Genomic DNA, 55962 nt, shown 5'->3' with positions numbered 1-55962 from the left:
GGGTGAGTTGAAGTGGTGGAGCCTGCCCGCGACCTGCGCCGGCGGGGACACCGCCGATCTGGAAAGCCTTACGTCGCTGGCCCTGGGCGTGGGCGAGCCGACGCGGATCGCCATGTGCGACGCGGTGACGTGGCAGTTCCTCGGCCTGTCCATGGCAGGATGGAACGCGGTGATGTCCGCCGCATTGGCAGGGTTCAGCCTGCTCGCCGCCAAGAGACCCAAGGATGCCAGAGCCCCGAAACACTAAGCGCGGTATCCCGCTGCCCCGCCCCGGGCAGGGTCAGACGCGCGCGCGTCTGGCTGAGATCCTGCGTGTCGATCACGCCGGCGAGTACGGGGCGGTGAAGATCTATCAGGCCCAGGCGGCAGTGTTCCGCAACGCGCCCGGCAAGGCCGCCCTGACCGCCGACATGGAGGCCATGCAGGCGGGCGAAGCGGTGCACAAGGCGCGCTTCGACGCCCTGCTGAACGAACATCGGGTCGCGCCGACGGCGCTGCTGCCGCTGTGGTCCCTGGCCGCGACGGGCCTGGGCACCGTCACCGCCCTGATGGGCGAGAAGGCGGCCCACGCCTGCACCGAGGCGGTCGAGAGCGTGATCGAGGAACACTACGCCGACCAGATCGCCGAACTGTCAGAACGCGAGCCGGACCTCGCCGCCGAACTGACCCGGTTCCGCGAGGAGGAACTGGACCACCACGACCACGCCGTCGAACACGGCAGCCGCGACGCCCCCGGCTATCGCCTGCTCAGCGCCGTGATCAAGGCCGGCTGTAAGGTGGCGATCAAGGTCAGCGAACGCGTTTAGGTGGCACCTCTCCCTCCCCCTCGGGGGAGGGTGGCTGAGCGCAGCGAAGCCGGGTGGGGGCGGCAAGGAAAGCCAGCACGGGACTGTGTCCGCGTCGCCCGGCCCTTCCCACCCCGTCGCTGCTTCGCATCGACGACCCTCCCCCCAGGGGGAGGGAGAAGGCCTATCGTGCCACATCGAACGCCAGCAGCAGGGTCTTCTGCAGCGGGTTGTTGTTGTCGTCGCTGAGCAGATACAGGCGCGTCCCGGTCGCCGTGGGAACCGCCGCGATGCCCTCGAAATTGTCGGTCGAGGCCGGAGGGCGCAGCTGGATGAGGGGGGCGGACAGGACGCCGTCCGGCGACAGGCGACGCACCCGGCTCCGCATGTCCAGCGGCGGACGATAATAGCGCTCGACCACGAACCAGCCGCCGTCGGGGTCCTGATCGGCCCCGGTGAAGCGATAGCCGTCGGCGGGCAGGACCGGGGCCGACCCCAGCGTCGCGCAGCTGGCTTGGCAGACCCAGGCCCCGCCGCCTTCGCCCAGGACCAGCCAGCCGCCGTCGGGGGCGGTGGCCAGCCCCTCCATCCCCTCGTTGAAGGGGAACGTGGTGCCCGGATGCGCCACGGCCACGGGCGTGCGGCCGGCATCCGCCCCATAGGACCAGATGCGATCGTCCCGCTCGAAAGCGACCAGCACCCGCGCGTCGGACAGGATCGTCAGGCCCTCGGCGTCGGCCCTGGGCTTGGGTGCCAGAGCCTGTCCGTCCGGGCCGCTCAAAGCCCGGCTGACGGCGTCTTGCGCCCCGATCAGGCGACCGTTCGCGTCGCGCCGGAGGGTGAACCGGACCAGATAGCCCAAGTCGCTGACCGCCCAGGCGCGGCCGTCCTGCACCTTTAGGTCCGACAGCCCGTGCAGCGCCGCGCCGCGCAAGATCAGCCCGCCACCGTACCGGACGCCGGGGGCCAGGGTCGCGCCCCCGATGCCCAGGGGCACGGCCCGCGCCTCGATCCGGATCGATCGGTCTTCCGCGGGAGAGGGCGGGGGTGTCGCGGTGGCCACCGCCGCGCAGGCGGCCGCGGCCAGCAGCCCCGTCGCCGCCAGCGACCGACCGAGCGACCGCATCATGCCGCCCGTTTCAGCCGCCGACCGCCACGTTTGCCGGTGTCCTTGGGGGCCGCCTCGAACAGTTCGGCCAGTTTCTCGATCATGACCCCGCCCAGCTGTTCGACGTCGACGATGGTGACCGCGCGGCGGTACCAGCGGGTCACGTCGTGGCCGATGCCGATGGCGATCAGCTCGACCGGGCTCTGGGTCTCGATCCGCTCGATGACCGCGCGTAGATGCTTGTCCAGGTACAGGGCCGCGTTGGCCGACTGGGTGGAATCGTCGACCGGCGAACCGTCTGAAATGACCATCAGGATCTGGCGCGCCTCGGGCCGGGCCTTCAGCCGGTCGTGCGCCCAGGTCAGGGCCTCGCCGTCGATGTTTTCCTTCAGCAGGCCTTCGCGCATCATCAGGCCGAGGTTCTTCTTGGCCCGCCGCCACGGCGCGTCCGCCGACTTGTAGATGATGTGGCGCAGGTCGTTGAGCCGGCCGGGCATGGGCGGCTTGCCGGCGGTGATCCAGGCCTCGCGCGCCTGGCCGCCCTTCCAGGCGCGGGTGGTGAAGCCCAGGATCTCGACCTTGACCCCGCACCGCTCCAGGGTCCGCGCCAGGATGTCGGCGCAGACGGCCGCGACCATGATCGGCCGGCCGCGCATGGAGCCGGAGTTGTCGAGCAGCAGGGTCACCACCGTGTCGCGGAACGGGCTCTCGGATTCGGCCTTGAACGTGAGCGGACTGGTCGGGTCGGTGATGATCCGGGTCAGGCGGGCGGTGTCCAGCACGCCCTCCTCCAGGTCGAAGGACCAGCTGCGGTTCTGCTGCGCCATCAGCCGGCGCTGCAGCTTGTTGGCCAGGCGGGCAACGACAGACGACAGGATGGTCAGCTGCTGGTCCAGCAGGCTGCGCAGCCGGTCCAGCTCCATCGGATCGCACAGGTCGGCGGCGTCGATGATCTCGTCGTGGGCGGTGGTGAAGACGCGGTAGGCGTCGATGACGCGGCCGTCGTCGGCATTGTCCTGGCGGTTCGGCAGAGCCCCCTCGGCCACGTCCGGCCCGTCGTCGGCCGTATCGCCGTCCCGCTCGGCGGGCGAGCCGTCCGGGCGTCCCTCGCGCTCCTGTTCGGCGGTCGGATCCTCCGAGGCCCCGTCCATCGACTGGCCACCCTCGCCGCCGCCCTCGTCCTCCTCGTCCTCCGAGTCCTCGGACTCCTCGGGCTGCTGGGGCGGCGGTTCGTCCTCGCCGGGATCGTCATTGGCCTCGTCGCCGCGCCCGTCGCCGGGATCCAGGTCGAGGTCGCGCAGCACATCCTTCAGCGCCGCCGCGAAGGCCGCCTGGTCGCCCGCGGTCAGGGCCAGCCGGTCCAGGGCGCCGCCCGCCCGGCCCTCGATATCGTCCCGGACCAGGTCCAGCATCGACCTGGCCCCGTCCGGGCTGCGCTGGCCGGTGACCCGCTCGCGCAGCAGCAGGGCGACCGCCTCGGCCACCGGGACCCGGTCGGCCTGGGTCGCCCGCAGCGCGCCGGTCTTCTCCAGCCGGGTCAGCAGGGCGGCGTTCATGTTCGACCGCACCCCGGCCAGGGCGGTCGAGCCGTGCGCCTCGACCCGGGCCTGTTCGACCGCCTCGAACACCTCGGCCGCCTTGCTGTCCAGCGGCCGCAGGACGGCGTGGACCGCCGGGTCGTGGTTGGCCAGGCGCAGCGCCAGCCTGTCGGCCTGGCCCCGGATCGTGGCGCTGTCGCCGTCGGTCGGATTGCGCGGCGGATGGGGCAGGGTCAGGACCCCGTTGGTCAGGCGCGGACCATCTGTGCCGAACACCACCTCCAGCTCGGACTGCTCCGCCAGGGCCCGGGCCGCATGGGCCAGCGCGCGTTTGAAGACCTCGGCGGGGGTGTCGGCGGGGGGCATGGGGCGTAACTAATGCCTGAGCGGCGGAGAGGCCAGTGCGACGTGGTCTCTCCCTCCCCCTGCGGGGGAGGGGGGGGGCGGAGCGCAGCGGAGACCGGGTGGGGGCGGCAGGGCAGGGCCGCACGATGTATCGCCGGCCGTTCCCACCCCGTCGCTTCGCGACGCCCCTCCCCCGAGGGGGGAGGGAGAGGTACCGTGCCGATCTAGATCTCCGCCCCCGTCGTCCGCATGATCTCCGCGCGCAGCTCGGGCAGGCCCGCGCCCTTCTCGGCCGAGGTCACCGCCACCGCCGGGAAGGCGGCCGGGCGTTTGGAGATGGCCTTCAGCGTCGCGGCCTGGACCGTGTCGCGCTCGTGGGCCTTGATCTTGTCGGCCTTGGTCAGGACGATCTGATAGCTGACGGCGGCCAGGTCCAGGGCGTCGAGCGCCTCGGCGTCGACCGACTTCAGCCCGTGGCGCGCGTCGATCAGCAGATAGACACGCTTCAGGGTGACGCGGCCGCGCAGATAGTCCCGGCCCAGGTTCTGGAACTGGCGCACGGTCGATTTCGACGCCTTGGCCCAGCCGTAGCCGGGCAGGTCGACCAGCCGCAGCTTGCCGTCCAGGTCGAAGAAATTGACCTCGCGCGTCCGCCCCGGCTCGTTGGAGGCGCGGGCCAGCTTGTGCATGCCGACCAGGCCGTTGATCAGGCTGGACTTGCCGACGTTGGAGCGGCCGGCGAAGGCGATCTCCGGCAGGTCCGGCTCGGGCAGCTGCTCGATCTTGGCGGCCCCCATGACGAAGGTCGCGGGCCGGGCGAACAGCACCCGCGCGGCCTCGATCTCCTCGTCGGAATAGTCGGAGGCGGAGATCGAGTGGGGTTCGGTCAAGCCGGGCTCTTCTTCATCTTGCCGAAGAAGTCGTCGATCGGGTTCTCGGCGCCCAGGCGGTGCATGATCACATACTGCTGGGCGATCGACAGGACGTTGTTCCACGCCCAGTAGACCAGCAGCCCGGCAGGGAAGACCGCCATGATGAAGGTGAAGATCACGGGCATCAGGGCGAAGATCTTGCGCTGGATCGGATCGGGCACCGGCGGGTTCATCGCCGTCTGCAGCCACATGGTGAAGCCGTAGAAGATGGCCAGCACGCTGAGGCCCAGGGTGAAGCCCCCTGTGGCCCCGGCGCTGTGCGACAGCAGGCCGCCGATCAGGGGCGTGCTGGCGGGATCCCAGGGGATCAGGCCGAACAGGTTCCAGATGTTGGTCGGGTCCGGGGCCGACAGGTCTCGGATCCAGCCGAAGAAGGGCGCGTGCCGCATCTCGATGGTGACGTAGAGCACCTTGTACAGGGCATAGAAGACCGGGATCTGGACCAGGATCGGCAGGCAGCCGGCCAGGGGATTGATCTTCTCCTTCTGGTACAGCTCCATCGTGGCCTTCTGCTGGGCCGGCGGGTCGTCCTTGTGCTGCTCCTTGATCTTCTCCATCAGCGGCTGGAGTTTCCGCATCTTGGACATGCTCTCATAGCTCTTGTTGGCCAGCGGGAACATGATCAGCTTGATGGTCAGGGTCAGCAGCAGGATGGCGACGCCGAAATTGCCGACCAGCCCCTGGAAGAAATGCACCAGCAGAAAGATCGGCCGGGTCAGGAAGAACAGGAAGCCCCAGTCGATCGCATAGATGAAGCGCGGCAGGTCGAGCGCCGCCTCATAGTCGGCCAGGATCTCGTTGCGCTTGGCCCCGGCGAACAGGTGCTGGACCTCGGTGACCTGGCGACCCGGCTGGATGGTCCGCGCGGCCCCCAGCATGCGGGCCTCGTGGATGTCGTAGGTGGCGGCGTCGGTGACGCGGAACTCGGCCTGGATGGCCTCGTCCTGCGGCGGGATCAGCGCCGCCATCCAGTATTTGTCGGTGATGCCCAGCCAGCCGCCGGTGGATTCGAACGCCTGGCGCGGCTCCTTGGCCCAAGCACCGTATTTCAGCTGGGTGGTGGAATAGCCGTCGCCCTTGGAGAAGGTGCCGATGCCGCCTTCGTGCAGGATCTGGGTCTTGCCGAGCGCCGGCGGCACGCCCTGGCGCTCGACCCGGCCATAGGGGGCGATGGTGATGGCGGCCGTCCCCAGGTTGGCGACCGTGTCGGTGACGGTGAACAGATACTGGGCGTCGACCGACAGCACGCGGGTGAAGCGCAGGCCCTGGCCGTTGTCCCAGGTCAGGGTGACCGGGGTGGACGGGGTCAGGGTCGATCCGGCGGTCAGCTGCCAGACGGTGTTGGGGCCGGGAACGCCGCCGGGGACGTTCGGTCCGGTCCAGCCGAACTGGGCGAAATAGGCGTGCTCCATGCCCTGCGGCCGGAACAGTTCCTCATACGGCGAGGTCGGGTCGACCGTCTGGCGATAGGTCTTCAGGAACAGGTCGTCGATGCGTCCGCCCTGCAGCGACAGCGAGCCCTGCAGCGTCGGGGTCGAGACCGGGATCCGCGCGACGTTGCCCAGGGCTTGCGTCCGGTCGGTGACGAAGGTGACCGGGCCTCGAGCGGCCCCGGAGGCCGGGACGCCGTCCACCGTCGCGCCGGCGGCGGCCGGGGTCTGTTCGGCCGCGGCCTGCTGCATGGCCCGCCGCTGCTCGGCCTGGGGCCCCATCACGAAGATCTGGTACAGGATCAGGATGACCGCCGTGCACACGGCGAAGATCACCATGTTGCGCGTATTTTCGTTCTTCATGCGGTCAGGGGTCCTGAGGGGGCGTGTCGGTAGCAGTCGGGTCGGGCGTGTTCGGGCCGTCCGCGGGCTTGCCCGGCTTGCCGGGGCCGGGGGTGGTCGCCAGCCTTGTAAGCGCCGATTTCACATCGTCAAGCAAACGGTCCCACGGGCGGTCCGCCGTGCCCTGCCGGGCGATCAGCACATAGTCGCTGCCCGCCAGCCCATACAGGGGCACCATGGCCCGCGCGGCCTCTCTCAGGCGACGCTTGCAGCGGTTGCGCGCCACCGCTCCGCCGACCTTGCGCGTGGCGGTGAAGCCCACGCCGATGGCCGGATCGTCGTCGTGCCGCTCGAGCCGCTGAACGACCACCGCCCCCCGCGCCAGGGACGCGCCCTTGGCGGCCGCCAGGAACTGGGGCCGCTTGGTCAGGCGCTGGATTTTGGGTAGATTTTCCATCCTGCCACCCTGGACCCTCTCCCAGAGGGAGAGGGCTTGAGCGCACGACGGCGATGCCGTCGTTCTTGCGCGAAAGGGTGAGGGGTTACAGTGCCGGCCGGCGAGGGCAACACCCCTCACCCTTTCGGCTAGCGCATCGCTGCGCTCTGCGAGCCTCAAGCCCTCTCCCGCAGGGAGAGGGCAAGCTGACAACTTAGGCCGTCAGCTTCTTGCGGCCCTTGGCGCGGCGCCGCGCAACGATCTTCTGTCCGTTCTTGGTGGCCATCCGCGAACGGAAGCCGTGACGGCGCTTGCGCACGAGTCGCGACGGCTGATAGGTCCGCTTCACGGTCGGCTCCAGGGGTTATGTGTGATGCGCAAGGACAAAAGCGTCCTTCGCAGGAAGGGCGGGCGTATAAGGGGGTCAGCTGCGGCTGTCAACGCCGGGGGAGCTCTCCGCCGACGGCTGGAGCGTTGAAATGACGATGGATCGCATCAAGAAATTCCTGCCCCTGGTGGTCCTGGCCGGCGTCATCGCCCTGATCTTCGGCATGGGCTGGAACCGCTACCTGTCTCTGGCGACCCTGCGCGACCACGGACTGGAGCTGCGCGTCTTCACGGCGCAGAACTACGCCCTGGCCCTGCTGGCCCTGATGGCGGTGTTCACGGTCCTGACCGCCAGCGTCGTGCCCGGCGTCTTCTTCGTCACGATCACGGCCGGCTATCTGTTCGGTCCCTGGGTCGGGGGCGTGGCCACGTCGATCGCCGCCACCGCCGGGGCCCTGATCGTCTATGCCGTGGCCCGCTCGGCCCTGGGGGCCGATCTGCGGCGCAAGGCCGAGCGCGATCAGGGCATGCTGAAGAGGGTCTGCGCCGCCATCGACCGCGACACCTTCTGGTACGTGCTGGCCTCCCGCCTCGCCGTCGTGGTGCCGTTCCACATGATCAATGTCGCCGCCGGCGTCATGTCGGTGCGCCTGTTGCCCTATACGGCCGCGACCCTGATCGGGCTGCTGCCGGCCCACATCATCTATTGCTGGATCGGAGCCCGGCTCAGCACCCTGCTGGCCACCGACCCGAACCCCGACTTCCAGGCCCTGTTCGGCCAGTTCTGGGCCCCCATGGCCGGTGTCTTCGTCCTGGCCGTGGTGCTGCCGCTGGGGCTGAAGGCGATGCAGCGGCGTCGCCCCGGAGCCTCGCCGCGATGACGGCGCCGACGGACCGGACGCCGCAGGCCCTCGACCGGGTCCGCGCGGGCGTTCGCCTGCCGGAGGACTGGCGCGAGCGTGTCAGGCCCCAGGCCCCGGACGGCCTGTCGTCCCGCCTGTTCCTGCTGACGGTGCTGTTCACCCTGGTGGTGGGGGCCCTGATCCTGGGGCCCAATGCCGCCTCCTTCCACGAGCGCTGGCTGCTGGACCGGCTTCAGGCGGCCGAGCTGGCCTCCGTCGGGGTCGAGGCCCTGCCCTACAATGCGGTCGACGACGCGACGGCCGACCAGCTGTTGCGCATCGGCGGCGTGTCGGCCGTGGCCATCAGTGACCAGGGGGTCATGCGCCAGCTGCTGCGCGCGCCCAACCTGCCGCGCACGCCCGACTTCATCGATCTGCGGCGCAAGAACAGCGGGGCTCGTCTGGTGGACCCGATCCGCACCCTGTTCGCCCCCGAGGACCGCTCGATCCGCGTCCGCGCCGCGCCCCGCTACCGCTCCGGCGACTTCATCGACGTGGTCGCCCCGGCCGAGCCGCTGAAGCAGGAACTCCAGGCCTTCCTGCTGAACAGCCTGCTGGTGTCGCTGCTGATCTCGGCCGTGGCGGGCGGCCTGCTCTATGCGGGTCTGGCCGTCCTGGTGCTGCGGCCGCTGCGCCGGGTGACCCGCTCGATCGAGGGGTTCGCCGCCGACCCCCAGGCCCCGGGGCCCGTCCCCTCCGACCGGCACGACGAGATCGGTCGGGTGGAGCGCGAACTGGCGCGGATGCAGGAGGAGGTCCGGCTGTCGCTGCGGTCCCGCTCGCGCCTGGTGGCCCTGGGCGAGGCGGTGGCGAAGATCAATCACGACCTGCGCAACATGCTGACCTCGGCCCAGATCGCCTCGGACCGTCTGGCCGATTCCGCCGATCCCCAGGTGGCCAAGGCCCTGCCGCGGCTGGAGCGGGCCCTGGGGCGGGCGGCCGCCCTGACCCGCAACGTCCTGGACTATGGCAAGTCCGAGGAGCCGGAGCCGGTGCTCGACCGTATCGCCCTGGCCCCCGCCGTCACGGCCGCCGCCGAGGACGCCGGACTGGAACCGGCCGGGGTCCGACTGGTCAAGGTCATCCCGACCGGCTTCATCGTCCAGGCCGACGGCGACCAGCTGCACCGCATCCTCGTCAATCTGATGCGCAATGCCCGCCAGGCCATCGAAGGCGACACCACCCGCATCGGCCGTCCCGAGGGCGCGGCCCGGGGCTCGGTGCGGGTCGAGGCCGAGGCGGACGGCGCGGGCTGTATCATCCGGGTCGTCGACGACGGCCCCGGCATTCCCCCGCGCCTGTCCGAACGCCTGTTCGAACCCTTCGTCAGCGGGGCGGGTGCCGACGGGACCGGTCTGGGCCTGACCATCTCGCGCGAACTGGCCGCCGCCCACGGTGGCGAGCTCAGGCTCGTCGAAACCGGCCCGACCGGCACGACGTTCGCGCTGCGGCTGCCGGGCTAGCTCTATTCCGTCCGGGCCACGCCCTCGCGCCGGTCATCCGCGCCGCCGTCCCAGTGGTCGCCGCGCCAGATCCCGCCGTGCAGGCCCGAGATCTCCGACGCATTCGGTGCCAGGAGGATGCCGTTGGCCTCCAGGCCCGCCTCCAGGGTCGGCCCGAACCGCGCCGTATCCGCCCCGAACCTCGATCCGCTGGCCACCAGATTGGGCAGGTCGAAGGCGGCCTGGACCGGCAGGTCCCAGACCAGGGTGCCGATCAGCCCCTTGGCCACATAGGCCAGGATCGCCGATCCGCCCGGCGAGCCCAGCGCCCCGACCAGCCGACCCTGCCGGTCCAGCAGGATGACCGGAGCCATGGACGAGCGCGGCCGCTTGCCCGCCGCCACGGCATTGGCCACCGGCCGACCCTCGGCCGTCGTCGGGGCGAAGGAAAAGTCGGTCAGCTGGTTGTTCAGGAAATAGCCGTTGGCCATCCGGCCCGAGCCGAACACGCTCTCCACCGTCGTGGTCATGGAGACGGCGTTGCCGCGGGCGTCGACCACGACGAAGTGCGAGGTGCCCGCCGGCTCCCGCGTCGCATCGGGCGCGCGGAAGACGCCGCCGGGGGGCGTGCCGGCCTCGGCCGCCCCGGTCAGGCCGGGGGCCAGGGCCGCGCGCCCGGCCACATAGTCGGGGTCCAGCAGGCCGGCCACCGGCACCCCGACGAAGGCCGGGTCGCCGACATAGCGGTCCCGGTCGGCGTACATCAGCCGCTGCAGCTGGGCGAACATCGTCCAGGCCTCGGGGCTGGCTGCGCCCCCGGCCAGGGCGGCGGCGGCTCCCGGCGTCTCGGCCATGGCCAGAAGCTGCAGCAGGGCCACGCCGCTGGACGGCGGCGGCGGGATGCAGACGACATACACGCGGAACGGCCGGCACAGGGCCTCGCGCGCGATCGGGCGATAGGCGGCCAGGTCGGCGGTCGTCAGTCCGCCCGGGCGCGGCCCCGCCCCGGTCGTCTCGACGATGGCCTCGGCCAAGGGCCCCGAATACAGCGCCCCGGCCCCCTCGCGCGCCAGGGTCGCCACCGTCTGCGCATAGGCGGGGTTGCGCAGGGTGTCGCCCGCGACATACCGCGTCCCGTCCGGCTTGGTGAAATAGGCCTCGGCCCAGGGCGTCCGGCCCTGGCCGCCGGGCAGGGCGATCATGCCGGCCAGACGCGGGCTGACCACGAACCCGTCCCGGGCCAGCCGTTCGGCTGCGCCGAACAGATCGGACCAGGCCAGGACGCCGTGGTCCTTCTGCGCCAGGCCCAGCATCGCCACCGCCCCGGGCACCCCGGTCGAGCGGCCGCTCAGCACCGCGTCCCGGAAGGGCAGGGGGCGGCCGTTCTCGTAGAACAGCTCGGGCGTCGCGGCGGCCGGGGCCACCTCGCGCCCGTCATAGGCGGTGACCGCGCCGGTGTCGGCGTCGAACACCATCAGGAAGGCCCCGCCGCCCAGCCCCGACGACTGGGGCTCGACCAGGCCCAGCACCGCCTGGATCGCCACCGCCGCATCCACCGCCGACCCGCCGCGCCGCAGGACCTCCAGCCCCGCCTCGACCGCCAGCGGATTGGCGGCGGCCACGAACGGGCCGCGCGCGGGGGCTGAGGGGGCCGCCGTTGCCGCTTGGGCCGGCTGGCCGACGCCCGGGCCGGTCGTCGCCGGCAGGGTCTGGCACCCCGCCAGGGCCGAGGCCATCAGGGCGGCGAACAGGGGGCGGAACGGCGAACGCGGCATGGAAACCCTTGGGCGGACTGACGTGCGGGGAGGCGCACCGTCCGACCTAAGCCCCCCCGCCGCCCCCGCCAAGACCCGGCCCCCGTTCGTGACTTTCACTTTGCTGGAAATCCGGGTTGCGCCGCCCCGATCCACCCGCTAGATACCCGCCCTCGCCGTAAAGGCCTGTGCGCGCCCGTAGCTCAGCTGGATAGAGCATCAGACTACGAATCTGAGGGTCGGACGTTCGAATCGTTCCGGGCGCGCCATTTTCTCCAGTAAAATCAGTAAGGTAGACCGCCCCACTTTGGGGGGGTTTTCTGCTGTTTGGTGGTTGGGGCACATATGGGGCACGCCATGAGCCGCTCATTTCCGCTGCTCAAAAAAGTTGAGAGCGGTCTGCCCACGCCGTCTCACGTGGTTTCACCGCACGCCTGCCGGTTCTGCATCCTCGTGACGGTTGTAGGAGAGCGAACGGGCTGAAACTCTGCCGGTCCGCCGCCGTTGTCCCGAGATACCAGAGTGACGCCCGCATGACCCCGACCCACTCGCCCATCCATCCCCTCGCGGCGGCGCAGTCGGCATGACCGTGGCCTCCGACGCCGGCGCGGACCCTGTTCAGATCATCGCCTGTCCGAACGACGGCGCCCTCAACCGCGTGCCCGCCACGCGGCTCGGCCGGGCCCCCAAATGCGGCAAGTGCGGCCAGAGCCTGTTCCAGGCCAAGGCGGTGGCGCTTACGGCCGAGACCTTCGATCGCCATGCGCTAACAGCGGACATTCCTATCGTCGTCGACTTCTGGGCGGCTTGGTGCGGTCCGTGCCGGACCATGTCGCCGAACTTCGAGGCGGCGGCGGCTGCGCTAGAACCTCGCGTCAGGCTGGCCAAGCTCGACACCGAGGCCCAGCCGCCATCGCTGCCCGCTACGGCATCCGGGGCATCCCGTGCCTGATCCTGATCCACAAGGGACGGGAGATCGCGCGGTCCTCCGGCGTCATGCCCACCGCCCCCATCGTGGCCTGGGTCGAGCAACATCTGACGTCGATATCAACATAGACGCTGCGTCCGATCTCGGCGTCAGCCAACGTGCCCTGCCACGCCGAAGAGATCTCGCATCGACCATCGGGGCTAACCCGGAGGCCAGGGGCCGACGGCGAGGACGAGCGTCACCAGATCAGCCTGCCCCGAGCGGTCTCGTGGTATTCTGACTCGGGATCAACGGGGCGACGAGAACGCCCAGCCCTTCGTCGGTTCGGTCACGGTGGTCGGTTTCCTGGCCGCCTTCCTACTCCTGCAGCTCCACTGAACGTCGGGGCGACGCTGGTTGCGAGCCGCTTCCCTGTTCCGGTCGCCGATCGCTCATACGCCGCCTTGATTGACGGAACACCCAATCCAGAAGACGAACCCGCAAATCGCGACGGCGATGACGACCTCGATCATTCGCAAGGCCGCGGCGGCGTCTACGACGCTGCCCTTCGCCTTCCGCCTCCGTCGGCGACGATGGGAAAGCCGAGCGCCGCCGCCACCGCCTTCTGCCGGACCTGGCTGATCACCCGGGTATGTCGCGGCGAGGGATTGTCTCGGATGTTCAAGGGCAGGACGAGACCGGATTGCAGGAGCCGATGCTCCAGCAGCCAAGGTTCGGCCGCCGTCGTCTAGGCGACGAAGGCGTTGTCCGACATCCAGCGATCGAGCGCCTGTTCGCCGGGGTGGGTGAAGGTCAGGCGACGGCCGGACCCGACACGACGCAAGGGGTAGCCGGTCTCCTCCGCGAGGAGGCAACCGAGGGTCTTGCGCAGGGTCGAGCCCTCCGCGTTGCCGGCATAGTGGGCCTGCAGTCTCTGCCTCAGGGTCGATCTCGAGGGCCCGGGACCATTGGCCGGCGGTTGCTTCGGCGAGATGCCGACATAGAGCAGCGTCAGACCCTCGACACTGTGACAGCCGTCGGCATCGACCCCGGGCGGAACGTCGCGGAAGTACCAGCCGTAAAGCCCCGCGACCGCGGGAACGGGCGACGGCCGCGCAAGCGCGTCGGCGCGCGACAGAAGGTGAGCCGCCCGGATGACATGAGGAAAGGGCGCGTCCGCCCCGGTCATCGGATCGCGATCGCCTTTAGGAAGGCGTCGATCTGGCCGAAAGCGTCGGTCTGCCATTCCTCCTCGTCCCGACCGTCGAGGATGCCCTGTTCGGCAGCGAAACGCCGGACGGAGACGGGCCCCGTGTAGTCGCGGTCCCTGAACTTGCCGGCGATGCCGGCGAAACCCTCCATCGCCGTGTCGATCTTCAGCAGGGGCTGGCAGTCCCGGACCAGGGCCTCCAGCCCGTCCGGGTAGTTCCGGATGCTGTACCAGACATCGTAGGCGTCCTTGTCTTTCAGCCGCCCGACGAGGGCGAACCCCTTCATGACGAGGAAGGCCGGGATGGTGGCCACGGACAGCTCGACTTCGTTGCGTCCGCCTTCAGGCATCTCGGCCTCGACGGCGATCAGGTCGTTGAACCGCAAGGCCATGTCCGCGCCGCTGGCCGGGATGACTGCGAAGTCAGGGATCAGCGGCGGGCGGTTCCTTTTGATCTTCGCGTGCTTGGGCATCAGGAAATCGACGACGATCTTGATCGCCGGCTCGCCGTTTTCACCGGGAACCTCGCGGGTCAGCTGGAAGACTTCGCCGTCTGCGGGCTGGCGATAGTCGGCCGCCATAAGGGTGTCCACGAGACCCTTGTACTGGCCGTCGGCCAGGGCTTCGGCGTCCAGCGCCAGGTCGATGTCGATGGATCCGATATGGACCGTGTCGGCGTTGGGAATCTGCAGCCACGGCACATTGCCGCCTATGATGGCGAACTTGCCCCTGTAGTCGCCCAGCACCTGGCCGAGCTCGACCAGCACCCGTTTGACGGCCTCGGTGGTTCGGGGCCCATAGGGGTGCGGATTGGGCCGGGGACCAGCCGGCTTCACCATGGCAGTCGCTCGGCACGAAGATGGTCCGCCGCCTCCCGGTCCCGTTCGCCGCCCCGGTAGAGGTCGAGGTAGGTCTGAACCAGACTGGTCGCCCTGAGCCCGCTGCCCACATCAACCGCATCCATCAACGGTCCGTCGTCCTCCAGGACCGTGATCCAGACATTGGGGCCCTTGGGCGCCGGTACGAGCGCCAGAGCCGTCGCCAGGGTCTCGGCGCCGCCGCGGTCGGCATAGAGCTCGACCGAACCGGCCACGAGCCACGGCGCATGCCAGTTCGCCGCCGAGCGGCCCGCCAGGGCGGCGTGCGGGCCCGCGGTCCTGACGGCCGCTTCAACCGCCTTCTCGAGCGGGCCGCCGTGGAGCGTCGTGTAGTAGCCTCGCCGGGTTCCCGCCGGGGCATTGTCCGAACGCCAGGCGTCGAGGAGCTGGTCCGGATTGCGGACGACGACGCCGTCCGGAGTCTCCTCAATCCAGTCCCGCTCCAGCAGGGCGGTCTTGAGCTTGTGGACCTGGCCGATGCTGACCTGTGTCGCCTCGGCGATCTCGCTCAGGCGTCGGGGTTCCTGGCCGGGCCTGAGCAGGTAGCGCAGGATCCGGGCGGATTTCGGCTTGAACAGGGATTTGAGATCGCGCTTCTCGGCGGCCGGCGTCTCGGCCACCTCGCGGTTGATGTAGAGGCCGGGCAGCACGAGCCGGGCGTTGCCGAACAGGTCGCAGTAGTTGACCTCGAAGTCCCGACACATCTCCCGCACCTGTGGCGACAGATAGGGGGCGACGAAGACCAGGGCCGGGTTCCAGTTTCCGTGTTTCGCGGCCTGGCGCGACTGATAGCTGATCAGCTGGTCGATGGCGTGACGCGCGGTTCGCGGCGACCCCGAGGTTTTCACCTCGGCGAGAAGAATATGGCTTGAGCCCCCAACGTCGAAGTCGATCCTGAAGTCCACCCCGCGATCGGGCATGTTGGCTTCGCGAACCACGTCGCCCACGGTCAGGGCCGGCACGTCATTCAACAGGCTGACGACCGCTGCAACCGCCTCGACTTCCAGTTCTACCGAATCATACAGTTTCACCATCCGGTGAAAATGCCTATTGCAGTGAACCATGTCAAATGGTTTTCACTGAATTTGACAGTTTCACCGAGCGGTGAAAGTGTTTCGCGCAAGATCACGATTGATCTTACTGACTTGCAGCCCCCTTCAGCAGGCTTGACCGCCAGCCCGGGGTTTCGCGCGAAACCCGCGTGAGCGGAAGGTATCTCAAGTACGGCCAAGGTCCTGCATCGGCTGGCGTCCACCGACGATCTGGGCGAAGCCGCGCGCATCCATAGAGAGCGCAATGTCCTTGCCGAGCTTCGGCGGCGCGGAGCCGAGGCCGAGACGGCCATAGTGCTCGCGACCGTCGACGCCACGCACCACCACGAACGGGGAGCCGCCCAGCTCATCGTGAAACCCGGATGCGACGACACGCCCGCGTATCGGGGCCTTGCCCAACTGGTCGACCGAGTGCGCGCCTTCAAGCCGCCGCTGGTTGAGCGTCCGGATCACGTCCCTGGAGAGCCGAAGACGTCTCAGCTTCGGCTCCATATCCGGGTCGAGCCGGTACCGCCGCCCGACCGGCGTGGCCAGGCCGATGCGTTCGAGATGGCGCAGGCGCCCCCGGGTCAAGGCCATCCACGCGTCGGTACCGCCGACCCCGTCGGCCACGCTCCCATCCGCGTCGACGGCCGCCATCAGCCGACGGTCGAAGGCGGTGAACCTGTCGGCCTCGGTCTCCTTCCAGATCCGACGTTCCGCGTCCTGGCGGCTCAGATCGCCTAGCCGTTCCTGGGCGACCTCCTGGGCCCGGGCCCGGAACCCATAGCCGATATAGTCCCGCGGAATGACCAGGTCCCGGCCGTCCGCGCGCCGTCCGCGGACCAGCACGTGCGCGTGCGGCTGGTCGGTGTCGAAATGACAGACCGCGATCCAGTTCAGGGTGGGTTCGCCCAGGTCCTCTCCGACCCGCCCCATGACCTCACGGGTGTAGCCTTTGAGGTCGGCGATCCGGTCGCCGTGCTCCGGACTGATGATGAAGCGGAAATGGTGCCGGTCCTTGGCCCAGCCGTCGGTGGCCGCAGCACCGTCAACCGTGTCGCGCGCTGCGCCGAAGAACTCCGCCTGGGCGCCGTCCTCCCCCGCGCCGACGCGCCCCAGATAGGATACGTGAGCGGCGAGCGCCGCGCCTCTGGCGAACCCCTTGCCCATGTGGCGGGACACCAGGGCCTTGACCATGACGCGCTGACGAACGTCCAGTCGGAAGGGGCGGCCGGAGCGGTTCTGGGCAGCCCGGAGGCATCCGGAACGGTCTCCGTACGCGAACAGCCGGGACGCCGCGAGACGCTGGAACATAGCCACCCGAACGCTGGTGTTGTCGGACTTCAGACGGGTGGGAAGTCTGATCTTGAGGGTTGATACATCGCCTGACGCGCACTGCATCAGACGGGCCTCGATGGCAGTTCGAACCTGCATGGTCGGTCTCCGACAGAACCTCGAGCCCGGATTGGCGCCGCAACTCGAGCCAAGTCGTCGCCGCGGCCGGGATACCTCGCAACTCTCTGCCGGGGCTGGGAAAAGCAGAAGGCCAAACCCCCTCTTTTATCTTGCCCTAAGCCCCTCTTTTGACGATTCCGCACCACCGCCGACAACAACAACCAATCCCTGTCAACGCGGATCAATACCCTGTCGACGCCGCTGCACGCGTCCCCCTCCGGTCATGGACAGCTCCGGACAACAAACAAAAACCCGCCCGGCCGAAGCCGAGCGGGTCGTTGATCTCAGGTTCAATCTGTCAGGCGGCTCGAGCCTTGATGGAGACGTGCCGCAGCCCGGACTCCATCGCCTTCTGTCCGAGGTTGAGCGCCGGCCCAAACGGCCGTTGGTCCTGCCTCGCCCGATCCACCGAATGGACCAGGGTCAGGCAGACCTCCGGCTCGAGCGCGATGAGTTCGTCGTTCGCCCGGAAGGGGGCGGCCTTGCCGTGGGCGTCGAAGTCCGCGCGGGCGAGGATCAGCTTCACCCCCTTCTGCTGGGCCCATTTGATCGCCAATTTCTCGGATCCCTTCGCCCCGGTCGTCGCCAGTGCCATGTCGGGCCATTCCTGCTTCGCCCAGTTCAGGGCGTCGAAGATCCGGCCCGCATCCTCCGCGCTGTCGGCCGTCGGCGCGCCCCGGAAGGCGATCACCGGACCACCCGGATCCGCGTCCCCCGACTTCCGGCTGCGGATCGCGCGGATGGCTTGTTTGGCTTCCAGCTGCGCCGCCGTCAGATAGGTGCCGCGCCGCGAGCCCCGCCAGGCCGTCCAGACCTCACCGGTCGCGACCGTCCAGGTTTCGGATGCTGCATCCCGGATGAGTTCGCAGGCCTGGGTCGCGGCGTCCCCCGCCCTGGCCTTCGCCGTGGCCTCCTGAAGTTCGACGTCCGCCGCTTCCGATCCATCGAAGTCGCGGTCGAGCGATCGCATGGTATCGCGCGCCCGGTCGGCATCTCGTTCGATCCGTCCGGCCGCCGAGTGGAAGGCGCCGATCAGGGCTTCTCCCAGGATGGTCTGAAAGTCCTCCAGTGCGGTGTCGGCGATGACGTCGATCAGCTCGGTCATGAGCGCGCGCCCGAGCTGGATCAGGGCGTCCTCGGTCGGGAGCGAACCATCGTCTTCCAGAGAGGCGGACAGGTTGGCCAAGGCGGAGGAAGCAGTGTTGAAGCGGGTCATTGGAACATTCCTTGAGAATGTCGGGCGCCCCATGCGCAACGACCCCGGTCTTGGCCATATCGGGGTCCCCGGCAGTCACCGGAGCGGAGGGCCGCTTGCCCTCCGTGGAGGGGAACGGCGCAGCCGTTGACTTCCGGGGTGATATGACAAGATCGGAGGGCGTTGTGTGGGGGCAAGTCCTCGCCCTCTTCCGGGCGAGGACCCCATTCGGCGCCGTTGCGCCGATACGGACGACGAACCGCCGAGCTTCGGTTCAGTCGTCGTCGGCGTGCCGACGGCGCGGACCATCCGCCAACACGCGGTGGCGCCGCAGGCAGCCATCACTCCGGTTCACAGCAGCATGCCGTCCGAGCCGGGTGGATCGCCCGGAGCGCATTTCGTCAGGAAGCGCAGAAGCCCGACGGCGACCATCTGTCCCCATCCGGGATGACGAATGGCGCGCCTGCGGGAGCCAGGATCAGCACCAGATTTCGGCGTCCCTGGGGCGCGGCCTGAAGGTGGGGACCGCCAGAGATGACGTAGGTTCCACCCGCTGCGATGACGGCTTCGTCCGAAGGGGTCTCCATGCACTGCTCGCCTTCGACGACGTAGAACGCTTCCGGACCGGGATGAGAGTGGACGCGCGTTCGCATGCCCGGGGGAAAGATCGCTACCGCGAAATGGGCGGTCACCGGACCCGCCGGCACCGTCAGCGGGCCAATCACGGCGCGCTTCTGCGCGGCTGCGCCCACACGCTCTTGCGGACCGCCCAGGACGTAGAGCCAGGTCCTTGAGTGGGCCTGGGCAACCGCCGCCCACCGGTGGTTCCAAGCCTCGACCTGGGCGTCATCCAGGGTGGCTGTCTCGTAGACGTGCCAGTAGAGCGTCGCCGGTGCGCCGATCAGATCGAACTCACTCGTCTGGTAGCAGCCTGCTGTTTCCCTGTCGGTCGGGACGGGTGCCGAACACAGCCCGGGGACAGGAGGAACATCCGCCTGAAGCAGGATGGTGGCGGCAAACATGGTACCAGAACCATCGATCATCTCCGTCCAATGCAACCGTCATGCGGAGTTTGAGACGGACGGAGCCGAACAACAACCCGGGCCTAAGCCGTCAGCCGGCCTGGCTGGACGCGATCAGGAAGACGGAGGCGGGCTCCAGCCGCTCGGCCTCCAACCGCTGAGGAACGCTTCCACCGCGACCTGGACGGGTCCGCTGACGTCGCGTTTGCCGGCTTCCATAGCGAGAATGCGCGCCTCGAGCTTGTCCGGAGCGCCGGTCAGCCTGAGCGCCCGACCCAGGGTCAGCGGGTCCCATCCCAGCACCTGCCGGGCGACTTTCAATTCGGCGGCGGGAGTCGCCATGAGATCCTCGTGTGGCCAAAGGCCGGAAAGGCGGACGACGCGACGGGCGCCCGGACAAGACAAACGGCGGCCTCACACAGGCCGCCGTTGACGAAAGAGTCGTCGAGAAATGAAGCGTTGGCAAGGCGACTGTCGGTCACCCGAGCTGCGCCAGACGGTCGAGGTCTGCCGGCGTTTCTCGACGGGGTCGATAAGCGATCGCCGCATGGTCCGCGCAATAGGCGCCGCGCGCGACGCGCCGCCCGCACACGGCGAAATCCAGGGCGCGCGGATCCCCCAAAGGCCAGCGGCAGTCGGCGCGGCCCACGGACTGCAGGGTCGCCGGGCCGGGCTCCGGGGAAGACGCCGATGCCGTAACCGGGGCCCCGGACGCTGGCAAGCGCAGGCGCGGCGCCGGCGCAGGTTGGACCTTGGCCAGCGACGCCACGCCGGCCTGACGTCCCGTGGACAGGCCGAGACGACGCACCTTGCCGAGGACGGCGTTTCGAGTGATGCCGTGGGCAAGGTGGCGGGCGATCGCATCGGCGCTCTGGCCCGCGAGCCAGAGAGTCTTCAGGCGACCCACACGATCATCGGTCCAGGCGGAGGCTTTCATGGGAAACTCCCCGTTCAACGAGCCCGATCGGCTCGCCCCGCGTCCGTCCTTCCTTTGCCTCCGGCCATGGAAAAACGGCCCGGCGCTTGCGCGCCAGGCCGCTCGTGGTCGTTCGGTTCGATCAGAACGGAATGTCGTCGTTCAGGTCGTAGCCGCTCGCCGGCTCCTGGACGTGTCGGCTCGCCACAGTCTCCGCGTCCTGGTCCCGGTCGCGCCGGTTCTTCAGCCGAATGTCGCCCACGATCAGACGCAGGTCATAGTGTTCGACCCCGTCCTTGCCGGTCCAGGTGTCGTTCTCGACGTGACCCTGGATGACCACCCGGCTGCCTTTCCTGGCGAACGGCTCAATGTATTTTTCGGCCGTCGCCTCGTTGAAACACAGGCAGTTGAAGCCGGTCGTGCGTTCGCCCGGCGTGCCGTCCGCCTTGCGGAACCGGGTCGTCTCCAGCACCCGGAAACTCGCCCGCTTCCTGCCCGAGCCCTGGGCGGCGAGGATGGACGGGTCGGCGGCCAGATAGCCTTCGATGATGAGGGTTTGCATGTCAGTCTCCTGAAAATAAGTTGAGGGTGGTCGAGATCAGGCGCCGACGCGGGCGTCGGCGTCGGCGTCGGCGTCGGCGCGAGCCGCGCCTCGGTCCTCGGCCCAATCGAGAACGGTCAGCCGGTTGATCACCAGCTCCTTGGCCGTCCGCTCCGCACCGCCCTTGGCCGCATAGGCCGTGTCGATGAAGGCCCCGATGACGACCGCTTCGCAGCCCTGGGCCAGGCCGCGCGCGATGACTTTTTCGTTGAGGCCTTTCGACCAGCTGACGCAGTTGACTCCGACGAGCCGGTCCTTTCCGGCGCTGTCGACGCCGCGCTTTTCGAGAAGCCGGAACACCGCCTTGCCGAAGTCCGGGCTGATCTGGGGGTCGGCCGCCAGCCGGCCGGTGAACATCATGGATTGCATGTCAGGCTCCTGTTGATCCGAAGCCGCCGGGGAGCCGATCTCCCTGATGCGTCTTCGCCCCCAACCTCCCTTCCTCCCGGCTTTGGGACCGGGCGCTTTCGCCCGGTCACCCGTTCTGGAGCCCGATGTCGCCTTTGACCGTCTTTCGCGCGATGGTGGGGCATGTGCGTTCTGACTTTCGCGTGGGCGATCCATCCGGACTGGCTGCTCGTCGCGGCAGGCAATCGGGACGAACTCCACGCTCGACCGTCCGCGCCCCTGGCGCGCTGGACCGACGGCTCCGGGGTCATCGGCGGCCGGGATCTGCAGTCGGGCGGCATGTGGCTGGGGGTCTCCGAGACCCACGCCCGCTTCGCGGTCGTCACGAACATCACCGGACAGGGACCGCCGGACCCCACCCGCCTCAGCCGCGGCGAACTGGTCCACGGAGCCTTGGTGCATCGAACGCCCTTCGCGGCGCACGATGCCGACCGGTACAATCCGTTCAACCTCGTCGTCGTCGCCGGGGACGATGCGCGCGAGCGGACCAATCGACCGGCGCCGCTTGAGCGACGCCTTGCGCCCGGGTGGCACGCGCTTTCCAACGGTCTGCTCGACGCGCCCTGGGACCGGAAGGAGCGGCTGACGACGGCCGCCCAGACCTGGCTGGCACAGGCCCCGACGAATCCGGAGGGTCTGTTCGCGCGGCTGGACGATCGGGAGGACGGGCGCACGCCCGATGCGTCCCCGATCTTTCTTCGCAATGACCTCTACGGCACCCGATGCAGCACGGTGGTCGCCATCGATCGCTCGGGCGCCGGGCGAATCTGGGAACGGCGCTTCGATGCGGCGGGCGCCGTCACCGGAGAGACGGAGATCGCCTTCCCCTGGCGGATCTGACGACGCCCGCGGGCGCCAACTCAGGCCGCGGTGCCGTCGAGGACCGACTGCACCGGGTGGCGCCGCAGAACCGCCTCGACGATGTCCGGTCGATCGACGGGCGCAAAGATCCGGGGCGTATAGGCGATGATCTCGACGAAGCAGCCGAGGGCGATGAGCGCGTCGCGATCGGTGCGACCGCCGACGATCTCCAGCCTCCAGCGGTCCATGACACGGGATCGCTTGAGCCACAGGGCGCCCGACAGCGAAAGCTGAACGTTTCGGTCGAGCACCGCCGCTGCTGTCCTCCCCCCGTCCGCCCAGGTTTCGCCGACCGTGGTCAGACCCAGGGCCGTCTTCAGGGTTCGCACCTGGACATCGTCGAGAACCCGGCCGAGCCAACGCCGACCGTCCGGGGCCCGGACGCGCCGGACGGAGCAACCCTTGGCGGGCAGGCGGCCCCAGATCGGGAGTAGCAGGCCGGTCGCCAGGGTCAGTTCGCGGACGCGCCACGGATCGATCCGGGCGACTTCGGCGTCCCAGACGGATCGCCATTCCGCCTCACCGGCTTCCGACCAGGCGGACTCCTCGAAGGCCTTTTGTGTCATGACCTGATGCTGATCCGGACGCACCATTCGCACGGCAGCCACCAGCCGATCCTCTTCGGTCGTCGTCGTCAGCCCAAGCTCGACGATAGCGGCCCGGCCCGACCGTGCGTTGACCGCCAGACGGAACGCTCCGTTCGCGGTCCGGACCAACGCGTCCTCCGGGCTCAGCACGTCACGCCGAACCCTTAGCGAAAAGGTCACAAGAGCCGTCTCCGCGCCGGTCGAGACGTCGGTCCGGATCGTCTCCGCCTGGAGCACCTCCAGCTCCTCGGCATCGATGTCCTCCAGGCCCCGATCCAGATCGCCCGACGCCGCCGCCCGTTCCAGAAGCCCGCCGAGAATGCGGTCGAAATCCGCGAACAGGGCGTTCTGGTCTGCGATGCGCAAAGCCAGCAGCCGATTGAGGAAGGTGTGGATCGGCGGCAGGTCGTCGGACGGCTTGAGGGCTCCATCGGCGTCGCGCAGCTTGAGACCCGTCCTCGTCTCGAAGACCTCGAGCGTCATGGAGGAGAGTTCGCCGAACCCGAGCGCGCCATAGAAGACCAGGAGCGCCCGCCGCGCCCATGGACTTTCGAGATTGTCCTCGGCCCGGAACAGTCCGGCGCCGGCGGTCCGGCGTTCGCCCCGGGTCAGGGCACCCAGGGAGTCCAGCCGGCGGGCGATGGTCGAGGTGAACCGCTTCTCGCCGTGAATGTCGGTCGTCACCGGCCGGAACAAAGGCGCGCTGGCCTGATGGGTGCGGTGGCTGCGGCCGAGACCCTGGATGGCGGCGTCGGCCCTCCAGCCGGGCTCGACGAGATAGTGGACGCGGCGCTGCTGGTTCTGAACCGAGAGGTCGGCATGGTAGCTGCGTCCGGTGCCGCCCGCGTCCGAAAAGACGAGGACCCGCTTTCGGCCGGACATGAAGGCTTCGGTTTCCGAGCGGGCCGCCGAGGCGCCGCGCCGCTCGACGAGACGCCGCCCGTCGCGCATCACGATCCGTCGTGACCGTCCGGTGATCTCGGCGACAACATCGGTTCCGAAGGCGTCGAGGACTGCGTCGAGCACGCCCGGCACGGCAGGAAGGCAGGCCATGCGCTCGATCAAGGCCTGGCGTCGCCGCAGGGCCTCCTGACTGACCGCCGGACGTCCATCCACCATTACCGGCACGAGGGTAACGCCTCCGTCATCGCTCTCGATCGCATCCATCAGGGTGATCGGAAAAGCTTCGCGCAGATAGTCGAGGACGTATTCGCGCGGGGTCAGGTCGATCGTCAGGTTGTTCCATTCCTCGGGCGGGATCGACGCCAGCCGACGCTCCATCACGGCCTCGTTGGTCGAGACGATCTGGACTACGGCGGAGCGGTTGTGCGCCAGGTCCTCGCGGATCGCGGCGGTCAGGGTCGGCGCCTTCAACCCCGCCAGCAGGTGACCGAAGAACCGTAGCTTGGCACCCTCGAATGCGGAATGAATGGCCGAGGCGGCCTGACCGCTCCGCGCCTTGCCCTCCTCATCGTTGACGCCCGTCGCCTTGAGGGCCTCGGCCAGATTGGCGTGGATCAGCTGGAAGGCGTCCGCCCAGGCGTCCCAGATGGCGATGTCGCCTTCCGTCAGGTCGTGGCGCAGCGGCTCGTATTCGACGCCCTCGAACGACAGGCTGCGCGCCACATAGAGACCGAGAGCCTTGAGCTCGCGCGCGACCAGTTCCATGGCCGCGACCCCGCCCTTGTCCATGGCGTCGAGGAAGTCATCGCGGGAGACGAATGGGGCGTCAGGACCGCCCCAGAGACCGAGCCGCGACGCATAGGCCAGGTTCTCCGCCGTCGTGGCGCCGGTGGCCGAAACATAGAGGACGCGGGCCCTTGGCAGGCGGTTCTGCAGGGCGAGGCCCGCCATGCCTTGCAGGGACGCCTTTCGCGTGCCGCGCGCGCCCTTTCCGCCACCCGCCGCGTTGGCCATGGCGTGGGCCTCGTCGAAGGCGATGACGCCGTCGAAGTCCTCGCCCAGCCAGGCGACGATCTGGTCGAGCCGCGAGACCTTCTCGCCGCGCGCCGGCTGTCTCAGCGTCGCATAGGTGGTGAACATCACGCCGCGGTCCATGCGGACGCCTTGGCCCAGTTTCCAGCTGTTGAGCGGCACGATGTCGTGGGCACCCCCGCCGATGGCGCTCCAGTCCCGCCGCGCATCGTCCAGGAGCGCGTCGTTCCTGGACAGCCAGAGCGCACGGGTTCGACCCTGCGCCATGTTGTCGGCGATCACGGCCGCGATCTGGCGACCCTTGCCGCACCCGGTGCCGTCGCCGAGGAAGAAGCCGCGCCGCAGCTGGAAGCTCCCGTCGCGGTCCTCGGCCGACAGGGCGAGCTGGTGGGGGCCTTCGGTGCGCGCCCACCAGGCGGCCAGGAGTCCCGCGTGCGCTTCTCCGGCGTAGATCACCGTCTCGGCCTGAGCGTCCGAGAGACGGCCCTCGGCGCACACGGCAGGTGGAAGGATGGGACGGTAGGTGGGCGCGGGCGGCGCCACCGAAGCCATGGGGCCGGACTCGACAAGCGGGGAGGGATGCGGCCTCGCGGTCTGCAGGACGATCCGCGCCAGCGCGTGCGCCTGGTAGAGGCCGACGTCGCGGCCCTCGCCGGTCCAGCCGCGGGTCTCATACACGACAGGCGCCGCCCCGGTGAGAAACCCGAGACGGCCGGACGGCAGGGCGATCGATCGATCTCGCGGAGCCACAAGGGTGCCGGCGGTCACCTGAAATCTCTGGCGGGGCCGGCTGCCGCGACGATCGGGCAAGGCGGCGACCATCCCGGCGGCTTGCACCAGATCCTCGGCGCTCAGCTGCGGCGCGACATGCGGGTCCGGTTCGCTTCGGTCGAGGACCAGCAGTCCGGTGTCGACCGTGGTCCCGTGTTTGGCGAAGGCCCGAGCGGGGAAGGCGATGCGGGCGATCATGCAGCCCTTCGCCGCCAGTCGGTTCAGCAGGGGATCGTCGGTCAGGGCGGTCAGCGGCACGATGGCCGCTAGCCGCCCGCCGTCCGCCAAGGCGGCGAACCCGGCGACCAGATGCGCCTCCAGGTCCGAGAACGGAGGATTGCAGACCACCACGTCGAAACCGCCCGAGTCCGGGATGCGGTCGTGGATATGGCGGCCGTCATGGCGAGATCGCGTGGCCGTCGGAAAAAGCCCACCGAGCAGATCCGCTCGGCCCGCCGCGATCTCGTTGAGCGTCAGCGTCCCGCCGCAGGCTTCGGCGATGACGGCGATCAGGCCGGTGCCGGCCGAGGGCTCCAGAACCCGATCCTGCGGCCTTACCCGGGCGGCGAGCACGGCGAGGGCCGCCAGCTCCGGCGGCGTGGAGAACTGGTCGAGCGCGACCTGCGCCTCGCTGCGGCGGCTGTGTGTCAGGCCGAGCGCGCTCAGGGTGCCCAGCAGGCCCACGATCTCTACGGGCGCGTCCTCCAGACGTCCGATCTGGGGCGCGAGCCGACGGATATGAAGGACGCTGGCCGCCTCTATCGCTTCATAGGCGTCCCGCCAGGACCAAAGCCCTTCGGCGTCGGACCCTCCGAAGGTGGTGGTCATCACCGACGAGACCAGTCTGCGATCGAGCGTACGGGACCGGGCAAGCTGGGCGGCGAGCGCGCGGGCGGTCGCGAGGATGTTCGCGGCATGGTCCGGCCGGCCCGGGGCGTTGAACAGGGAAGGGGTCGTGCAAGCGGCGTGGGTCATCGCGGAGGCTCCTGACGCCTGGAGCGGAGGGCTCCTCCCTCTCGATCCTCCAGGCTCGCCGCCGCTCTCCCTCCCTCCCGGCTTTCGGTCGCCGGCGGACCCCGACGAGAAAGCCCGCCCCGACGGGGGTCGGGGCGGGCTCCGGTTCGAGGGCGGCACGATCAGGCGGCGTGATCCAGAGCGGCCTCCCCGGCGGGGGTGACCTCGAAGGTGCCGGTTCCCTCGTCAGCGTCATCCTGGACCGGATCTTCGACATCCTCGTCGGTGATATCGGCCCAGGTCTCGCCTTCGGGTGGCGCGGTCCAGGACAGGCTCGCGGGCGCCCAGACTTTTTCGGCCGCCTTTTCCTCGACCCAGGGGATCAGGTCGCTCTTCTTGAGCGCTCCGGCCCGAGGGTCGTCCGCGCCCATGGCCTCCAGCATGCCCAGCAAAAGCGTCTTGGAATGCGGTTTGAGGAAATCGGCGTCCGGCGTCCAATGCAGGGTGATGTCCGCGCCGCACAGCGCGGCCAGCTCGGCGGCCTCGGCTCGGGCGGCGCGTCGGATCAGGGTGGTCCGCTCTTCGCGAAGGTCGAGCGTCAGCGCCGTCACTTCGGCGAGGAGGGCCATCTTCTCACCGTGCGCGAGGCCGTGGATCCAGGCGATGACGGTCTGGCCTGACGCCTCCCAGGCTTCGCGTCGCCGGTCCAATCGCTGGCGAACATCGCCGTCGAGCGCCTCGATGACCCGTCCTCCGGTCGGATTGAAGGCGGATGCGGTCAGGGACAAGGCGGATCCAGAGCGCAGACCATGGGTCCGGATCGCCACCTGCCCGAACAGACGGGCGATCAGCGCGGTGAAAGCGGCCCCGGGATCGTCGGCGAGCGCGCGGATCAGCCCCCGGGTCGCGACGTCGGTGCGGACGGCATGGAGGCTGTGGTTGACCCCGTCGGTCTCGGGTTCCGGAGCGTCCGCCTCCGGCGCCGCGTAGACGGGCGTGATCTCGTTTCGGGTTTCGACGCGGCCTTCGATAGCGACGGACTCATCCTCGAGTTCGGGCTCGACCGGCGAATAGCATTCGATGTCGAGCCCGGTGCGGGCGGCGGGACTGAGGACGAGCGTGGTCACCCGCCGTCCGCGCAGCGCCGCTTGGTCCATGGCCAGTCTGGCGTGGATCATGGCGGTCAGGGCCCCGTTTACCGGCTGGGCCTCGTCGGTCGCCGAGAGAACCTCGGCGACCTTGTCCGCCGTGCCGTGAAAACGGTCCTTCAGATCGCGATAGGTCGCCATCTCCGCGGCGGGCAGCTGGCCGCCGTAGACATAGCCGGGGGTTTCGAGGTCGTCCGGAAGCTCGGGGCGGTCGCCCGCCGTGACGTGCACGGCGAGCCCCTCCGCTTCGAAGGCCAGGGCGACCTCGCGCACCCGCTCCATCCAGGTCCGGGTCAGGACGGCCGGATCGAGCAGGACCGGCGCCAGCTCGTCGAACAGATCGACCTCCATGCGGCCCCCGGCCTTGGCGTAACGGTCGGGGCCGACCAGCGCCCAGCGGTCGTCGCGCGTCGTGACCCGGCCGTCATCCAGGCGTTCCTTGATCCGCCAGTCCTGGAAGCCGTGGCCCTCGCGCGCCATTCGAGCCATTTCCGCCTGTTCGGCGCGGTCCGGAAGGCGCGCCAGCAGCTTGGCCTGTCGCAGGCTCAGCTGGCCCGATTTCAGCGCGACGAGCGCGTCTTCGGGAAGCGCCGACAGGGCCGCCAGACGCTTCACATCGACCTCGGCGTAACCGAGGGCCCGGGCCATCGCCGGGATGCCAAGCCTGCCCTTCAGCATCCGGCCGATGGCGGCGATGATGTCGGCGATGTGGACGGGGACGGCCGTGTTCGTCAGCAACACTGCCGCAGCCTGGCGGGCCGGGTCGGTCTCGATGAAGACGTCGACGAGAAATCCGTCGTCGATCCGGCCGTCCTCGACCAGATGGTGCAGGGCGAGTAGACGCCGGCGACCGTCGAGGGCCATGTTGGGTCGTTCCTTGCGGTTCCGGGCCGGTCGTACCGTCAACGGTTGCAACTGGCCGGCCGCGAACAGGGTCTCGGCAAGAAGCGGAATGTCGTCGTCGGGCGGCTCGCCGAAGCGGAGGTTCTCCGGCGCGATATCGATCTCGCGCAGCGGCACCAGGCTGCGGATGCGGGCGGCGGTGATCTGGAAGGGCGTCGGCGCGACGGCCAGAGCGGTGGTTTCGATGCGGCTCATGGGGTTTCTCCATGCGGGAGCGGGGCCGATCCCCGCGTCTCCGGCGCCCCGTCCCGCCCTCCCTTTTGCCTCCCTGGACCGAACGGTCCGGCCTCGTTCCAGTCCCCCCACGGCGCGGGCGGAAGGGCGATCGAAGCCTCCAGGCCCGCCGAGCGCAGAGTGTGGTAGAGCCGATGCGCCGCATCCTCACCGGCGGCTCCTCGATCGCCGGCGATCACGACCCGCCGGGCGGCGGGCGGGGCATGCCAGCGCGCCAGATTGCCGGCCGAAAGCAGCGCCCATCCGGGAAGGCCGAATCGGGCCATGGCCGACAGCGTCGTCACGACCCCTTCGGCCACCACCATGGCGGCGGCCGCGCCAGACAGTCTCACGGCCGAACCCGCAGGCACCGTGCCCACGGTCTTGCGTGGAACGCGCAGCCCCGTCGCCGGCCGCGCGCTCGGGTTCAGATAGGTCAGTTCGACGGCGGTGGTGGCGCCGTCGACGGACTGGATGCGGGCCATCATCGCCCGGCTGACACGACCCCCTGCACGGTAGACGGACAGGGGCGCCGCCGGATGTTCGAGCAGGCCGCCGATCCCCGAAGACCAGACGACGCCTCTGCATACGAGATGGCGGGCGACGAGACCGGTCGGCCCGGTGCTCAGCCCGGCCGACCAGAGGTCCCGGGCGACGGCCAGCCTCCGGGACACATCGTTGCGAGCCGGCGCGCCGCCGCTGCCGCCGCCGACGACCCGCGCGTCTCCATCGATCAGTCCGCGCCGCCGAAGATCATCCATGACCTCTCGCCAGTCGGCGGCGCCGAACGAATGGACGACCAGCCGGCCGTCGGTCATCAGCAGGGATACGGACCGATCGTGCGCCCCATGGCCAGGGGCTGGAACGTTGGCGCGAAGGCCGTGCTGATACAGGTCGCCGCCGAGCGTGCGGACGATGCCGGCCAAGGTCATCCGAGCGGTCCCAGGGTGCGCAGGCTCGCCGTCCCGTCGCGTCCGACGATCAGGTGATCGTGCACCTGGATGTCGAAGAGTTTGGCGGCGTCCGCGACCGTTCGGGTCATGGTGATATCGGCCCGCGAGGGTTCGGGATCGCCGGATGGATGGTTGTGCACGAGGATGAGGGCGGAGGCCGAGAGATCGAGCGCCCGGCGAACCACCTCCCGGGGATAGACCGGGGCGTGATCGACGGTCCCGAAGGCGACCATCTCATCGCGGATCAACTGGTTCCGGCGGTCGAGGAACAGGGCGCGAAACTGTTCGCGGGACTCCTCGGCCAGGGCGATGCGGATATAGGACAGAAGCGCCGACCACGAGGAGATGACAGGCCGTCGGGCGGCCTCGCACCTCGCAAGGCGCTCGCACAGGATCCGCATGAGCTTGAGGTCGGTCAGCCCGACCGGTCCGACGCCCACGCGGGCCAGTTCTGGCAGGTCCGCCGAGACGATCGCCGCCAGACTGCCGAAACGCTCGAACAGTACGCGAGCCATCTGGTGTGGATCGTCGCACGAAGAGCCGCGTGTGAGCAGGAGCGCGAGAAGGGTGGGATCGTCCAGCCCCGCAAGGGCTCCGATCTGCTCTGAGGCGTATGGATCCGGAACGTCGGCCGGGGATCGGGGCAGGGGTCTCATGGCGGCGGTCTCCATCGTCCGCTCCCAATCGGAGCGCCCGCCGCCTCCCTTCCTTTCCCCCGCGTCCCAACGGCCCGGAATGGACGTCGCCCCGCGGGCCCGTGTCTCGACAAGCAGGACTTGGCGTCTGCGGGCGAACCGGTCACCCTTTGCCCATGAAATGGATCCTCGCCCTCGCCGTCCTGGTTGTTCCGGCCGTCGCGTGCGCCGACCCTTGCGAGGGACGGCTGCCCACGCAGGCCGGACAGGGGTTCGGCGGGCTTGTGCGCTACGTGGGGGATGGCGACAGCCTGTGCGTCGGTGAGGCCGCGGACCCCCGGACCTGGGTCGAGGTCCGTTTGGCGGACTTCGACGCGCCTGAACTGCACAGCCCGACGGGCCGTGCGGATCGGGACCGGCTCTCGCGCTTGGTCCAGGGTCGGCGTCTGAGTTGCACGGCGGTGCGCGGCCGCAGCGGTCGGATCATCGTCTACGATCGCGTAATCGCCCAATGCAGGCTGGACGGAAGAGGATTGGGCGATCTGCTGCGAGCGGCCGGCGGCCGCGAGGGGGGAAACTGAGCCTCTCCTCGGGCGTGACCGTCCAGCGGTGAGGTCGCGAGAATATATTGGCGACCTGAGGCTGGCCGCGCGGCCCGTTCTGCAACGTCAGGCGAATATATTGATCCAAAGCGACGGACGATCGGCCCCGTCCCGCCAGAAAGCCGCCTGAATCGAGCCTCTCCCTTGGGCGTCTGTCAGCCTGTGGGATCGGCTCCATGTCTCAGATGCGTTTGGTCGTCACCGCCGTTGCGGTCCTCGCTGGCCTTCAGGCCGCGACCCAGTGTTTTGCCTGGCAGTTCGCGTTTCACGCTGCGCTGGGCCCGAACCTTCGGGCGGACGACGTGGGAGTCTATTGGCCGTGGTCGATCATCCTCTGGCGCCAGACGTTCGGGGTCCAGTACCCCGAGGCCTTCTCCCTGCCGGTCTCCGCCTTTCTTCTGGTTACGGCATCCGGGATGGGAGCGACCCTGCTGTTCGACGGCGCGAGCCCACGCCGGACCAGGGGCTGGGGCGGACTCGCAGAAGCATCCCGCGCCGGACTGCGCGACGGGGCGGGGTGCGTTCTGGGACGGCTGGACGGCAGACTTCTGGCGACGATGGATCTCCGTCCGACCTTGGTGACCGGGGGCACCCGCGCGGGCAAGGGACGCGGTCATGTCATTCCAACCCTGTTGAGCTGGACGGACAGCGTCCTGGCGCACGATCCCAAGGGAGAACTCTGGCGGGTCACGGCGGGGTGGCGCTCGATTCACAGCCATGCCCTGTTCTTCAATCCGCGGGACCCCGCTTCGGCGCGGTTCAATCCGCTCGCCGAGATCCGTCCCGGTCCCCAGGAACTGGCGCAGGTCCAGCGGCTGGTCGCCATCCTCAGCGACCCCGGAGGTGCGCGGGACGACGAAGCCATCTGGGACAAGGCCGCGTCCGAGATCATGGAGGCCGTGATTTTGCATGTGCTCTACACGGCGCCCGATGCGGACAAGTCGCTCCTCACGGTCCGCGCCCTGCTGGCGGACCTGGATGCGGCCGCCGACGTGATGGTCAGGACGCTGCACCGGAAGGACCCGGGCGGCGACCCCGAGGTGCATCCCTTCATCTCGACCGCCGTCAAGGGCTATGCGGCGATGCACGACCGGTTCCGCACATCGGTGCAGGGGACGGCGCGCAGCTATCTGAAATGGCTTGCGGGCGAGGATCTGGAGCGATCCCTGTCCGCTTCGGACTTTTCCCTCGGTGACCTGATGTGCGCGGAGGCTCCGATCTCCCTCTATGTCCAGGTCGCGCCCGCCGACGCCGTCGCCCTGAAGCCGGTGGTGCGGCTGCTTTTCTATGCGGCGGCCCAGACGCTCACCACCCACGAGACCAGGGACGACGCAGGCCGTCCGAAAAAGCGACGCCTCCTGATGCTGATGGATGAGTTTCCTCTGCTCGGAAGGCTGGCCTTCTTCGAGAAATCCCTGCGGCTCATGAGCGGCTACGGGATCAAGACCATGTTCGTGGCGCAATCCCTGAATGACATCGTCGAGACCTACGGCGTCAACAACACCATCCTGGACAACTGTCATGTCTACACCGCCTTCAGCGCGCTCGATCCCCTGACGCAGGACAAGGTCTCGAAGCTCACCGGCACGGTGCTGGAGCGCAAGACCAGTCGCAGCGGCCCGGCCGGCCTCGGCGGCGGCCGCAGCTCGGTCAGCCAGTCTCACGTTGAGCGCCCCCTGCTCGAACCCGGCGAGATCCGGGCCTTGCCGGATGACGTCCAGCTGACCTTCGCCGCCGGCCATCGGCCGCTGCGAACCCGCAAGGTCCAGTATGATCGCCAGAAGCCCTTCCGAAGCCGGGCCGACCTCGTTCCGCCGAACCAGCTGCTGCGGATCGACAGCCCGGGCGCGCCGCCTCATCCCTGGGCGGGGCGACGCAGTTTCGGCGAGGACCCCGAGGCGGCGCTGCCGCTGTTCAAGGAGGTCGAGGCCGCCATCCATGACAAGCGTGTCGCGGCCAGGGCGGCCGAGACCTACGAACGGATCTCGACCGCCTACGCCGCCGAACAGGCGATCCTCGACGGCCTTCAGGGAGATTCCGATGGCCGGGCCTGACGCCACGGCGACGCGGGTGCAGGTCTATCTCACCGACCCCCGGGTGATCGCCGCCCTCCAGCGGGAGGCTCGCACCGCCAACATCCCCCTCAGTCAGGCAGCGGGTCGGGTTATCGGCAAGGGCCTCGCTCGAAGCATCCCCGCCGATCCCGAGGATCGGCTTCTCCAGCTGGATCGGGCCCTGCGCGATCATATGCGCTCCACGGCCCGGGACGTGCAGATCATCCAGGAACTCCTCATCGAGGTCGCCCGGGCCTTCTTCCTTCGGCTGCCGGATGCCGTCACCGACCAGGACCCCGTCACCCGCGCGGCCGTAGACCGACGGATCGAGAGGCTTCTCGACGACACGGCGGCGCGTCTCATCGCCGGGTCCCGATCACAGCGCCAGCAGGTTCAGGGCGATGCGCCACGCCCTCCGTCAGGTGCGGAATGATCGCCCATCCAATCGTCGTCGAGCGCAAACTCGAGGCGCTCCGTCATGCCCTCGGACCGACCATTCTCGAGGCCTTGTTGGACCCGTCGGTGGTCGAGATCCTCGTGAACCCCGATGGGAGGCTCGTTCTCGACCGCACGGGGGAGGGGCGGCGCGACACGAGCGTCCGTCTCGACCCGGATGCCCGCGACCGGGTCGTCCGGTTGATCGCGGACTATGTCGGAGAACTGGTGACGCGAGAGACGCCACGGCTGTCCGGCGTACTTCCGGTGACGGGTGAACGCTTTCAGGGGTTCCTACCCCCGGTGACCGCGGGCCCGGCCTTTTCGATCCGCAAACGCCCCTCGGTGATCTGGGGCCTGGACGACTATGTGCGCGACGGTGTCATGACCGGGGCTCAGGCCGCCGCTCTGCGAGACGCGGTCCAGAACCGGCGCAACCTGTTGATCTCGGGCGGAACGGGATCGGGCAAGACGACGCTCGCCAACGCCCTTCTGGCCGAGCCGTCGTTCGCCAACGACAGGGTTTTCCTGATCGAGGACACTCCGGAGCTGCAGTGCTCGGCCTGGGATCTCGTGGCGACCCTCACAAGAAGATACCCTGTGGTGATCGGCGTCGTCGATCTCGTGCGCGACGCCCTGCGCATGCGTCCCGACCGGATCGTCATCGGTGAGATGAGGGATGGGTCAGCCGCGCTGGAGACCTTGAAGGCATGGAACACCGGCCACCCTGGCGGCCTGTCGACGATCCACGCCAACTCCGCGCACGAGGCTCTCATCCGCCTGGAGGATCTGATCGCGGAGGTTCTGCCGGCGGTCTCACGGCGCACCCTCGCACAGGGTGTCGACGTCATCATCCAGATCCGCCGCACGACCGCCGGCCGGGTCGTGGACGCCGTGCTGGAAGTGCAGGGCTTTTCGGATAACGAGTATCGCCTGGTCTGCCTCGGCTAGCCGGACGTCGATCCTTCCAAAAGCGGGCCTCCGACCTAAACCGAGCCCCCGGCAACCGTGCGTCGCAGCCTCGCGAACTCATCGCAGGATTGCTGGTGCAGTTATTTCAGCGGGAGTTCGAGGCCGCTTTTGACTCGTCTCGGTCATTCGGAAGGTCTGCTTTGGGGTGATCGCCATGACGCCACTTACAGCTCGGCCGCCGGACGAAAGGCTCTACGGTCCAAATGGTGAGTAGTGCAGGTTCAGCGCGTCTGAATCGTCGATAGCAATTCCTTACGATGCGCGCCGATATGTCTGCGTGGCACGGAGGGTGAAGGCAGTGGACGAGTTTGCAAGGCTAGGCGTTCTGCACGATCAGGCCGTGCTCGATACTCCGCCTGAAGCAAGGTTTGATCGCATCACCGCGATGGCTGCCGCGCACTTCAAGGTGCCGATCGCGCTGGTGTCGCTCGTCGATACGGACAGGCAGTGGTTCAAGTCCTGCATTGGCCTTGATGTCCGTGAAACCGAACGCGGCTGGGCGTTCTGCGATCATGCCATTCAACTTGGCGCGCATGCGGTCATGGTCGTCGAGGATGCGACACTCGACGCGCGGTTCAAGGACAATCCCCTCGTCACCGGCGCGCCGCACATCCGCTTCTACGCCGGCGCGACCCTGACGACGAGCGAAGGGGTAAACCTCGGCTCGCTCTGCGTGATCGACACCGAGGCGCGTCCGGCTCCGGACGAGGCGGATCTCGCCCATCTGTGCGCTCTGGCTGATCTCGTCGTGGACCAGATCGACCTGTCGCGCGCGAGGAAGGACCTTGAGGACAGGCATCGCATCCTCGATCTCGGCGAACGGCTATCCGCAACGGGCTACTGGACCCTGAATACCCAGACCGGCGCCGTGTTCTGGTCGCCGCAGGTCTATGCGATTCACGGCGAGGACCCCGCGACCTATAATCCCGGCCTTGGCGACGCCCTGGCGTTTTACGTCGAGGAGGATCGAAAACTCATCGCCGACCTGATCAAGACGCGCAGCGAAAACGGCCAGGGCTGGGAGTTTGACGCCATATTGGTCCGCTCGGACGGCTCGCGCCGCAACGTGCGTTCGCTGGCGGAGGTGCAACGGGACACCACGGGTCGTGTCACGGGCTTCTTCGGCGTGTTCAAGGACCTTACAGACGAGCGCAGGGCCATCGAGACGGCGGTCGAGCAGGAACAGCGCTATCGCCTGCTGGCCGACAATGTGAGCGACGTCATCGCCACCTACAGTCCCGAGGGTATTTTCAGCTACCTGTCGCCGTCTATCAAAGAACTGCTCGGATACGCTCCGGAAGAGATGATCGGGCGCACGCCCTATGACTTCATGGTTCCCGAAGATCATGCCCGCATCGCCCGGGAGTTCAGACAGGCTGCCAAGACCCGATTGCCGCTCACCGTCGAATATCGAGCGCTGACCAAGGATGGCTTGGTTCGGTGGCTCGAAGCGCGATCCCGTTTCCAGCGCGATGAGAATGACGTCATCGTCGAGATCAACGATTCCGTTCGCGACGTCACCGACCGTCGCGAACGTGAGATGGCTCTGGCCGAAGCACGAGCGGTCGCCGAAGACGCCGCCCGGACCAAGGCCGACTTCCTGGCCAACATGAGTCACGAAATCCGCACGCCCCTCAACGGCGTGCTGGGATTCGCGGAGGTGCTGTCCAACACATCGCTGGACCACGATCAGCGGCGATACCTCGATCGCATCCGCACCGCCGGAAAGGGGCTGTCCGCTCTGATCGACGACATTCTCGATTTCTCCAAGATCGAGTCCGGCAAGATGACGACGGAGCGAAGGGCCTTCGACTTGAAGGGCCTCGCCGCCGATGTGGTCGACCTGACGCAGGTGAGCGTGGCCGGGCGCCTGGATCTCAGACTCGCCTTCGACGCCGCCGTCAGCCCCTGGATCATTGGTGACGAGCAACGCACCAGGCAGGTGCTGCTGAACCTGCTCGGCAATGCAGCGAAGTTCACGCACGCGGGCTCCGTCACGCTGAGCGTCGGCATGTCGGGCGGTCGACTCGACTTGAGGGTCATCGACACCGGGATCGGTATCGCGCCCGAAGCCCTCGCCCGTCTCTTTCAGGGCTTCACCCAGGCCGACACGGCGGTCGGCCGCAGGTATGGCGGGACCGGTCTGGGGCTCAACATCAGCCGATCCCTCGCCCGCCTGATGCAAGGCGACGTGACCCTGGAGAGCCAGCCCGACGTCGGGACCACGGCGATCTTCAACCTGCCCTATTCGCCTGCCGAGGCTCAATCACCCCCGGCAATCGCGCCGACAAAAGCCTCATCGAGCCGGCCCCTGCGGATTCTCGCCGTGGATGACGTGGCGACCAATCTCGAACTTCTGGAAATCTTGCTTTCGCGCGAGGGGCACGCCGTCGTTTGCGCCACGTCTGGAGACGAGGCGGTCGAAATGCTTGGCCGAAACACCGCGTTCGATCTCGTCCTCATGGATGTGCAGATGCCGGGCATGGACGGTCTGGCCGCGACCCGTTTGATCCGCGCGATGGACAACGGGGCGCAAGACATTCCCGTGGCCGCCCTGACCGCGAACGTACTGGCAGATCAGATAGAGGCCTGTCGCGCTGCCGGAATGGACGACCATCTCGGCAAGCCCATCAAGGTGGAGGACCTCTTGGGCCTGCTTTCCCGCGTGGCCGGGTTGCACGATCGCTCGCCTGCGAAGGCCCCGGAAGACAGCATCACGCAGGACCCTCTTGCAGAGCTGAAAGCGCGGTACAGGGCGCAAATGGATACGTTCGCGGGCGAGTTCGCCCGCCTCCGCGCCTTGCCTTCCGACCGTAGAGCCGACGCCATGGCGGCCTATAGCCACTCCATCGCAGGAACGGCAGGCAGCTTTGGCTTCATGGGGGTTTCCAGCGCCGCTTTCGATCTTGAAGCGGCTGCCAAACGGTGCCGCGATCTGGGCGCAGAAACCGAACTGCTCGATACGTTTATCCGTGAGCTGATAAATCAGATAGCGATCGCGTGAAAGTTGCTATAGTAAACGACGTTCTGTAGCCGGGGGCGTAGTCCGACCATCGCTGTGAGTTCGTCCGTGTCGAAATGCATTGTCGTCGAGGACGACCCCTTCTGGTCCTCCGAAATCAGCGCGGCCCTGGTGTCGGCGGATGTTGAAGTGATCCACGCCGTAGATGGTCGTCAGGCGTTGGCTATGGCTCGCCGGCATCCTGACGCCAGCATGGTGCTGGATATCATCCTGCCTGAAGTCGACGGCGTTGAGGTGCTGCTGCAGTTGGGCGCAATTGCGCCGGACATGGCCGTCCTTGCCGTGACCGGCGGGGGGCGTCTCGGCCCTGCCTTCTACATGAAACTCGCAGAGACATTCGGCGCTAAGGCTCAGCTTGCTAAGCCATTCACTCAAGGCCAACTTGTCGAGAACTGGATGGCTTTGGCCGCCTGATTCTAGTTATGGATTGCGTCCAAGTGAGCACTCGCCATTCGATCTTGGTCATAGATGACGACCCCTTCATGCGAGAATTGACGCGCGTCCATCTGGAGAGCGCGGGGCATGTCGTGACCCTCGCTGACGGGGGCGCCGAGGGTGTCGCTAAGGCGCGGTCCCTTGCACCGGCCGCCATCATCATGGATTTTTCCATGCCGGGCCTGTCAGGCACGGACACGCTCAAGCAAATCCGAGCGGACCCGGACATCGCTGAGACGCCGGTCCTGATGCTGACGGCCTGGTCGTCCGACGCTAGCCGCCGTGAAGCAGAAAATCTCGGCGCGACTTGGCTGGAAAAGCCGCTCTCAGGCGATGCCTTGATCAATGCGGTTGACCGCATGATCGCCGCCTAGGCGCCCAGAGGTGTCTGGTCAGAAGCCGCAGCGATCTCATCAAGTCTTGGTCGTCGATGACGACCCTTTCATCCGACAACTTGCCCAGGCGATTCTCTCGTCGAGGGGGCAAACGATCACAGTCGTGGGCACCGGAGCCGAGGCCTTGGCGCGCATGGCCAAGACGCCGCCGGACCTGGTCCTTCTCGATCTCGGGCTTCCGGACGTTCCGGGGCTGGAGCTTCTGCGTCATCTCCGGGCCGCCCCCTCATGGGATAATGTCCGGATCCTGATGCTCACGGCCTCGCATGATGTGGAGGACATCGTTCGGGCGAAACAGGCCGGGGCGTCGGGATACGTCTGCAAACCCATCCAGCCCGACGCCCTGGCGGACATGGTCTGCGATCTGTTGGAACAGGACACGCTTCTCTGGCTGGACGACTATACGAGAGCCCATAAAGGATCCTGATTCTCGAAACCCGATTTTCACCTGTGCCCGCCAGATTGCTCTGCGAGAGGGGCCGTGTCGGTCCCAGTGAACGGTGACCCCACTTGCCCCAACCCCGAATTCTGGTTGCCGAAGATGACCGGTACCTAGCGGCTCTGGTGCGGCAGACCCTGGAAGGTCACGGCATGACGGTAACGGTAGCCCAGGACGGCGAAGACGCGCTTCATCGTGCATACAGCGACTGTCCAGACCTCGTGATCCTGGACGTATCCATGCCGGTGTTGGATGGCTTTGACGTGTTGCGTACCTTGAAGGCCGATCGCTTTCATCGAGACACGCCGGTCCTGATGTTGACCGCATCACGTTGCGAGCGGGACGTCCGATGTGCGGTATCGAACGGCGCCGCCGACTTCATCACCAAGCCTTTCCGCCCGGATCAGTTGCTCAAACGGGTCAAACGCCTGCTCGCAGGGGCGCCGGCCGCGACCGTAGCTGCCCAACCGAGATCGGTCGGCTACCTCAACTGCTAGGGTGACAACTCAGGTCCGGGTCGTTCATTGCCGCCAACAAAGAAGCCGAAGTTGAAAGATTTCGACCTGGAGCAGAATGTCGTGTTTCGGGCGCGGAGCGAACGTCTGCGTCTGGCGCTAGACCGACATTGGGATGGCTCTTACCGGGCCATGTCCCCAGGGGGCGGAACCCTACCCGCCGCCGCCGGTTGACCCTGAGGCCAAGCCGGGACGACAGGTTTGCTGTGACAAGGAACGGGAGCTGCGAGGATGCGGCGGTCGGGCCTACCAATAGCTCTCTCGCCTCGCTTAACGACGATCCGCTCGCCGTAGGCGAAGGGAGACGATCATGACGGACCCGTGCAGCCACTTATCGACGATACAAGACGTCACGCCGAGCGACCGAGGCTGCGAGGACTGTCTGAAGATCGGCGACGCCTGGTTGCATCTGCGTCTCTGCCGCGAGTGCGGGCATGTCGGTTGCTGCGACCAATCCCCAAACCGGCACGCGACCGCTCATTTCCAACAGACGGGGCATCCAATCATCGAGGGTTACGACCCGCCGGAGGGTTGGGGCTGGTGCTACGTCGACGAGGTGGAAGTCGACCTACCCGGCCAGACGCCGCAGCTCGGCCCGATCCCCCGATACTATTGAGCGACCTGCCCGATTTCTCCAGCGTGCTCGCCGACCGACGAAGTGTCGGGTGCCGAGGTGACGCGGACGCGGCAAGAGCCGCTGGCTGTCACGCTTAAGCCGGGCATATCTTTAGCCGGTGTGATGGACCGCAGCATGCGTGAACATACTGGTGAGAGTCAGCCTCAACTGCGCTAGATCGCTCGCTTCCTTATCGTCTGCGGCCTTGACGGTCCGCATGAGCGGCGTGAACGCCGGACCATCGTGAAGACGGAAGGAATAAAGAGGCATCGCGCTCGTCCGCGATCATCAGCGGATGAGATGCGAAGCTTAACGCAACGGTTCCGACTTAAATCTTCATTGAAGCGCCGCTGTAACGATGGAGATGAGGCCGCCTCGAAGGTGTCTCGTCCGACGCAGATGGGGCGCTGCGCCAGGCGAACGCTCGATCGACGGTCCGAACGAACAATATTCCTTCGACCTGTGCACAACCTGAATGCGCGCGTGGAGCGAGCAGCGACACCGGGCACCAGCACGGAAAAGCCTCGTGCACGATGGCGAGACCTTGGCGTCAATACTGAAAATGCCCGTCCCGGCGGGCGTTCGTGGCCGATCTGGCAAGTCGCAGATGAGTTGCCGGGCCCGCATCTCCCACTTGGGATGCCGACTCTGGCCCCCTTCGTCGTGACGCTATCGAACTGCAAAAAATATATTCCAAGTCATTGTTGACAGTCTGTGGGCAGTTTTGCTTGCCTTGAGTTGCCAGTGCATCCGTTTGCGCACTCAGCAGGATATTCATTATGCGACGTTTACTTCAACGTGGCCTTTTGGCTGCGACGGTGACTTGCGGCCTTCTGTCGGCGGGTCAGGCCTGGGCAGGTGGCTCAGGCATGCCCTGGGAAGGTCCGCTGCAACAGATCGTGGAGTCCGTGACGGGGCCCGTCGTCCAGGCCGCCGCGGTCATCGCCGTGGTGCTGTTCGGCGCCGGCGTCGCCATGAGCGAGAACGGCTCGTCGATGCGGCGCGGGCTCGGCATCCTGTTCGGATTGTCGATCGCCTTCGCGGCCTCGACCTTCTTCCTCGAATTCTTCGGGTTCGCCGGCGGCATGGAGATCGGCTGATGACCGGCGCGCCGCCAGACGCTCGCCCGACGGGCTGGGACCTCCCCGTCGCCGGCGCCCTCACCGAACCGGTGACGATCGCGGGGATGCCGCGGGACTACGCCATCGTGATGGGCACGATCGCCGTAGTGCTCGGCCTCGCCCTGCGGATCTGGTGGCTCGGCCTGCTGTGGTGGGTGGTCGCGCATGCGGTCGGCCTCTACGCCGCCCGGGCCGACAAGCGGTTCTTTGACGTGCTGCGCCGGCACCTGGCCCTACCCGGCCATCTGGACGCCTGAGGCCCGATCATGCGCTTTCTTGACGAACACCGACAGCGTCCGGCTCTGCTGGCCGATCATCTGCCGTGGGCCGCCCTGGTCGCGCCCGGGATCATTCTGAACAAGGACGGGTCCTTCACTTCCGGACTGCGGTTCCGTGGACCGGATCTGGAGTCCGCCTCTGACGCAGAGCTGATGTCTGTGCGGGCCCGGCTGAACAATGCGCTCAAGCGCCTGGGCAGCGGCTGGTGCCTGCACGTGGACGCCCGCCGGCGCGCGGCCGACCCCTATCCGCACAGCGCTTTCGAGGACGGTGCGGCCTGGCTCGTCGACGCGGAGCGACGGGCGCTCTTCGAGACGAGCGAGCCGGCGTACGAGACGGACTATCGCGCCGCCCTGACCTGGTTGCCGCCTGCGGACGATACGCGACGCGTCGAGCGCTGGCTGTTCGACGGCGCGGAGCCGGCCAGCCGCGATTGGCGCACGGCCCTGGACGCCTATCGTCGCGAGATCGCGCAGATCGCCGACCTGATCGCCGACGCCCTGCCCGAGGTCGAGCCGCTGGATGACGGGGCCCTGCTGACCTGGCTTCATGCCTGCGTCTCGCCGCGCCCGGTCAGGCTCGAAGCCCCGGACACCCCGATGTTTCTGGATGCCTGGCTGGCGGACGCGCCGCTTGTCGGCGGCGTCAGCCCGACCCTGGACGGTCACACGCTGAAGGTGGTCTCGGTCCGGGGCCTCCCGGCGAGCACCCGACCGGGCCTGCTCGATGCGCTCGGCGCCCTGCCGTTCGCTTACCGCTGGTCCGCCCGATGGCTCGGCCTGGACAAGGCGGACGCCGAGGTCGAGCTGGTCAAGCTGCGCAAGCGGTGGTTCGCCAAGCGGAAGGGCGTCGGGGCCCTGCTGCGCGAGGCGATCACCAAGGAGGAGGTCCCGCTCCTCGATACCGACGCCGCCGCCAAGGCCGAGGAGTGCGATGGCGCTCTGGAGGCCCTCGGGTCGGACGCCTGCGCCTACGGCTATCTGACCACCACCATCACCCTCCTGGCGCGCGATCCGGACCGGGCCGCCGAGCAGGCCCGCGCGGTCGAGGCGACCCTGAACGCCCAGGGGTTCATCGCCCGCACGGAGGATCTAAACGCGGTCGAGGCCTGGCTCGGCTCTCTCCCCGGCGAACCCTATGCTGATGTCCGGCGTCCTCTGGTCTCGACGCTGAACCTGGCCGATCTTCTGCCGGTCTCGGCCGTGTGGGCCGGACCATCGGGCGACGCTCATCTGGGCGGTCCGCCGCTGGCCGTGGCGCGCACCAGCGGCTCGACCCCCTTCCGGCTCGAGCTCCACGTCGGCGACGTCGGTCACACCATGGTGGTCGGGCCGACCGGGGCCGGCAAGAGCGCTTTGCTGGCCTTCCTGGCGCTCCAGTGGTTCCGGTATCCGCGCGCGCGCGTGGTCGCCTTCGACAAGGGCCGCAGCGCGCGGGCGGCGGCCCTGGCCGTCGGCGGTCGTTGGCATCCCCTGCGGCCCGGCGGCGATTTCACCCTGCAGCCCCTGGCCCGGATCGACGACGAGGGCGAGCGGGCCTGGGCCTCGGAGTGGCTCGCCGACGCCGTTCGGCTCGCGGGTCTGGAGCCGGTCCCGCGGGTCCGCGAGGAGATCTGGGCCGCGCTCGGCGCCCTGGCCCAGGCCCCCGCCGGCCAACGGACGCTGACCGTCTTCTGCGCCCTCGTCCAGGACAAGGCCGTCGCCGCGGCGCTCGAACCCCTGACGCTGAAGGGTCCGCACGGCGCGCTCGTCGACGGCGTGGCGCCGGACGACACGACGCCGGCGGCCTTTGATTGTTTCGAGCTTGAGAGCCTGATGGCGACGCCGTCCGCGGTCGCTCCGGTGCTGGGCGCCCTGTTCCATGAGATCGAGCGTGGTTTCGACGGGCGACCGACCCTGCTGATCCTCGACGAGGCCTGGCTCTTCCTCGGCGAGACTGCCTTCGCCGCCCGCATCCGGGAGTGGCTGAAGACCCTGCGCAAGAAGGGTGTGGCCGTCCTCTTCGCCACCCAGTCCCTGGATGATGTGGTGCGCTCCTCGATTGCCTCGGCCCTGATCGAGAGCTGCCCGACCCAGATCTTCCTGCCCAATCCCCGCGCCCTCGAGCCGGCCTCGGCCGATCTCTACCGGATGTTCGGCCTGAACCGGCGTCAGCTCGAACTGATCGCCTGGGCGACCCCGAAGCGATCCTACTACCTGCGCCAGCCCGCCGGGCGGCGGATGTTCGACCTGAAGCTGACCGGGGCGGGCCTCGCCCTGTGCGGGTCGTCGTCGCCCGAAGATCAGACCCTCATCGAGACCGTGCTGGCCGGACTCGATCCCGACGACACGCGTCCGGACCGCTTCGTCCGCGAATTCCTCAAAGCCAAGGGAGTGCATCATGTCGACAACGTCTTCGACAGCTTCGACCCATCCTTCGCCGATCGGCTCGCGGCCGAGTAGATCCGCCCTCGTCGCTCTGGCCGTCCTGTCGATGGCCGTGACCGCCGGCCCGCCCGCGCGCGGCCAGCAGATCGTGTTCGATCCACGCGCCCATGTGCAGACCAGCCTGCAGGCGGCGCGTCAGCTCGAGAGCCTCGCCAACGAGGCCCGTCAGCTCGCCAACGAGGCCCGCACCCTGGCGGCCTCGCCCTATAGCCATCTCGCGGAAACCTCGGCGACGCTGCGCGACATCGGTGAACTGGCCCGCACCGTGCGCGGCGCCGCTGCAACGCTCGAGGGGGTCCAGCGCCAGTTCGCCGACCTCTATCCGGACGATCTCTCCGGCGCGGACCTTCTGGCGCTCGGCGAGCAGCGCAGCACCACGGCGCGTCGGACCGCGGAGGACGTGGCCCGCTCCGCCGCCGAACTCGAGCGCCTGAGCGCGGGGCGGGACCAGAGGCTCAGAGGTGCCCTGTCGGCCAGCGAGGCGGCTGAAGGCCAGACCGCCGCCATCCAGTCCTCCACCCAGATGCTGGCCGTGCTCGCCGAGGATCTGGCGAGCATGCGAACCACCCTGCTGGCCCAGTCGCGATTGATGGCCGAGGCCACGGCTCGCCAGGCGGCCGAACGCGATGCGGCCGCAGAGGCCCGGCACCGGTTCTGGGGTCGCGCGTCGACGGCCCCGCGCGCGCCGTCCTTCGATCCCTTCAGCCACGCCCGGGACTGAGGCGCGTCCGATGGTCGGCCCCGGCATGGAAACCCCGAACGAGCTGATGGTGGTGTTCTCGAACACCGTCACGGCCGGCTTCGACGCCCTTCAGGGCTCGGTCAACGGCGTGTTCGGGCTCCTCATCGCCCTGGTCGTCGCCCTGACCGGCATCCAGTGGGCCCTGTCCCCGAACCGTGACGTGCTCGCCTCCGGCTTCGGCAAGGTGCTTCTGATCGGGACCTTCGCCTGGCTGATCAACGACTGGCAGGCCCTGTCCGAGACGATCTACGCCGGCTTTCTCGAACTCGGTCTCACCGCGGGCGGCGGCTCGCTGACCCGGGAGGAGTTTCTCAACCCGGGGGCCATCCTCCAGCAGGGTTGGGAGATCGTCAGGGCGCTCGGGGAGACACCCGCGCCGGTCGACAATCCGCTCGATGTCATGGGCAATATGGCCGACGCCCTGATCCTGGGCCTGGCGATGATCGGCATCATGCTGGCCTTCGCCATCCTGGCCCTGCAGATCATCGTCTCCCTGCTGGAGTTCAAGATCGTCACCCTTGGCGGCTTCGTGCTCCTGCCGTTCGGCATCTGGAACAAGACCGCCTTCCTCGCCGAGCGGCCGCTGGGCTATGTCGTCTCTTCGGGGCTGAAGGTGCTCGCCCTGGCGATCGTGGTCTCCGGCGCCCGCACGATCTTCGACCAGCTGCAGCCGTCGGCGAACCCCGATGTCTACGAGGCCCTGACCATCCTGGTGGCGTCCCTGCTGCTGGCGATGCTGGCGATCTTCATCCCGAACCTCGCCTCGGCCTTGGTGACGGGGGGGCCCGCCCTGGCGGCCGGCTCCGCCCTGACCGGCGGCCTGGCCGTCGCCGGGGCCGGCGCGCTCGCCGCCGGCGCCGCGGCCGGGGCGGGCGCCATGGCCGGCCGGGCGGCGGCGGTCAGCGGTTCGGCGCGATCGGCCTCGGGCGCCGCGTCCTCGGCCCGCCCACCGGGCGGCAGCGGTTCGCCGTCTGGCGCAGGCCCCTCAAGCCCCCGTCCGTCTCCCGGGACGCCGCCGTCCTCGCCATCGGGGTCCGCTCGCGCCCAAGGCGGAGTTTCCCAGCGCACGGCGTCCGGCGGGCCCGGCCCGTCCGCCGCGCCCCCGTCGCCGTCATCCCCTACCGGGCCCGTGACACCGTCCGTCTCGGCCGCGACCGGAGACGCGGCGGGCACCGCACCAACGAGCGCCGAGATCGGGTCTTCCTCTCGCCCCCCTGCGCTTGGGCGGGGGGAAGGCGGGTCCTATCCCCCGCTGCCGCAGGATGTCGCTCGTTCCGGGGCCCGCGCCCCGGCGAGTCGATCGGCCGCCCTCCAGGCTTTCTTCGTCGCCAACAGCGGTCGCGGCCTGATGCCGGCCGGCGAGACCAGCGGCTCCCTGTCCCCGTCCATACGCTCCGAGGAGACCTGATCCATGCATCCCTTCTTCAAGCCGAAGCGACGCCTGAGCGCCTCGCCGGACGCCACCCCCTACCAACGCGCCGGCCAGGTCTGGGACGACCGCATGGGGCTCTCCATTGCCCACGCGCGCAACTGGCGCCGCATCGCCCTGGCCAACCTGGGACTGGCGGCCTTCCTGGGAGCCGGCTGGTGGGTCCAGGCGGACCGGGCGCTCGTGCGTCCGTTCGTGGTCGAGGTCTCCGACTGGGGCCAGACCCAGCGGATCACCGCCCTGGACGGCCGCTATGAGCCGACGGAGGCCCAGACCGGCTATGCCCTGGCGCAATGGATCCGCGACGTCCGGTCCAAGTCCATCGATCCGATCGTCATCCGGCAGAATTGGCTCCGGGCCTATGAACTTCTGACCCCCGGGGCCTCCGGCTTCCTGAACGATTGGGCCCAGACCCACGACCCCTTCGCCGAGGCGGGACGCGAGGCGATCACCGTCGAGGTTCTCAACGTCGTGCGACGCAGCGAGAGGACCTTCGACCTGCAGTGGCGCGAGACCCGCTTTCTCAACGGTCAGCAGGCCGGCGCCGAACGCTGGCGCGCCCTGATCACCGTCACCCAGCAACCTCCCAGGACCGAGGCGGAGCTGATGAAAAATCCCCTGGGCCTTAAAATCGAGGACGTATCATGGACCCCCGACGCTTCCTGAGCACGGTCGCCCTCTGTCTGCTGACAGGCGGCTGCGCCCTCCTGCGACCCGACGCCGGCGCCGCCCCGCCGACGGCGCGTGTCGCCCCCTTGGCTGCGGCGGCCGCGACGGCCATGCCCGCCGTTCTCGCGCCTGCGGTCGACACCGACGCCGCCCCGCTGGGTCCGGACCCCGCCGATGCCTCTCGCGCCTCGCCGACGGGCCCGGGTCCGCGCCCCTACCTCGCCGAAATCGAAACCGCCCGCGCGCCCCTCCGCCGCGCGGTCGATCGACCGGCTGCCACCGAGCCGGTGGGTCGCCCGGCGATCGCCGCCGCCAACCGGTCTGCGCGGGCGGCCTCCAGCGAGGATGCCTTCGTCGGCGGCGTGCGCGTCTTCGCCTGGGGCGAGGGTCGGGTCTACGATGTCTGGACCGCGCCGCTCCGCGTCACCGCCCTGACCCTGGCGCCCGGCGAGACGGTCTCGGCCAAGGCGGCCGGGGACACCGTCCGCTGGCAGATCGGCGAGAGCCAGTCGGGCGCCGGGTCGAGCACCCGCACCCATGTCCTGATCAAGCCGCTGCAGACGGGCCTGGAAACCAATCTGGTGATCACCACCAGTCAGCGGGTCTATCTGCTGACGTTGCGCAGTGGGGCTGCGGATGCCTTCAACGCGGCGGTCGCCTGGGACTATGGCGCCGCCGGATCGGCCCCACTGGATCCGATCTCCGACGGCCTGCCGCCGGTCGATGTCTCGGTGGTCAGCCCGCAGGGCATCCCGGACACCCGGTACCGGATCGAGCCCCGGGGGCGCGCGCCCCGCTGGACGCCGACGGCGGTCCTCAATGACGGCGTCCGCACCTTCATCACCCTGTCGTCGGATGCCGAGACCGACGAGGCGCCGGCCCTGTTCGTCCGGTCGGGGGAGGACCTCCAGCTCGTGAACTACCGCCAGGCCGAGGGCGTGCTGATCGTGGACCGTTTGTTCGACGAGGCCGAGCTGCGACTGGGTGACCTGCGCCCGCAAGTCGTGCGTATCCGTCGCCTGGAAGGAGCGGCGCGATGACCGATCGCCCCCCTCCAAACGACAGGGCAACGCCTCCGGACGCACCCGATACGCCTCCCACGCCAAAGGCGCCGCCGCCGCCGCTGATGGGGCGTGCGGCTCGCCCAAGCGCGGTCCGCATCCGCAAGCCCGTCGTTCAGGCCATGGTGTGCGGCGCGGCCCTGCTGCTCTCCGCCTCCCTGACCTGGGCCTTCATCATCCAGCCGGATCTCAAGGCCAAGGCCCGCGACGCGGCCGAGGCGGACCGTCCTGACGAAGCCCGGGGCGGGGTCCGTCCGTCCGACCGCGTCACCGAACAGCCCGCCAGCTACGATCGGCTGCCCACTGGACCCGAGGAACTCCCCGCACCGCGCCGGCCGGGGCAGGGGACCCGGACCGACCCGTCGATCGCCGCCCCGGCGCCGATCCCGGCCGCGCGCTCCGGTCCGACGCGCCCACCGTCCGCCCGAGGACCGGGGCCCGCCCAGCAGGCGGCGGCCTCGGGTCTCTTCTTCGAGGGCGGCGCGCGTCCGTCCGCCTCGCCCGATACGAGCAGCGCGGGGGCGGCGCAGGATGCGACCAGCCGGGACTACGGCGCGATCTACAGCCCCCACGGCCTGGTCGCCCCCGTTTCGCCGTATGAGCTGAAGGCCGGCGCCATCGTGCCCGGCGTCCTCCTCACGGCGGTGGACACCGCGCGGCCCGGACCCGTGGTCGCCACCGTCACCCAGAACGTCTTCGACTCCATCACCGGTCGCCATCTCGTCATCCCCCAGGGCACGCGCCTGATCGGTCGCCACGAGGGCGACAGCGCCCATGGCGACCGCCGGGCCTTTCTCGTGTGGGACCGGTTGATCCTGCCCAACGGCAAGAGCCTGATCCTGACCGAGGAGCCGGGGGTCGATGGCCAGGGCGCCGTGGGCGTCCAGGGGCGGACCCAGCGCCGGCTCTGGTCGCTCGGGGTCGCCAGCCTGTTCGCGGGCGCCATCACGACCCTCGGCGAACTGGCCCGGGGCCAGTCGGATGACCGCTCGGTAATCGCCAGCGCCGGCGACGCCGCCTCGATCGAGGCCTCCCAGGTGGGCGGCCGCCTGATCGACCGCGAACTCGGCGTGCGCCCCTCGATCCAGGTCCGGGCCGGGGCGCCCGTCCGGGTGATGATCACGCGCGACCTGATCCTGGAGCCCTACAGCCGATGACCCGCCGCCACACCCTCTTCGCCCGCCGCATCCTCGCTTTGGCCCTCGGCCCCGCGCTCGCCCTGGTCCTCCTGGGCGGGGCCATGACCGACAGCCCGGCACCCGCGATCGTCAACGAAAGCCCCAGCCTGCCCAAAGGTCTCTATCTCCGGATCTCCGACGCTGCGCCCGTGCGCGGGGCGGTCGTGACGATCGCGCAGCCGCCGGCTATCCGCGCCTACACCGCCCGGCTCGGCATGCCCGCCGACGTCCGGCTGATCAAACGCGTGGCCGCCACCGGCGGGGACGCGGTCTGCGCCGATGGCCGATGGCTCGTGGCGCCCGGACGATTGCTCCCGGTCCATGCGAGGGACCGTGCGGGGACCGTCTTGCCCGTCTGGCGCGGCTGCCGCCGGCTCGAAGCCGACGAACGCTTCCTGCTGGGCGATACGCCCAATAGCCTCGACAGCCGGTATTTCGGGCCGGTCCGCACCGTGCGGATCGAGGGCGTCTATCGGGAGGCCCTGACATGGTGAGGCTCATGGCCCCAGCGCGCGCCAGCGCCGCCCTCGCCCTGGCGTTCGCCGCCGGCCCGGTTGACGCCCAGACTCCCGTCGACTGGCGCCGCGCCGGCGGCGACCTGTTCGCGGACGCCGCGCCCGAAGGCCCGCCCAGCTCATCCCCCGAAACCACAGAGGCGACATCCGCCCGCCTCGCCTCGCCCCTGCAGCCGTACGGCCTTGCGATCGCCGACGCCGCCGAACGGCATGGCCTGGACCCCAAGCTTCTGCACGCTCTCGTCATCGTCGAGAGCGCCTATCGCGCCGAAGCCTGCTCGCCGGTCGGAGCCTGCGGACTGACCCAGCTGATGCCGGGAACGGCCCGGGATCTGGGCGTGAGCGACCGGTTCGATCCGCTCGAGAACCTCAGGGGCGGGGCGGATTACCTGGCCCGGCAGATGTTGCGTTTCGGCGACGTCAGGCTGGCGCTCGCCGCCTATAATTCGGGTCCCGATCGCGTCGCCCGCCTCGGCCGGATCCCGAACATCACCGAGACCCGGAACTATGTCTCGTCTGTCGTGGACTGTTACCTGGCCCTCACGGCGGGGCGCGGCGTCCGCTCCTCGCCCGAATGCGCCCGGCCGGAGGACGGTCGATGACGCCCGAACCGACCCCGCCCACCCCTGCCGCGCCCGGCCCGCTCGCCGATCATCTGACCCGGGCGCAGGCCTCGGCCTTCCTGGAGGGCAGGGGCATCCGCATGAAACCGACGACCCTGGCCCGCGCCTATTCCACGGGGTCGGGTGGTCCGCCCTGCCGTCACATCCGTAACAAGCCCTACTATCCGCTGGACCTTCTGGCCGCCTGGGCCGAGGCGCAGATCTCGGCCCCGGTCGCTTCCTCGAGCGAGCGGCAGCGGCTAAGGCGCGAGGCTCGCCGACAGGAGGCGACCCATGGCCGCTGATCGCCCGACCCTGGAGGACCTGCTGGACGATCCGGCGGTCAGCTATCCGCTCAAGGCCGTGTTGCTGGTCTGGCTCGGCCGCGACCCGGTCGACGCCGCCAACGACGCCGCCGTGCTGTCGGCGGTGATGGAGGATCGTGCGGCCCGCGTCCTGGAGGGGCGTCATGGTCCATGACGGCGGACTCGATCGGTTCCTGCCCTGGCGCAAGGTGCACGACATCACCGGCCTCGGGCGCACGACCGCCTGGCGGCTGCGACGCGCCGGCGATTTCCCCCACCCTGTGCCGATTTCGCCGGGCCGGGTCGCCTGGCGCGAACGCGACATCGCTCTGTGGAACGAGACACGGGGGACGCCTTCGGCGATGGCGCGGGCTCCTGTCGCAGCGGTACCCCCGAGGCCGACCCGGCGCGCGCCCCAGACCCAGGTCATCGACAGCGCGCCGCCACCCCTGCCTCCGCTCGCCGACCCGCCTCGGCCGATGCCTGAGCTCGCAAGACAGAGGCGACCCCGCAGGCCCGATAAGGCGATCGCCGAAGGCCAGCTCGGCTTCGACTTCTGATGCGCGCGGCCACAGCTCTCACGAACCGCTACTGCGCTGACGACATCGGTCTTCGGCATGAGCTGGCGCTGGCACCTGCGCGGGCCATACCCCGCAGTTGATTTTGAAGTCCAGCTGGGCAACTTGGCTGTGATGTCCAAATACGATCCGCTCCTGACCTATCTCAAGCGCCAGAAGACCGACGCGCTCGAGCTGAGTTTCCGCGAGATCGAGAACCTCATCGGCTACCTCCTCCCCAACAAGGCCGGGCAGCCAGGGTGGTGGGCGGAGGCCGACGGGGACGCCCCGGCCCGTGCCGTCCAGCAGAGGGCCTGGCGGGACGCCGGATATAGCGCCCGCCTGCTGCCCTGCCACGACCGGGTCGCCTTCCAGCGCAGGAGCGTGTGACGGCAGGGCCCGCAAGCCGTCGCGGCGATCTCCGGAGTCAGTCGGCGTCGGCTGCCGCCCTCAACGCCGCCAGCCGCTCTTCGCAGACCGAGGCCACAAGGTCAGCCAGGGCCCTCGCCGATGCTGAGAGCGCCTCCAGGTCCTCCAGGCCGATGTCGTACTGATCGCCGTACCGCGCCTCCACATAGGCCCGCTTCAGCATCTCGAACCGTCGCCGCTCAGGCCGCCCCTCGCGAGGCCAGGCCGCCGTCAGCCGATGATCCACGTCCTCCGCCAAAGACCTCAGAAACTTGATGTTATGCGAGCGCGGAAAATAGAAAGTGTGGACGAGGAGAATGCAGACGTAGGCCGTTTCAACGGCCTGATGCAGGTTAAATGCCGCCTTCTTTGGCCAATCGCCGAGGTTACCTTTCGAAATCGCGTAACTGGCAAGGTCCAACCACTCACGCGTGGATGCCGAGTACTTCGTTAGATACCGCGCCGCCATCTTCGCAGCATCTTTGGCCGTCATTGGCTGCGGACGCGCGAATGGAAACCCCGGGAGTTCGTAGAGGACGATCCCGTCCCGGATGATGTCGGTCCAGAAATATTCGCCCCGACTCAGTGCCTGGTTCACCTCTGTCATCGTATGGACGATGAGGTTGGCCGTCCGGCCGACTGCCGGGTCGCGCAGGATCTTGTCCTCGGCGACGAACCAGTAGTCGTGAACGTTGGTCAACTTTTCGTGGTTTACGATCACCAGGAGATCGAAGTCCGAGAGGTAGCCGTTGTCCGGCTCGTCCACCCAGTCGGTCCGCGCATAGGACCCGAACAGGATGATCTTGAGCACCTTGCCGTCACGCCGCCAGGACTGGGTGCCGCCGCCGCCGCTGTGGATGGCAGCATCGAATTCCGTCAGCAGCGTCGTCCGGACGCGCTCCAGCTCGTGCTGCTGGCGATGAGGCAGATGATCCAGATCAGCCCGCACGGCGACCCTGCCTCAAGGTCACGCGGTCTGCTCGATCGCTCACGGTGATTGTCTTTTGGGTTCGCATCTACGCCTCAACTCACGTTCCAGAGTCTAGCACCGCAGACCGGTCAAGCGCCAAGAGGGAAGGGTGTCCGCCGGACCGTTGAGAACACCTGAGATTGGGTGCGCCGGTGCCTTTAGCGCAAGCCTGGACATAGCGCCGGCCAGCCGAGCGGACAGGCTCACTCTCGCTTGCTCATGTTCGCAAAGCAACCAAGGAGCCTCGGCCACCGTCGTCGGCCGCTTATCGCTTTCCTAAGTCACCGTCGTCCTGCCGCGCTGACCCTCGCGCTTGGCGGCCAACTTGACCATGTCAGCTTTGCGCCATGAACGGACCTTCAGTTCAGCACCAAGAGCGGTCATCCACCCGGCTTCCATGGAGCTGTTTGCCGCTGGCGGGTTGATCGCGTGCTAGCCGCAGATCCGATTCTTCGCCGAGCGAACTTTAGCGCGGCAGGGGCGGCACCTGGGCGACGACCACCTCGCGCGTCCCGCGGTCGATGCCATAAAGGACCCTCGGCTCGGTCCGGTCCCATGCCCACCCCTGACCGGCGAAGCCGACGCGGTAGGTCGCGACATGGACCAGTCTGGAGCCGGCGTCCGGCAGGCGCATCACATACAGCTCCGGCGCATCGTGCCCGGTCATGTAGATCAGGCCGTCGTCTCCCCATCCTCCGCCGGAGGTCGAGGTGGGCGCCATCCGCGCCAGGACCTCGGCCGGGAAGGTCCAGCCCTGGGTCCGTCGCCACTGGTCGTCGAATCGCACCAGCTGGCTGTAGCGATGGTCGCGGCCCGGTTCGCCGCCCCGGTCGTCGTAGTTGGCGAAGGCGGCCCACCAGGCGCCGTCGTGCCAGTCGACCCAGGTCAGGGACCCGATCTGTTCGCCCAGGCTGACGGACCGACGATGCTCCAGCGTGACCGGATCGAAGAATTCGACGGAGCTGGCCATCGGCACATGGGGATAGTTGGAATGGGCGCAGACGAGATCCTCGCCGACGATCAGACAGGCGTTCAGATGCACGAACTGTGTGCGATCGCCGGACCACTCCGCCAGCTTGCGCCCATCCGCCTTGGCGTAGCGGCCCAGCCGGGTGTTGACGATGGCGTAGAAGTCGTCGCCGTGGCCCAGCGCCGCCTGGCCGGCCTCGGCCGCCGGATAGCGGCGCAGTTCGACGCTTTCATAGACCGGTGCGGGCGGCGGCGTCGGGATGGGCCGCTCCTCCCGGCGCGGGAAATGCTGGAGGACCGGCGGCTCCAGCGGCGCGCCCGGGTGCGCCGGAGCCAGGGTCTGGGCCAGGCTCGGCGAGGCGCAGGTCAAGGCCGCGCAGGCCCCGATCACGAGGGCGGAGCGGATCATCGGCGGGCTGCCGGCCGGGCGGCGCGGCGGGCCAGATAGGCGATCAGCGCCTCGGGCTCGTCGGTCTGGATCATGCTGGCGCCGAGGTCGATCAGATGGCCCCAGTGCGCTTCGGGATCGGCGGCGGCGTCCGCGTCCACATGCCCGGCGGCGTGGGTCGGGCCGAGAGTGTTGATCCAGGCGCGACGACCGGCGGCCTTCAGGGTGCGCACGCTGGCGCTGAAATAGGCCTCGTCGCGGAACAGCACCTCAGCCGCGACCGGCGACAGGGGGTCGTAGGGGGCAATGGCGGCCGCCATGGGCCCCTGCCGTTCATCCACGATCGGCATGAACAGCGCGCTCCGGAACAAGGCGGGGAAGGGCTGGCCCGCTGCGGGAACCACCGCCGTCTTCATCAGGACGTGGTCGGTCAGATCAAGCCTCTCCAGCAGCGTGCCGACCTGATCGAACACCTCGGCCTTGGCGTCGACATTGATGAGGACCCCGTCCCGAGCCGCTTCCAGCGCCTCCTCCAGGGTGGGGGGCGCCAGATCGGTCAAGGCCGCGCCCGGACCGCCGGCCCCGGTGCGAAGGCGCAGGGCCTGGATCTGCGCGAGAGTCAGATCCACGACCGCGCCGTGGCCATCGGTGGTGCGGTCGACCGTCGCGTCGTGCATCAGCACCAGGTGGCCGTCGCGCGTGCGTCGCACGTCCAGCTCGACCATGGCCACGCCCAGCCTGCGGCAGGCGGCGATGGCGGGCAGGGAGTTCTCCGGAGCGTCCTTCCAGCAGGCGCGGTGGGCGATCACCAGCACCGGCCCCGCGGGGTCAGCGACCAGGGCACGCAACGCGGCGATGCGATCCGCGCCGACGTCAGCGCGCGCCTGCGCCTGAGCCTTCGCCTGGACGCGGCCCGGCCATGCCGGGGCGGCCGCGGCGATGACGATCGCCAGAGCGGCGGTAAGGGAAAAACTTCGCATGACAGCTCCTGGTGTCGAACAGGGTGATGGACGCGACGGCCAAGACCCCGTGGGAGAGGTCCCGGCCGTCGCCGACGGATCAGAAACGCATCGCCACGCCGGCCCAGAACTGGCGGCCGTAGAAGCTGACGTCGGTCGCCAGTTCATAGGTGCGCCCGCCGGATTCGACGTTGCCATAGGTGATCTTCTCGTCGTCGATCAGGTTGCGGACCTCGCCGATCACCTCGAACCGGTCGCTGATGGCGTAGCGGGCCTGCAGGTCGACCTGGTGCGAGGCCTCGAGGATCCGGTCGTTGGCCGGGCTGCTCCCCGCCGACGCATAGGCGTCGCCGACATAGGCGTAGCTGACGCGGCCGCGGAAATCGCCGCGCTCGTAGAAGACGGCCAGATTGCCGAGGAAGTCCGACTGGCCCGGAAGGAAGTCGACGTTCCGGCCGACGCCGTTGGTCCCCAGCAGGCTCGTCTCCGCGTCCAGCCAGGTGGCGTTGGCCGAGACGCCGAAATCGGCGAGGACGCCCGGCAGGAAGTCCAGCCGGTTGCGGATGAAGTTCAGCTCCAGCCCGCTCACCTTGGCATCGGCGGCGTTCTGCGGCTGGGACACGTCCACCGTGACGCCGTCCACGAGTTCGCGCGTCAGCAGGGTGTAGATCTCGTTCTCGATGGATTTGTGGAACACGCCGACCGAGATCAAACCGCCGTCGCCGGGCAGATAGTATTCCAGCGAGGCGTCGTAGGACTGGCCTTCGCGGGCCAGCAGGTCGGGATTGCCGCGCGAGATGCCGCCGTCCGGATTGACGGTCTCCGCCCCGCCGAGCTGGCTCGGGTTGGGGCGGCCGACGCCCTTGGAATAGGCCAGCCGCAGCTTCACGTCGTCGGTCACGTCATAGGACAGGGTCGCCGACGGCAGGAAGTTGTCATAGTCGCCCGACTGAGAGACCGCGGAGAAGTCGCTGAGGTTGGCGCCCGTGCCGGTGCGGCGGATGCGGTCGATGTCGGTCTCGGTCTGTTCCCAGCGGCCGCCGAGGATGAGGCGGTGGCGCTCGCCGCGATGCTCCGCCAGGCCGTAGACGGCCAGGACGTCCTCGGTGACCACCCAGTCCGAGCCGATGGTGTTGATGTTGGTGCTGGCGGTGTTGACGGTGAAGGCGGCGCGGTTGGCCTTGAAGAAGGTGTCGAAGGCCGAGTAGTCGAGGAACAGCTGGTTGAAGCCGCCCGCGATCGGCTGATAGTCGGCGCGGCGCTCGAAATTGTTCAGCGTCAGGGGCGCGGTGCCCGTATAGGCGCTGTAGACCGTCTGGGTCCGGTCGTTGTCCCGCTCGGTCTGGCGCAGCTTCACCCCGGTCTGGAAGCCCCAGCCCCGGCTCTGGGACTCGCGATTGTAGGCGTAGTCGGCCTGGGCCTCCCGCACCGTGTCCTTGGAATCGTCGATGTAGGGGGCGAAGGACGAGAACCGGTACTGGGTCGAGTCGGTGAAGCGCGGATCGATGTTCGTCGCATAGACGATCCGGTCGCGAAGCGCCGTGCTGAACGTCGGGGCAGCCCCCGAGAGGTTGAACTGCAGCTGGCGCGAGTCCTCCAGGAAGGTCGCGTCCGAATGCGACACGCGCGCCGTGATCCGGTGCAGCTCGGCCGGGCTCCACTTCATCTGGGCCTGGATCACCGTCAGCGGCTTCTCGAGGGGGAAGTCGTTGAAGCGCACGAACGTCTGGCCCGCCGTGGTTGCGAGCTGATGCGAGAGGCGCAGCTCGTTGTCGTCCTGCTGGTAATGCGACAGGGTCAGGCCCGCTTGGAATGCGTCGGTCGGCTTGTACTCCAGCTTCAGCGTCGCCCCATAGCGATCGACCGTGTTGGGATAGCCCTGGTAGAGGGCGCTGACGCCGGCGGGGGCCGGGGTCGGCGTGCTGGAGGTGACCGTGCCCGAGGCGCCGAAACGCTCCTGGTCCCGGCGCTT

General features: G+C 68.7%; 54 protein-coding genes, 1 tRNA gene and 1 pseudogene (2 of these 56 running past the window's edge). 31 read left to right on the top strand and 25 right to left on the bottom strand.

Annotation, left to right across the window (positions count from 1 at the left end; genetic code table 11):
• Positions 1–247, top strand: partial view of a disulfide bond formation protein B gene (locus tag BZG35_RS17245; RefSeq protein ID WP_077357577.1) — the 3' end only. It extends 284 nt beyond the left edge of the window; only the last 247 of its 531 coding nucleotides appear in the window; the start codon falls outside the window, past its left edge; its stop codon occupies positions 245–247.
• Positions 225–806 carry a demethoxyubiquinone hydroxylase family protein gene (locus BZG35_RS17240; RefSeq protein ID WP_077357575.1) on the top strand — a complete coding sequence of 194 codons (582 nt, stop codon included), beginning with the start codon at positions 225–227 and terminating at the stop codon, positions 804–806. Before BZG35_RS17245 ends, BZG35_RS17240 begins: the two co-directional genes overlap by 23 nt.
• Before the next feature lie 163 nt (positions 807–969).
• Here the strand turns inward: BZG35_RS17240 and BZG35_RS17235 are convergent, their stop codons facing one another.
• The 6 genes from BZG35_RS17235 to rpmH form a co-directional block, all read right to left on the bottom strand.
• Positions 970–1914 (bottom strand): esterase-like activity of phytase family protein, encoded by a 945-nt coding sequence (locus BZG35_RS17235; RefSeq protein ID WP_253189219.1) that lies wholly within the window; start codon positions 1912–1914, stop codon positions 970–972.
• A complete protein-coding gene (gene cobT, locus BZG35_RS17230) occupies positions 1911–3797 on the bottom strand; it encodes a cobaltochelatase subunit CobT (RefSeq protein ID WP_077357573.1) in 1887 nt (628 codons plus the stop codon). The genes BZG35_RS17235 and cobT overlap by 4 nt, the downstream gene beginning before the upstream one ends.
• 203 nt (positions 3798–4000) lie before the next feature.
• Complete coding sequence (gene yihA / locus BZG35_RS17225; RefSeq protein WP_077357571.1) at positions 4001–4666, bottom strand: ribosome biogenesis GTP-binding protein YihA/YsxC; 666 nt, start codon at positions 4664–4666, stop codon at positions 4001–4003.
• A complete protein-coding gene (gene yidC, locus BZG35_RS17220; RefSeq protein WP_077357569.1) occupies positions 4663–6501 on the bottom strand; it encodes a membrane protein insertase YidC in 1839 nt (612 codons plus the stop codon). The genes yihA and yidC overlap by 4 nt, the downstream gene beginning before the upstream one ends.
• Before the next feature lie 4 nt (positions 6502–6505).
• On the bottom strand, positions 6506–6937 hold the full coding sequence (gene rnpA / locus BZG35_RS17215) for a ribonuclease P protein component (protein ID WP_077357567.1): 432 nt from the start codon (positions 6935–6937) through the stop codon (positions 6506–6508).
• 193 nt (positions 6938–7130) lie between these two features.
• A complete protein-coding gene (gene rpmH / locus BZG35_RS17210) occupies positions 7131–7265 on the bottom strand; it encodes a 50S ribosomal protein L34 (protein WP_013268133.1) in 135 nt (44 codons plus the stop codon).
• 130 nt (positions 7266–7395) lie between these two features.
• Between rpmH and BZG35_RS17205 the strand changes: the two genes are divergently transcribed.
• Positions 7396–8124 carry a TVP38/TMEM64 family protein gene (locus BZG35_RS17205; RefSeq protein ID WP_253189218.1) on the top strand — a complete coding sequence of 243 codons (729 nt, stop codon included), beginning with the start codon at positions 7396–7398 and terminating at the stop codon, positions 8122–8124.
• Positions 8121–9608, top strand: a complete 1488-nt coding sequence (locus BZG35_RS17200) for a sensor histidine kinase (protein WP_077357565.1) — start codon at positions 8121–8123, stop codon at positions 9606–9608. The genes BZG35_RS17205 and BZG35_RS17200 overlap by 4 nt, the downstream gene beginning before the upstream one ends.
• Positions 9609–9610: 2 nt before the next feature.
• Here the strand turns inward: BZG35_RS17200 and BZG35_RS17195 are convergent, their stop codons facing one another.
• On the bottom strand, positions 9611–11362 hold the full coding sequence (locus BZG35_RS17195) for a gamma-glutamyltransferase family protein (protein ID WP_077357563.1): 1752 nt from the start codon (positions 11360–11362) through the stop codon (positions 9611–9613).
• A gap of 171 nt (positions 11363–11533) precedes the next feature.
• On the opposite strand from BZG35_RS17195, the gene BZG35_RS17190 reads away from it, so the two are divergent.
• Positions 11534–11610 (top strand) — tRNA-Arg (locus BZG35_RS17190).
• Positions 11611–11924: 314 nt separating this feature from the next.
• Positions 11925–12397 (top strand): annotated as a pseudogene (gene trxC, locus BZG35_RS17185) (thioredoxin TrxC).
• Positions 12398–12996: 599 nt separating this feature from the next.
• Here the strand turns inward: trxC and BZG35_RS17180 are convergent.
• From BZG35_RS17180 to BZG35_RS17135, 10 genes are all read right to left on the bottom strand, one after another.
• Positions 12997–13437, bottom strand: coding sequence for a GIY-YIG nuclease family protein (locus BZG35_RS17180; protein WP_216351871.1), 441 nt, complete (start codon positions 13435–13437; stop codon positions 12997–12999).
• Positions 13434–14297 carry a nucleotidyl transferase AbiEii/AbiGii toxin family protein gene (locus BZG35_RS17175; protein WP_077357561.1) on the bottom strand — a complete coding sequence of 288 codons (864 nt, stop codon included), beginning with the start codon at positions 14295–14297 and terminating at the stop codon, positions 13434–13436. Before BZG35_RS17175 ends, BZG35_RS17180 begins: the two co-directional genes overlap by 4 nt.
• Entirely contained in the window at positions 14291–15370 is a 1080-nt protein-coding gene (locus BZG35_RS17170) for a type IV toxin-antitoxin system AbiEi family antitoxin (RefSeq protein WP_077357559.1), read from the bottom strand. Before BZG35_RS17170 ends, BZG35_RS17175 begins: the two co-directional genes overlap by 7 nt.
• Positions 15371–15553: 183 nt before the next feature.
• Positions 15554–16804 (bottom strand): DUF3363 domain-containing protein, encoded by a 1251-nt coding sequence (locus tag BZG35_RS17165; protein ID WP_077357557.1) that lies wholly within the window; start codon positions 16802–16804, stop codon positions 15554–15556.
• A gap of 319 nt (positions 16805–17123) precedes the next feature.
• Positions 17124–18041 carry a DUF2493 domain-containing protein gene (locus tag BZG35_RS17160; protein ID WP_077357555.1) on the bottom strand — a complete coding sequence of 306 codons (918 nt, stop codon included), beginning with the start codon at positions 18039–18041 and terminating at the stop codon, positions 17124–17126.
• A 380-nt stretch (positions 18042–18421) separates the two neighbouring features.
• Positions 18422–19063, bottom strand: coding sequence for a cupin domain-containing protein (locus tag BZG35_RS17155; protein WP_150126088.1), 642 nt, complete (start codon positions 19061–19063; stop codon positions 18422–18424).
• Between the two features lie 93 nt (positions 19064–19156).
• Positions 19157–19384 carry a hypothetical protein gene (locus tag BZG35_RS17150; RefSeq protein WP_077357551.1) on the bottom strand — a complete coding sequence of 76 codons (228 nt, stop codon included), beginning with the start codon at positions 19382–19384 and terminating at the stop codon, positions 19157–19159.
• A gap of 136 nt (positions 19385–19520) precedes the next feature.
• A complete protein-coding gene (locus tag BZG35_RS17145; RefSeq protein WP_077357549.1) occupies positions 19521–19979 on the bottom strand; it encodes a GcrA family cell cycle regulator in 459 nt (152 codons plus the stop codon).
• 121 nt (positions 19980–20100) lie between these two features.
• Entirely contained in the window at positions 20101–20520 is a 420-nt protein-coding gene (locus BZG35_RS17140) for a single-stranded DNA-binding protein (protein WP_077357547.1), read from the bottom strand.
• A gap of 36 nt (positions 20521–20556) precedes the next feature.
• Entirely contained in the window at positions 20557–20928 is a 372-nt protein-coding gene (locus BZG35_RS17135) for a hypothetical protein (RefSeq protein ID WP_077357545.1), read from the bottom strand.
• Between the two features lie 162 nt (positions 20929–21090).
• Between BZG35_RS17135 and BZG35_RS17130 the strand changes: the two genes are divergently transcribed.
• Positions 21091–21807, top strand: coding sequence for an NRDE family protein (locus BZG35_RS17130; RefSeq protein WP_077357543.1), 717 nt, complete (start codon positions 21091–21093; stop codon positions 21805–21807).
• Between the two features lie 20 nt (positions 21808–21827).
• Here the strand turns inward: BZG35_RS17130 and BZG35_RS17125 are convergent, their stop codons facing one another.
• The 4 genes from BZG35_RS17125 to radC all read right to left on the bottom strand — a co-directional run bounded on the left by BZG35_RS17125 (position 21828) and on the right by radC (position 29873).
• Positions 21828–26096 carry a bifunctional class I SAM-dependent methyltransferase/DEAD/DEAH box helicase gene (locus tag BZG35_RS17125; protein WP_077357541.1) on the bottom strand — a complete coding sequence of 1423 codons (4269 nt, stop codon included), beginning with the start codon at positions 26094–26096 and terminating at the stop codon, positions 21828–21830.
• 161 nt (positions 26097–26257) lie between these two features.
• Positions 26258–28321, bottom strand: a complete 2064-nt coding sequence (locus BZG35_RS17120) for a ParB/RepB/Spo0J family partition protein (RefSeq protein ID WP_077357539.1) — start codon at positions 28319–28321, stop codon at positions 26258–26260.
• A complete protein-coding gene (locus BZG35_RS17115; RefSeq protein WP_077357537.1) occupies positions 28318–29271 on the bottom strand; it encodes a toprim domain-containing protein in 954 nt (317 codons plus the stop codon). The genes BZG35_RS17120 and BZG35_RS17115 overlap by 4 nt, the downstream gene beginning before the upstream one ends.
• Positions 29268–29873 (bottom strand): DNA repair protein RadC, encoded by a 606-nt coding sequence (radC, locus tag BZG35_RS17110; RefSeq protein ID WP_256364159.1) that lies wholly within the window; start codon positions 29871–29873, stop codon positions 29268–29270. Before radC ends, BZG35_RS17115 begins: the two co-directional genes overlap by 4 nt.
• Before the next feature lie 230 nt (positions 29874–30103).
• Here radC and BZG35_RS17105 point away from each other — a divergent pair, with 230 nt between their 5' ends.
• From BZG35_RS17105 to BZG35_RS16990, 24 genes are all read left to right on the top strand, one after another.
• Positions 30104–30508: a thermonuclease family protein gene (locus BZG35_RS17105; RefSeq protein ID WP_077357535.1), complete on the top strand. Its 405-nt coding sequence runs from the start codon at positions 30104–30106 to the stop codon at positions 30506–30508.
• A gap of 197 nt (positions 30509–30705) precedes the next feature.
• Complete coding sequence (locus BZG35_RS17100; protein ID WP_253189216.1) at positions 30706–32583, top strand: type IV secretory system conjugative DNA transfer family protein; 1878 nt, start codon at positions 30706–30708, stop codon at positions 32581–32583.
• Complete coding sequence (locus BZG35_RS17095) at positions 32570–33016, top strand: hypothetical protein (protein WP_216351870.1); 447 nt, start codon at positions 32570–32572, stop codon at positions 33014–33016. The genes BZG35_RS17100 and BZG35_RS17095 overlap by 14 nt, the downstream gene beginning before the upstream one ends.
• A complete protein-coding gene (trbB, locus tag BZG35_RS17090) occupies positions 33013–33969 on the top strand; it encodes a P-type conjugative transfer ATPase TrbB (RefSeq protein WP_077357533.1) in 957 nt (318 codons plus the stop codon). The genes BZG35_RS17095 and trbB overlap by 4 nt, the downstream gene beginning before the upstream one ends.
• 361 nt (positions 33970–34330) lie before the next feature.
• Positions 34331–36994: a PAS domain-containing protein gene (locus BZG35_RS17085; RefSeq protein WP_150126087.1), complete on the top strand. Its 2664-nt coding sequence runs from the start codon at positions 34331–34333 to the stop codon at positions 36992–36994.
• Positions 36995–37060: 66 nt separating this feature from the next.
• On the top strand, positions 37061–37426 hold the full coding sequence (locus BZG35_RS17080) for a response regulator transcription factor (RefSeq protein ID WP_171982011.1): 366 nt from the start codon (positions 37061–37063) through the stop codon (positions 37424–37426).
• Positions 37427–37434: 8 nt separating this feature from the next.
• Entirely contained in the window at positions 37435–37821 is a 387-nt protein-coding gene (locus BZG35_RS17075; protein WP_077357527.1) for a response regulator, read from the top strand.
• A gap of 10 nt (positions 37822–37831) precedes the next feature.
• Positions 37832–38269 (top strand): PleD family two-component system response regulator, encoded by a 438-nt coding sequence (locus BZG35_RS17070; protein WP_077357525.1) that lies wholly within the window; start codon positions 37832–37834, stop codon positions 38267–38269.
• 83 nt (positions 38270–38352) lie between these two features.
• The gene (locus BZG35_RS17065) at positions 38353–38778 is read left to right on the top strand and encodes a response regulator (RefSeq protein ID WP_256364122.1); all 426 of its coding nucleotides are present in this window, start codon (positions 38353–38355) and stop codon (positions 38776–38778) included.
• A gap of 328 nt (positions 38779–39106) precedes the next feature.
• Positions 39107–39412, top strand: coding sequence for a UBP-type zinc finger domain-containing protein (locus BZG35_RS17060; RefSeq protein ID WP_077357523.1), 306 nt, complete (start codon positions 39107–39109; stop codon positions 39410–39412).
• Positions 39413–40191: 779 nt separating this feature from the next.
• Entirely contained in the window at positions 40192–40512 is a 321-nt protein-coding gene (locus BZG35_RS17055; protein ID WP_077357521.1) for a TrbC/VirB2 family protein, read from the top strand.
• Positions 40512–40790 carry a VirB3 family type IV secretion system protein gene (locus BZG35_RS17050; protein ID WP_077357519.1) on the top strand — a complete coding sequence of 93 codons (279 nt, stop codon included), beginning with the start codon at positions 40512–40514 and terminating at the stop codon, positions 40788–40790. The genes BZG35_RS17055 and BZG35_RS17050 overlap by 1 nt, the downstream gene beginning before the upstream one ends.
• Positions 40791–40799: 9 nt before the next feature.
• Positions 40800–43253 (top strand): conjugal transfer protein TrbE, encoded by a 2454-nt coding sequence (gene trbE / locus BZG35_RS17045; RefSeq protein WP_077357517.1) that lies wholly within the window; start codon positions 40800–40802, stop codon positions 43251–43253.
• A 31-nt stretch (positions 43254–43284) separates the two neighbouring features.
• Complete coding sequence (locus tag BZG35_RS17040; RefSeq protein WP_253189215.1) at positions 43285–43959, top strand: conjugal transfer protein TrbJ; 675 nt, start codon at positions 43285–43287, stop codon at positions 43957–43959.
• A gap of 10 nt (positions 43960–43969) precedes the next feature.
• On the top strand, positions 43970–45388 hold the full coding sequence (gene trbL, locus BZG35_RS17035) for a P-type conjugative transfer protein TrbL (RefSeq protein ID WP_253189214.1): 1419 nt from the start codon (positions 43970–43972) through the stop codon (positions 45386–45388).
• Between the two features lie 3 nt (positions 45389–45391).
• Positions 45392–46075 carry a conjugal transfer protein TrbF gene (trbF, locus tag BZG35_RS17030; protein ID WP_077357515.1) on the top strand — a complete coding sequence of 228 codons (684 nt, stop codon included), beginning with the start codon at positions 45392–45394 and terminating at the stop codon, positions 46073–46075.
• Complete coding sequence (locus BZG35_RS17025) at positions 46054–47118, top strand: TrbG/VirB9 family P-type conjugative transfer protein (protein WP_077357513.1); 1065 nt, start codon at positions 46054–46056, stop codon at positions 47116–47118. Before trbF ends, BZG35_RS17025 begins: the two co-directional genes overlap by 22 nt.
• A gap of 86 nt (positions 47119–47204) precedes the next feature.
• Positions 47205–48296, top strand: coding sequence for a TrbI/VirB10 family protein (locus BZG35_RS17020; RefSeq protein WP_150126086.1), 1092 nt, complete (start codon positions 47205–47207; stop codon positions 48294–48296).
• Positions 48293–48811 (top strand): S26 family signal peptidase, encoded by a 519-nt coding sequence (locus tag BZG35_RS17015; RefSeq protein ID WP_253189213.1) that lies wholly within the window; start codon positions 48293–48295, stop codon positions 48809–48811. The genes BZG35_RS17020 and BZG35_RS17015 overlap by 4 nt, the downstream gene beginning before the upstream one ends.
• A gap of 5 nt (positions 48812–48816) precedes the next feature.
• On the top strand, positions 48817–49434 hold the full coding sequence (locus BZG35_RS17010; protein WP_253189212.1) for a lytic transglycosylase domain-containing protein: 618 nt from the start codon (positions 48817–48819) through the stop codon (positions 49432–49434).
• Entirely contained in the window at positions 49431–49739 is a 309-nt protein-coding gene (locus tag BZG35_RS17005) for a hypothetical protein (RefSeq protein ID WP_077357507.1), read from the top strand. The genes BZG35_RS17010 and BZG35_RS17005 overlap by 4 nt, the downstream gene beginning before the upstream one ends.
• Positions 49729–49914, top strand: a complete 186-nt coding sequence (locus tag BZG35_RS17000; RefSeq protein ID WP_077357505.1) for a hypothetical protein — start codon at positions 49729–49731, stop codon at positions 49912–49914. Before BZG35_RS17005 ends, BZG35_RS17000 begins: the two co-directional genes overlap by 11 nt.
• Positions 49904–50299, top strand: coding sequence for an AlpA family transcriptional regulator (locus BZG35_RS16995; RefSeq protein ID WP_077357503.1), 396 nt, complete (start codon positions 49904–49906; stop codon positions 50297–50299). Before BZG35_RS17000 ends, BZG35_RS16995 begins: the two co-directional genes overlap by 11 nt.
• Before the next feature lie 123 nt (positions 50300–50422).
• Entirely contained in the window at positions 50423–50686 is a 264-nt protein-coding gene (locus tag BZG35_RS16990) for a hypothetical protein (RefSeq protein WP_371454822.1), read from the top strand.
• A gap of 37 nt (positions 50687–50723) precedes the next feature.
• On the opposite strand, the gene BZG35_RS16985 is transcribed toward BZG35_RS16990, so the two are convergent.
• The 4 genes from BZG35_RS16985 to BZG35_RS16970 form a co-directional block, all read right to left on the bottom strand.
• Complete coding sequence (locus BZG35_RS16985; RefSeq protein ID WP_077357501.1) at positions 50724–51653, bottom strand: nucleotidyltransferase and HEPN domain-containing protein; 930 nt, start codon at positions 51651–51653, stop codon at positions 50724–50726.
• 487 nt (positions 51654–52140) lie between these two features.
• Positions 52141–53052, bottom strand: a complete 912-nt coding sequence (locus BZG35_RS16980; RefSeq protein ID WP_216351868.1) for a hypothetical protein — start codon at positions 53050–53052, stop codon at positions 52141–52143.
• Positions 53049–54011, bottom strand: a complete 963-nt coding sequence (locus tag BZG35_RS16975) for a glycerophosphodiester phosphodiesterase family protein (RefSeq protein WP_171982008.1) — start codon at positions 54009–54011, stop codon at positions 53049–53051. Before BZG35_RS16975 ends, BZG35_RS16980 begins: the two co-directional genes overlap by 4 nt.
• 79 nt (positions 54012–54090) lie before the next feature.
• Positions 54091–55962: the 3' portion of a TonB-dependent receptor gene (locus BZG35_RS16970; RefSeq protein ID WP_171982007.1), read on the bottom strand. 663 nt of this gene lie beyond the right edge of the window; the window shows 1872 of its 2535 coding nt (coding positions 664–2535); its start codon lies beyond the right edge, outside the window; the stop codon is at positions 54091–54093.

Source organism: Brevundimonas sp. LM2 (assembly GCF_002002865.1).
Taxonomy (GTDB): domain Bacteria; phylum Pseudomonadota; class Alphaproteobacteria; order Caulobacterales; family Caulobacteraceae; genus Brevundimonas.
The sequence above is the reverse complement of the archived record's forward strand: the minus strand, read 5'-3'. Positions and strand labels throughout refer to the sequence as shown.

Bases quoted from the DNA above. Each gene is read 5' to 3' on its own strand.
- BZG35_RS17135 (WP_077357545.1), bottom strand. From the start codon at position 20,928: ATGCAATCCATGATGTTCACCGGCCGGCTGGCGGCCGACCCCCAGATC.
- trbE (WP_077357517.1), top strand. From the start codon at position 40,800: ATGCGCTTTCTTGACGAACACCGACAGCGTCCGGCTCTGCTGGCCGAT.
- BZG35_RS17150 (WP_077357551.1), bottom strand. From the start codon at position 19,384: ATGGCGACTCCCGCCGCCGAATTGAAAGTCGCCCGGCAGGTGCTGGGA.
- BZG35_RS17170 (WP_077357559.1), bottom strand. From the start codon at position 15,370: ATGGTGAAACTGTATGATTCGGTAGAACTGGAAGTCGAGGCGGTTGCA.
- BZG35_RS17235 (WP_253189219.1), bottom strand. From the start codon at position 1,914: ATGATGCGGTCGCTCGGTCGGTCGCTGGCGGCGACGGGGCTGCTGGCC.
- BZG35_RS17000 (WP_077357505.1), top strand. From the start codon at position 49,729: ATGGCCGCTGATCGCCCGACCCTGGAGGACCTGCTGGACGATCCGGCG.
- BZG35_RS17020 (WP_150126086.1), top strand. From the start codon at position 47,205: ATGGGGCGTGCGGCTCGCCCAAGCGCGGTCCGCATCCGCAAGCCCGTC.
- BZG35_RS17025 (WP_077357513.1), top strand. From the start codon at position 46,054: ATGGACCCCCGACGCTTCCTGAGCACGGTCGCCCTCTGTCTGCTGACA.
- BZG35_RS17175 (WP_077357561.1), bottom strand. From the start codon at position 14,297: ATGGTGAAGCCGGCTGGTCCCCGGCCCAATCCGCACCCCTATGGGCCC.
- BZG35_RS17100 (WP_253189216.1), top strand. From the start codon at position 30,706: ATGTCTCAGATGCGTTTGGTCGTCACCGCCGTTGCGGTCCTCGCTGGC.
- cobT (WP_077357573.1), bottom strand. From the start codon at position 3,797: ATGCCCCCCGCCGACACCCCCGCCGAGGTCTTCAAACGCGCGCTGGCC.
- BZG35_RS17015 (WP_253189213.1), top strand. From the start codon at position 48,293: ATGACCCGCCGCCACACCCTCTTCGCCCGCCGCATCCTCGCTTTGGCC.
- BZG35_RS17105 (WP_077357535.1), top strand. From the start codon at position 30,104: ATGAAATGGATCCTCGCCCTCGCCGTCCTGGTTGTTCCGGCCGTCGCG.
- BZG35_RS17055 (WP_077357521.1), top strand. From the start codon at position 40,192: ATGCGACGTTTACTTCAACGTGGCCTTTTGGCTGCGACGGTGACTTGC.
- BZG35_RS17140 (WP_077357547.1), bottom strand. From the start codon at position 20,520: ATGCAAACCCTCATCATCGAAGGCTATCTGGCCGCCGACCCGTCCATC.
- BZG35_RS16980 (WP_216351868.1), bottom strand. From the start codon at position 53,052: ATGATCCGCTCCGCCCTCGTGATCGGGGCCTGCGCGGCCTTGACCTGC.
- BZG35_RS17125 (WP_077357541.1), bottom strand. From the start codon at position 26,096: ATGACCCACGCCGCTTGCACGACCCCTTCCCTGTTCAACGCCCCGGGC.
- BZG35_RS17010 (WP_253189212.1), top strand. From the start codon at position 48,817: ATGGCCCCAGCGCGCGCCAGCGCCGCCCTCGCCCTGGCGTTCGCCGCC.
- trbB (WP_077357533.1), top strand. From the start codon at position 33,013: ATGATCGCCCATCCAATCGTCGTCGAGCGCAAACTCGAGGCGCTCCGT.
- BZG35_RS16975 (WP_171982008.1), bottom strand. From the start codon at position 54,011: ATGCGAAGTTTTTCCCTTACCGCCGCTCTGGCGATCGTCATCGCCGCG.
- BZG35_RS17240 (WP_077357575.1), top strand. From the start codon at position 225: ATGCCAGAGCCCCGAAACACTAAGCGCGGTATCCCGCTGCCCCGCCCC.
- yidC (WP_077357569.1), bottom strand. From the start codon at position 6,501: ATGAAGAACGAAAATACGCGCAACATGGTGATCTTCGCCGTGTGCACG.
- BZG35_RS17130 (WP_077357543.1), top strand. From the start codon at position 21,091: ATGTGCGTTCTGACTTTCGCGTGGGCGATCCATCCGGACTGGCTGCTC.
- BZG35_RS17115 (WP_077357537.1), bottom strand. From the start codon at position 29,271: ATGACCTTGGCCGGCATCGTCCGCACGCTCGGCGGCGACCTGTATCAG.
- BZG35_RS17095 (WP_216351870.1), top strand. From the start codon at position 32,570: ATGGCCGGGCCTGACGCCACGGCGACGCGGGTGCAGGTCTATCTCACC.
- BZG35_RS17145 (WP_077357549.1), bottom strand. From the start codon at position 19,979: ATGAAAGCCTCCGCCTGGACCGATGATCGTGTGGGTCGCCTGAAGACT.
- BZG35_RS17050 (WP_077357519.1), top strand. From the start codon at position 40,512: ATGACCGGCGCGCCGCCAGACGCTCGCCCGACGGGCTGGGACCTCCCC.
- BZG35_RS17200 (WP_077357565.1), top strand. From the start codon at position 8,121: ATGACGGCGCCGACGGACCGGACGCCGCAGGCCCTCGACCGGGTCCGC.
- BZG35_RS17165 (WP_077357557.1), bottom strand. From the start codon at position 16,804: ATGCAGGTTCGAACTGCCATCGAGGCCCGTCTGATGCAGTGCGCGTCA.
- BZG35_RS17120 (WP_077357539.1), bottom strand. From the start codon at position 28,321: ATGAGCCGCATCGAAACCACCGCTCTGGCCGTCGCGCCGACGCCCTTC.
- BZG35_RS17195 (WP_077357563.1), bottom strand. From the start codon at position 11,362: ATGCCGCGTTCGCCGTTCCGCCCCCTGTTCGCCGCCCTGATGGCCTCG.
- BZG35_RS17075 (WP_077357527.1), top strand. From the start codon at position 37,435: ATGGATTGCGTCCAAGTGAGCACTCGCCATTCGATCTTGGTCATAGAT.
- BZG35_RS17155 (WP_150126088.1), bottom strand. From the start codon at position 19,063: ATGATCGATGGTTCTGGTACCATGTTTGCCGCCACCATCCTGCTTCAG.
- trbF (WP_077357515.1), top strand. From the start codon at position 45,392: ATGCATCCCTTCTTCAAGCCGAAGCGACGCCTGAGCGCCTCGCCGGAC.
- BZG35_RS17040 (WP_253189215.1), top strand. From the start codon at position 43,285: ATGGCCGTGACCGCCGGCCCGCCCGCGCGCGGCCAGCAGATCGTGTTC.
- rnpA (WP_077357567.1), bottom strand. From the start codon at position 6,937: ATGGAAAATCTACCCAAAATCCAGCGCCTGACCAAGCGGCCCCAGTTC.
- BZG35_RS17005 (WP_077357507.1), top strand. From the start codon at position 49,431: ATGACGCCCGAACCGACCCCGCCCACCCCTGCCGCGCCCGGCCCGCTC.
- BZG35_RS17205 (WP_253189218.1), top strand. From the start codon at position 7,396: ATGACGATGGATCGCATCAAGAAATTCCTGCCCCTGGTGGTCCTGGCC.
- BZG35_RS17060 (WP_077357523.1), top strand. From the start codon at position 39,107: ATGACGGACCCGTGCAGCCACTTATCGACGATACAAGACGTCACGCCG.
- trbL (WP_253189214.1), top strand. From the start codon at position 43,970: ATGGTCGGCCCCGGCATGGAAACCCCGAACGAGCTGATGGTGGTGTTC.
- BZG35_RS17160 (WP_077357555.1), bottom strand. From the start codon at position 18,041: ATGACCCGCTTCAACACTGCTTCCTCCGCCTTGGCCAACCTGTCCGCC.
- BZG35_RS16995 (WP_077357503.1), top strand. From the start codon at position 49,904: ATGGTCCATGACGGCGGACTCGATCGGTTCCTGCCCTGGCGCAAGGTG.
- BZG35_RS17180 (WP_216351871.1), bottom strand. From the start codon at position 13,437: ATGACCGGGGCGGACGCGCCCTTTCCTCATGTCATCCGGGCGGCTCAC.